The 56,163-nt window shown below is 63.5% G+C and carries 58 protein-coding genes and 3 tRNA genes (2 of these 61 only partly in view); 33 read left to right on the top strand and 28 right to left on the bottom strand.

What is annotated here, in order from left to right; all coding sequences use genetic code 11:
- The 9 genes from Tam10B_RS02680 to Tam10B_RS02640 form a co-directional block, all read left to right on the top strand.
- Positions 1-283 carry the 3' end of an SPFH domain-containing protein gene (locus tag Tam10B_RS02680; RefSeq protein ID WP_233133549.1) on the top strand. The gene continues 815 nt to the left of window position 1, outside the view, so the window shows 283 of its 1,098 coding nt (coding positions 816-1,098); its start codon lies beyond the left edge, outside the window; it ends in the stop codon at positions 281-283.
- A 315-nt stretch (positions 284-598) separates the two neighbouring features.
- The gene (locus tag Tam10B_RS02675) at positions 599-781 is read left to right on the top strand and encodes an Arc family DNA binding domain-containing protein (RefSeq protein WP_093959711.1); all 183 of its coding nucleotides are present in this window, start codon (positions 599-601) and stop codon (positions 779-781) included.
- 358 nt (positions 782-1,139) lie between these two features.
- The gene (rplJ, locus tag Tam10B_RS02670) at positions 1,140-1,661 is read left to right on the top strand and encodes a 50S ribosomal protein L10 (protein ID WP_093959710.1); all 522 of its coding nucleotides are present in this window, start codon (positions 1,140-1,142) and stop codon (positions 1,659-1,661) included.
- A gap of 122 nt (positions 1,662-1,783) precedes the next feature.
- Entirely contained in the window at positions 1,784-2,164 is a 381-nt protein-coding gene (rplL, locus tag Tam10B_RS02665; protein WP_093959709.1) for a 50S ribosomal protein L7/L12, read from the top strand.
- A 194-nt stretch (positions 2,165-2,358) separates the two neighbouring features.
- Positions 2,359-3,906 carry a variant leucine-rich repeat-containing protein gene (locus Tam10B_RS02660; RefSeq protein ID WP_093959708.1) on the top strand — a complete coding sequence of 516 codons (1,548 nt, stop codon included), beginning with the start codon at positions 2,359-2,361 and terminating at the stop codon, positions 3,904-3,906.
- Between the two features lie 11 nt (positions 3,907-3,917).
- The gene (locus Tam10B_RS02655; protein WP_158214107.1) at positions 3,918-7,640 is read left to right on the top strand and encodes a helicase; all 3,723 of its coding nucleotides are present in this window, start codon (positions 3,918-3,920) and stop codon (positions 7,638-7,640) included.
- Positions 7,637-7,870 (top strand): hypothetical protein, encoded by a 234-nt coding sequence (locus Tam10B_RS02650; protein ID WP_093959707.1) that lies wholly within the window; start codon positions 7,637-7,639, stop codon positions 7,868-7,870. Before Tam10B_RS02655 ends, Tam10B_RS02650 begins: the two co-directional genes overlap by 4 nt.
- A gap of 186 nt (positions 7,871-8,056) precedes the next feature.
- Positions 8,057-8,248, top strand: coding sequence for an FmdB family zinc ribbon protein (locus tag Tam10B_RS02645; RefSeq protein WP_093959706.1), 192 nt, complete (start codon positions 8,057-8,059; stop codon positions 8,246-8,248).
- Between the two features lie 138 nt (positions 8,249-8,386).
- A complete protein-coding gene (locus Tam10B_RS02640; RefSeq protein ID WP_093959705.1) occupies positions 8,387-9,028 on the top strand; it encodes a flagella basal body P-ring formation protein FlgA in 642 nt (213 codons plus the stop codon).
- Between the two features lie 266 nt (positions 9,029-9,294).
- Here the strand turns inward: Tam10B_RS02640 and Tam10B_RS02635 are convergent, their stop codons facing one another.
- A complete protein-coding gene (locus tag Tam10B_RS02635; protein WP_093959704.1) occupies positions 9,295-9,918 on the bottom strand; it encodes a 5-formyltetrahydrofolate cyclo-ligase in 624 nt (207 codons plus the stop codon).
- Positions 9,919-10,028: 110 nt separating this feature from the next.
- On the opposite strand from Tam10B_RS02635, the gene Tam10B_RS02630 reads away from it, so the two are divergent.
- The 15 genes from Tam10B_RS02630 to dapC all read left to right on the top strand — a co-directional run bounded on the left by Tam10B_RS02630 (position 10,029) and on the right by dapC (position 26,359).
- Entirely contained in the window at positions 10,029-10,700 is a 672-nt protein-coding gene (locus Tam10B_RS02630; RefSeq protein WP_093959703.1) for a GNAT family N-acetyltransferase, read from the top strand.
- Between the two features lie 251 nt (positions 10,701-10,951).
- Positions 10,952-12,340: a prolipoprotein diacylglyceryl transferase gene (locus Tam10B_RS02625; protein ID WP_093959702.1), complete on the top strand. Its 1,389-nt coding sequence runs from the start codon at positions 10,952-10,954 to the stop codon at positions 12,338-12,340.
- 283 nt (positions 12,341-12,623) lie between these two features.
- The gene (gene groES / locus Tam10B_RS02620; RefSeq protein WP_093959701.1) at positions 12,624-12,917 is read left to right on the top strand and encodes a co-chaperone GroES; all 294 of its coding nucleotides are present in this window, start codon (positions 12,624-12,626) and stop codon (positions 12,915-12,917) included.
- Positions 12,918-13,301: 384 nt separating this feature from the next.
- Entirely contained in the window at positions 13,302-14,531 is a 1,230-nt protein-coding gene (locus Tam10B_RS02615) for a trans-sulfuration enzyme family protein (protein ID WP_093959700.1), read from the top strand.
- Positions 14,532-14,799: 268 nt separating this feature from the next.
- Entirely contained in the window at positions 14,800-15,918 is a 1,119-nt protein-coding gene (locus Tam10B_RS02610; RefSeq protein WP_198947500.1) for an AAA family ATPase, read from the top strand.
- Between the two features lie 69 nt (positions 15,919-15,987).
- Positions 15,988-20,319: a transglutaminaseTgpA domain-containing protein gene (locus Tam10B_RS02605; RefSeq protein ID WP_158214106.1), complete on the top strand. Its 4,332-nt coding sequence runs from the start codon at positions 15,988-15,990 to the stop codon at positions 20,317-20,319.
- A gap of 221 nt (positions 20,320-20,540) precedes the next feature.
- Complete coding sequence (locus Tam10B_RS02600) at positions 20,541-20,864, top strand: hypothetical protein (protein ID WP_093959698.1); 324 nt, start codon at positions 20,541-20,543, stop codon at positions 20,862-20,864.
- A 42-nt stretch (positions 20,865-20,906) separates the two neighbouring features.
- Positions 20,907-20,988: transfer RNA gene (locus Tam10B_RS02595), tRNA-Tyr, on the top strand.
- A gap of 1 nt (position 20,989) precedes the next feature.
- Positions 20,990-21,061: transfer RNA gene (locus tag Tam10B_RS02590), tRNA-Thr, on the top strand.
- A 5-nt stretch (positions 21,062-21,066) separates the two neighbouring features.
- A tRNA-Met gene (locus tag Tam10B_RS02585) sits at positions 21,067-21,140 on the top strand.
- Positions 21,141-21,184: 44 nt separating this feature from the next.
- Positions 21,185-21,355, top strand: a complete 171-nt coding sequence (rpmG, locus tag Tam10B_RS02580) for a 50S ribosomal protein L33 (protein WP_093959697.1) — start codon at positions 21,185-21,187, stop codon at positions 21,353-21,355.
- Between the two features lie 189 nt (positions 21,356-21,544).
- Entirely contained in the window at positions 21,545-22,756 is a 1,212-nt protein-coding gene (locus tag Tam10B_RS02575) for a UDP-N-acetylmuramate dehydrogenase (RefSeq protein WP_093959696.1), read from the top strand.
- A 331-nt stretch (positions 22,757-23,087) separates the two neighbouring features.
- A complete protein-coding gene (locus Tam10B_RS02570) occupies positions 23,088-24,602 on the top strand; it encodes an amino acid permease (RefSeq protein WP_093959695.1) in 1,515 nt (504 codons plus the stop codon).
- Between the two features lie 120 nt (positions 24,603-24,722).
- Positions 24,723-25,046: a ferredoxin gene (gene fdxA, locus Tam10B_RS02565; protein ID WP_093959694.1), complete on the top strand. Its 324-nt coding sequence runs from the start codon at positions 24,723-24,725 to the stop codon at positions 25,044-25,046.
- 167 nt (positions 25,047-25,213) lie between these two features.
- Positions 25,214-26,359, top strand: a complete 1,146-nt coding sequence (gene dapC, locus Tam10B_RS02560; protein WP_093959693.1) for a succinyldiaminopimelate transaminase — start codon at positions 25,214-25,216, stop codon at positions 26,357-26,359.
- A gap of 349 nt (positions 26,360-26,708) precedes the next feature.
- Here the strand turns inward: dapC and Tam10B_RS02555 are convergent, their stop codons facing one another.
- On the bottom strand, positions 26,709-27,131 hold the full coding sequence (locus Tam10B_RS02555) for an HIT family protein (protein WP_093959692.1): 423 nt from the start codon (positions 27,129-27,131) through the stop codon (positions 26,709-26,711).
- A 304-nt stretch (positions 27,132-27,435) separates the two neighbouring features.
- Here Tam10B_RS02555 and uxaC point away from each other — a divergent pair, with 304 nt between their 5' ends.
- Complete coding sequence (gene uxaC, locus Tam10B_RS02545; protein ID WP_198947499.1) at positions 27,436-28,842, top strand: glucuronate isomerase; 1,407 nt, start codon at positions 27,436-27,438, stop codon at positions 28,840-28,842.
- Between the two features lie 189 nt (positions 28,843-29,031).
- On the top strand, positions 29,032-30,453 hold the full coding sequence (locus Tam10B_RS02540) for a glycoside-pentoside-hexuronide (GPH):cation symporter (protein WP_093959689.1): 1,422 nt from the start codon (positions 29,032-29,034) through the stop codon (positions 30,451-30,453).
- Positions 30,454-30,902: 449 nt separating this feature from the next.
- Here Tam10B_RS02540 and dinB read toward each other — a convergent pair whose 3' ends face one another.
- Positions 30,903-32,387: a DNA polymerase IV gene (dinB, locus tag Tam10B_RS02535; RefSeq protein WP_093959688.1), complete on the bottom strand. Its 1,485-nt coding sequence runs from the start codon at positions 32,385-32,387 to the stop codon at positions 30,903-30,905.
- A 667-nt stretch (positions 32,388-33,054) separates the two neighbouring features.
- On the opposite strand from dinB, the gene Tam10B_RS02530 reads away from it, so the two are divergent.
- From Tam10B_RS02530 to Tam10B_RS02515, 4 genes are all read left to right on the top strand, one after another.
- Positions 33,055-33,402, top strand: coding sequence for a hypothetical protein (locus tag Tam10B_RS02530; RefSeq protein ID WP_093959687.1), 348 nt, complete (start codon positions 33,055-33,057; stop codon positions 33,400-33,402).
- A 64-nt stretch (positions 33,403-33,466) separates the two neighbouring features.
- Positions 33,467-34,030 carry a hypothetical protein gene (locus tag Tam10B_RS02525; protein WP_093959686.1) on the top strand — a complete coding sequence of 188 codons (564 nt, stop codon included), beginning with the start codon at positions 33,467-33,469 and terminating at the stop codon, positions 34,028-34,030.
- Positions 34,027-34,911, top strand: coding sequence for a tyrosine-type recombinase/integrase (locus tag Tam10B_RS02520; protein ID WP_093959685.1), 885 nt, complete (start codon positions 34,027-34,029; stop codon positions 34,909-34,911). The genes Tam10B_RS02525 and Tam10B_RS02520 overlap by 4 nt, the downstream gene beginning before the upstream one ends.
- Before the next feature lie 41 nt (positions 34,912-34,952).
- Positions 34,953-35,288, top strand: coding sequence for a helix-turn-helix domain-containing protein (locus Tam10B_RS02515; RefSeq protein ID WP_093959684.1), 336 nt, complete (start codon positions 34,953-34,955; stop codon positions 35,286-35,288).
- Positions 35,289-35,359: 71 nt separating this feature from the next.
- On the opposite strand, the gene Tam10B_RS02510 is transcribed toward Tam10B_RS02515, so the two are convergent.
- Genes Tam10B_RS02510 through Tam10B_RS02495 form a run of 4 tightly spaced genes read right to left on the bottom strand, consistent with a single transcriptional unit; the run spans position 35,360 to position 36,847 of the window.
- A complete protein-coding gene (locus Tam10B_RS02510) occupies positions 35,360-35,596 on the bottom strand; it encodes a hypothetical protein (RefSeq protein ID WP_093959683.1) in 237 nt (78 codons plus the stop codon).
- Between the two features lie 12 nt (positions 35,597-35,608).
- A complete protein-coding gene (locus Tam10B_RS02505; protein ID WP_233133545.1) occupies positions 35,609-36,013 on the bottom strand; it encodes a hypothetical protein in 405 nt (134 codons plus the stop codon).
- Positions 36,014-36,028: 15 nt separating this feature from the next.
- Positions 36,029-36,511 carry a peptidoglycan recognition protein family protein gene (locus Tam10B_RS02500; protein WP_093959682.1) on the bottom strand — a complete coding sequence of 161 codons (483 nt, stop codon included), beginning with the start codon at positions 36,509-36,511 and terminating at the stop codon, positions 36,029-36,031.
- A gap of 21 nt (positions 36,512-36,532) precedes the next feature.
- Positions 36,533-36,847, bottom strand: a complete 315-nt coding sequence (locus tag Tam10B_RS02495; RefSeq protein WP_093959681.1) for a hypothetical protein — start codon at positions 36,845-36,847, stop codon at positions 36,533-36,535.
- 95 nt (positions 36,848-36,942) lie between these two features.
- Here Tam10B_RS02495 and Tam10B_RS02490 point away from each other — a divergent pair, with 95 nt between their 5' ends.
- The 3 genes from Tam10B_RS02490 to Tam10B_RS02480 all read left to right on the top strand — a co-directional run bounded on the left by Tam10B_RS02490 (position 36,943) and on the right by Tam10B_RS02480 (position 38,537).
- Positions 36,943-37,812 (top strand): tyrosine-type recombinase/integrase, encoded by an 870-nt coding sequence (locus tag Tam10B_RS02490; RefSeq protein ID WP_093959680.1) that lies wholly within the window; start codon positions 36,943-36,945, stop codon positions 37,810-37,812.
- A gap of 103 nt (positions 37,813-37,915) precedes the next feature.
- Positions 37,916-38,167: a hypothetical protein gene (locus Tam10B_RS02485; RefSeq protein ID WP_093959679.1), complete on the top strand. Its 252-nt coding sequence runs from the start codon at positions 37,916-37,918 to the stop codon at positions 38,165-38,167.
- A 109-nt stretch (positions 38,168-38,276) separates the two neighbouring features.
- Positions 38,277-38,537, top strand: coding sequence for a hypothetical protein (locus Tam10B_RS02480; RefSeq protein ID WP_143248507.1), 261 nt, complete (start codon positions 38,277-38,279; stop codon positions 38,535-38,537).
- Here Tam10B_RS02480 and Tam10B_RS02475 read toward each other — a convergent pair.
- From Tam10B_RS02475 to Tam10B_RS02375, 21 genes are all read right to left on the bottom strand, one after another.
- Positions 38,534-39,382 (bottom strand): hypothetical protein, encoded by an 849-nt coding sequence (locus tag Tam10B_RS02475; protein WP_093959677.1) that lies wholly within the window; start codon positions 39,380-39,382, stop codon positions 38,534-38,536. The genes Tam10B_RS02480 and Tam10B_RS02475 overlap by 4 nt on opposite strands.
- Positions 39,383-39,386: 4 nt before the next feature.
- A complete protein-coding gene (locus tag Tam10B_RS02470) occupies positions 39,387-39,617 on the bottom strand; it encodes a hypothetical protein (RefSeq protein WP_093959676.1) in 231 nt (76 codons plus the stop codon).
- On the bottom strand, positions 39,617-41,215 hold the full coding sequence (locus Tam10B_RS02465) for a head fiber protein (RefSeq protein WP_093959675.1): 1,599 nt from the start codon (positions 41,213-41,215) through the stop codon (positions 39,617-39,619). The genes Tam10B_RS02470 and Tam10B_RS02465 overlap by 1 nt, the downstream gene beginning before the upstream one ends.
- Entirely contained in the window at positions 41,203-42,063 is an 861-nt protein-coding gene (locus tag Tam10B_RS02460) for a hypothetical protein (RefSeq protein WP_093959674.1), read from the bottom strand. Before Tam10B_RS02460 ends, Tam10B_RS02465 begins: the two co-directional genes overlap by 13 nt.
- Positions 42,060-45,419, bottom strand: a complete 3,360-nt coding sequence (locus tag Tam10B_RS02455; protein WP_093959673.1) for a phage tail tape measure protein — start codon at positions 45,417-45,419, stop codon at positions 42,060-42,062. Before Tam10B_RS02455 ends, Tam10B_RS02460 begins: the two co-directional genes overlap by 4 nt.
- Positions 45,410-45,745, bottom strand: a complete 336-nt coding sequence (locus tag Tam10B_RS02450) for a hypothetical protein (protein WP_143248506.1) — start codon at positions 45,743-45,745, stop codon at positions 45,410-45,412. The genes Tam10B_RS02455 and Tam10B_RS02450 overlap by 10 nt, the downstream gene beginning before the upstream one ends.
- Positions 45,746-45,807: 62 nt before the next feature.
- Complete coding sequence (locus Tam10B_RS02445; RefSeq protein WP_093959671.1) at positions 45,808-46,326, bottom strand: hypothetical protein; 519 nt, start codon at positions 46,324-46,326, stop codon at positions 45,808-45,810.
- Positions 46,327-46,413: 87 nt separating this feature from the next.
- On the bottom strand, positions 46,414-46,812 hold the full coding sequence (locus tag Tam10B_RS02440) for a hypothetical protein (protein ID WP_093959670.1): 399 nt from the start codon (positions 46,810-46,812) through the stop codon (positions 46,414-46,416).
- Positions 46,764-47,297, bottom strand: a complete 534-nt coding sequence (locus Tam10B_RS02435) for a hypothetical protein (RefSeq protein ID WP_093959669.1) — start codon at positions 47,295-47,297, stop codon at positions 46,764-46,766. The genes Tam10B_RS02440 and Tam10B_RS02435 overlap by 49 nt, the downstream gene beginning before the upstream one ends.
- A 369-nt stretch (positions 47,298-47,666) precedes the next feature.
- Positions 47,667-48,188, bottom strand: coding sequence for a hypothetical protein (locus Tam10B_RS02430; protein WP_093959668.1), 522 nt, complete (start codon positions 48,186-48,188; stop codon positions 47,667-47,669).
- Between the two features lie 41 nt (positions 48,189-48,229).
- Complete coding sequence (locus Tam10B_RS02425; RefSeq protein WP_143248505.1) at positions 48,230-48,622, bottom strand: hypothetical protein; 393 nt, start codon at positions 48,620-48,622, stop codon at positions 48,230-48,232.
- Between the two features lie 78 nt (positions 48,623-48,700).
- Entirely contained in the window at positions 48,701-49,714 is a 1,014-nt protein-coding gene (locus Tam10B_RS02420; RefSeq protein ID WP_093959666.1) for an Ig-like domain-containing protein, read from the bottom strand.
- A 44-nt stretch (positions 49,715-49,758) separates the two neighbouring features.
- A complete protein-coding gene (locus Tam10B_RS02415; RefSeq protein ID WP_093959665.1) occupies positions 49,759-50,286 on the bottom strand; it encodes a phage tail tube protein in 528 nt (175 codons plus the stop codon).
- A 13-nt stretch (positions 50,287-50,299) separates the two neighbouring features.
- Entirely contained in the window at positions 50,300-50,689 is a 390-nt protein-coding gene (locus tag Tam10B_RS12860; RefSeq protein ID WP_143248504.1) for a hypothetical protein, read from the bottom strand.
- Positions 50,686-51,054, bottom strand: coding sequence for a hypothetical protein (locus tag Tam10B_RS02405; RefSeq protein WP_093959663.1), 369 nt, complete (start codon positions 51,052-51,054; stop codon positions 50,686-50,688). Before Tam10B_RS02405 ends, Tam10B_RS12860 begins: the two co-directional genes overlap by 4 nt.
- The gene (locus tag Tam10B_RS02400; RefSeq protein WP_093959662.1) at positions 51,054-51,467 is read right to left on the bottom strand and encodes a DUF6093 family protein; all 414 of its coding nucleotides are present in this window, start codon (positions 51,465-51,467) and stop codon (positions 51,054-51,056) included. Before Tam10B_RS02400 ends, Tam10B_RS02405 begins: the two co-directional genes overlap by 1 nt.
- On the bottom strand, positions 51,464-52,048 hold the full coding sequence (locus Tam10B_RS02395) for a hypothetical protein (protein WP_093959661.1): 585 nt from the start codon (positions 52,046-52,048) through the stop codon (positions 51,464-51,466). Before Tam10B_RS02395 ends, Tam10B_RS02400 begins: the two co-directional genes overlap by 4 nt.
- 127 nt (positions 52,049-52,175) lie before the next feature.
- Positions 52,176-53,009, bottom strand: coding sequence for a P22 phage major capsid protein family protein (locus Tam10B_RS02390; protein WP_093959660.1), 834 nt, complete (start codon positions 53,007-53,009; stop codon positions 52,176-52,178).
- A gap of 10 nt (positions 53,010-53,019) precedes the next feature.
- Positions 53,020-53,640 carry a hypothetical protein gene (locus tag Tam10B_RS02385; protein ID WP_233133544.1) on the bottom strand — a complete coding sequence of 207 codons (621 nt, stop codon included), beginning with the start codon at positions 53,638-53,640 and terminating at the stop codon, positions 53,020-53,022.
- Positions 53,641-53,658: 18 nt separating this feature from the next.
- Positions 53,659-54,876 carry a hypothetical protein gene (locus Tam10B_RS02380; protein WP_233133543.1) on the bottom strand — a complete coding sequence of 406 codons (1,218 nt, stop codon included), beginning with the start codon at positions 54,874-54,876 and terminating at the stop codon, positions 53,659-53,661.
- A protein-coding gene (locus Tam10B_RS02375) for a phage portal protein (RefSeq protein ID WP_158214105.1) crosses the window boundary here: on the bottom strand, positions 54,773-56,163 show its 3' portion. Its footprint extends 112 nt past the window's final position; only the last 1,391 of its 1,503 coding nucleotides appear in the window; its start codon lies beyond the right edge, outside the window; it ends in the stop codon at positions 54,773-54,775. Before Tam10B_RS02375 ends, Tam10B_RS02380 begins: the two co-directional genes overlap by 104 nt.

Raw genomic sequence — 56,163 nt, 5'->3', positions numbered from 1 at the left:
CATTGCCGTCGATGATGCGCGGCTGACCCATCTGGCGTATGCACCCGAGATCGCGCAGGTGATGCTGCGTCGTCAGCAGGCCGAGGCGATCATCGCGGCTCGCACCAAGATCGTGCAGGGAGCGGTGAGCATGGTCGACATGGCGCTCAAGGAGCTGGAACGCGATGGCGTGGTCGATCTCGACGAGGAGCGCAAAGCCGCCATGGTCTCCAACCTCATGGTGGTGCTCTGCGGCGACAGCGACCCCCAGCCCGTGGTCAACACCGGCACTCTCTACAATTGACCTCCGCCCGGCTCCCCCCCCCCGAGAGGAGCTGTCGGCGAAGCCGACTGAGGGGAGTCGTCGAACCCCTCGGTGTTCTTGCCCCCAGAAAAAACGCGTTTCGACGCCGAATTCCACGGGCCCCCAACCGCTCCGCCGACCGCGCTAAACTATATTGCTCGTCCGTGCGGAGTTCATCGGCCCGCAATCGATGACGCCGTCATGCTGCCCTCGGACTTGTCCGCGAATCCGCCTGACGGGTGCGCGCCCTTCGCGTGTTCGCATCCCCGGTCCCGATTCCCGTCCCGATTCACGATCCCCGGAAAGGAGACATCATTGGCGAAAAAGCAGTACCCGCTGAGGGTGGATCCCGAACTGTGGGCCGCCGTGGAACGCTGGGCCTCCGATGAACTACGCTCGGTGAACGGCCAGATGGAGTTCATCATTCGCGACTCCCTCAAACGCGCCGGTCGGCTCCCCAAGGACCTTCCGCCAGCCCACACCAACTCCCGTCGCTAGGCCATATCAGAGTGCTCCCTCCGAGGGAGGGAGCTGTCGGGCGAACGCCCGACTGAGGGAGGGATCCCAAGCAGAGAATCCACCGCCGACCATCCCCGCAACACTCCGGGCGTGTCGCGAACTTGCGTCCGTCCGCACCCATGGTGTATAGTCCAAGTTTTGTAAACCACAGACCGTTGGTTGGAGCCGCAAGGTTCCCGAAGATTGCCAGCGCAGGTTGAGAAACAACGCCTTGGATTCAAGGTGCCGTGATGCACACATGCATCACAATGCTTGTTCGCTCCGCCTGTGCGCGGGGCTTTTTTATTGCTCTCATGGCTTTCCGGAATGACTCACGGCCGAATTAGGAAGGAACGCCATGTTAAGGCCCGAAAAGGCTGAGGTCATCGCACAGCTTACGGAGCAGTTCCGTAACGCCGACGCCGTGTACCTCACTGAGTACCGCGGGCTGAGCGTGCCGCAGATCTCCGATCTGCGCGAAAAGCTGGGCCGCGATACTTCCTACACTGTGGCGAAGAACACGCTTGCTCGTATCGCTGCGAAGGAAGCCGGCATCGAAGGCCTCGAGGATCTCCTCAAGGGCCCGACCGCTGTGACTTTCGTCTCCGGTGACTACGTCGAGGCCGCCAAGGTCCTGCGTGATTTCGCCAAGGACAACAAGCAGCTCGTCGTCAAGGGCGGCTTCGCCGATGGCACCGTGTACGATGCCGAAGGCGTTACCAAGCTCGCCGACCTCGAATCCCGTCCGGTCCTCCTGTCCAAGATCGCGTACTCCCTCAAGGCTGTACAGACCAAGACCGCTCAGCTGTTCGTCGCTCTGCCCACCAAGGCGGTGCGCACCGTGGACGCTCTGCGCGAAAAGCAGGAGAAGGCCGCCTGATTCGCATCCGCCTAGGTTCCCTAGGACTGCGACTCGCCGCTTAAATAAACAAAAAAATTTTGGTTGGTCGGTGATTTCAAGACCTTAACAAACCGACCGCCGCTGAATGAAAGGAAGCCATAATGGCTAAGCTCAGCAACGAAGAGCTCCTGGAAGCTTTCGGTGAAATGACCCTCGTCGAGCTCTCCGAGTTCGTGAAGGCCTTCGAGGAGAAGTTCGACGTCGAGGCTGCCGCTCCGGCCGCCGTCGCCGTTGCCGCCGCTCCGGGCGCTGCCCCGGCCGAGGAAGAGAAGGATGAGTTCGACGTCATCCTCTCCGCCGTTGGCGACAAGAAGATCCAGGTCATCAAGGCCGTGCGCGCTCTGACCTCCCTGGGTCTGGCCGAGGCCAAGGCTCTCGTGGACGGCGCTCCGAAGGCCGTTCTCGAGGGTGCCAAGAAGGAAGACGCCGAGAAGGCCAAGGCTCAGCTGGAAGAGGCTGGCGCCACCGTCGAGCTCAAGTAATGATGGCGGCGTGAGCCGCGCATATTACATATGCTTGTTGGAACCCCGTTCCGTGTTCATGCACGGGACGGGGTTCCTGTATTTCCATACAATGTGCAGATGTGCGACGCGTCCGCTGTTCCACCGCAAATAATTCGCCAAATCATGCCACAATAGTGCATGAGTGTCGTTTTGGGTTAGAGGAGGCATGCGCTGTGAGCGATCAGCAATGGCTAATCAGGGTCAATGGCGTCGACGAATTCCGTGTCGATGCGGGGCAGACCGTGGTGATCGGCCGTAAGCCCCTGCGTCCCATGGCAGCGGAACAGGGAACGGTCCGTCTGGACGTGGAGGACACGACCAAATCGATGTCGAAGCGTCACGCTCGTTTCATGGTGGCGGACAATCTCAGTGCAAAGCTCGAGGACACGGGATCTACGAACGGCACGTACGTGGTCCGCGACGACGGCGAGCTCATGCGTATCCCCGCCGGTCAGGCGTTCATGCTGCCGCGTTCCCCCATGCGATTCCAGTTCGGTGACGTTCCGGTGGATTTCATGAAAGTGCAGGCCGAGGACCCGAACAAGCAGGTGACCGATCTGTTCTCGTTCGCAGCGCCGGGCGGTCAGCAGAACGTCGATGCCGCATCGATGAGCGTGGACGACATTCTCGACCTTCGTGCCGGTGAGCCCACAGGTCTGCTCAACACCAATACCGTGCGCAGCCGCATCGATGCGCTGCACGATCGTGCCGTGGCCGAGCAGCTGCGGCAGGGACGTGGTACCGGTGGATTCGTCGGAGGCTGGCTCAACCCCAACGGGCAGCCCGCCGAACAGCCGGCGTCCATCCAGCCGGTGTTCACCGCGAACCGTGCGGCACAGCAGCAGCCGGTCGCCCAGCAGCCGACGGACCAGCAGCAGGCCGTGGTCCGCGATACACAGCCGTTGCAGCAGAACGCGCCGGCAGTACAGAACGTTCAGTCCCAGCCCGTGCAGCAGCCCGCGCAATCCGATGTGCAGGCCGCGCAGAACATCGCGGACGATACCGCGCGCGACGCGTCGGATGAGCCGGTGCAGCCGGCCGTCGTCACCGTGAACCCGAACGTCGGCATCGTTGCGAATGATGCGGCGAGCGTTGCGGCGAACAATGTTGCAGGTGCAGGCGAAGCGAACACCGCAGGTCCCGTCGGCGCCACGCAGCAGGCAACCCCTGTGAATGCAACTCCCACGGCATCCGCGACCGATGAGGTCGATGTGCCCGTCATGCAGGAACAGCCCGAACGTCAGCCCGAGCCGCGTGATCTGTTCCAGGACGCCGCCGCGGCCCGCCGCAGCACCGCGGAACGGGTGAGTGCCCTGCCTGTCATCGATGCGAGCGGCGGCGTGATCGGCGGAGGCATGCGCCCGAACGCCGCTCTGGAGCAGGCCGCGGCCGCCGATCACGGTCCGGCTCCGCGTACCGCGTTCACGCCGGTGTTCGAGGCCGGATCCGTCTTCGAACGACTGTCGAGAGGCGAACTCAACCAGCCCGAACCCAGCATCGAGGTGGACGGCTTCACCTCGGATCAGGCCAAGACGTCACGCAACTTCGACGAACAGTTCGACATGGCCAACCATCCCGAACTGCTGCCGTTCCTGGCGATGAACCCCGCGCTGTACCCTGACCTGTACGCGTGGCTGGAACTGCAGGGCAACGACGACATCGACCAGGCGCTGAGCAACAACAGCGGCTATCAGGAATTCAAGGCCGCCAAAGAGGAGTAGAGACGAACACCATGAATGCAACCGAGAACAAGCTCGAACCAGCGGCCGCATTGGAGCGCATCCGTTCGTGGTACCGCGAGTACCGCAACGAGCACGGACCGTCCCCGGTGGAGGACCTGTCCCAGCTGGAGGCGCGTCTCGACCTGACCCACGCGCATCCGTCGGGCATCGCGCAGCTGTTCGCCAGCGGTCATGTGCAGCTGAGCAGCCTGTTCCGCGACAGCGGCATGCTGCGTGCCGGCCAGCGTCGCCTGTCGCGCGTGCTGGAGGACCAGATCGCGGTGGAGAGTGCCAGCGGCAACGCGCAGCTGTCCCTCGCCGTGGGCGTGGCCAGCTGGAAGGGTTCGGCCATGCCGCTGCTGCTTTACCCGGTGCAGGTGGATCAGGAGGAGGGAGCTGAATCCCTCGCCCACGCGCAGATCCGGTTCACGTCCACCGCCACGCTCAATCCGGCGTTCATCTCGGCCATGCACGATCAGGGCGTGATGCTCGACGAGGATGCGCTGCTCGACTCGTCGCAGTACGCCGACAATTCCCCGGAGACGTCCGCACTGTTCTCCCGCATCACGTCGCTGGTGGGCGATTCGGTGGATTCGTTCATCGTCGAGCGTGAGATCATCCTCGGCTGCTTCATCCATTCGTCCACATTGTTCATCGAGGAAGCGCAGACGCTGCTGCGTCGCATGGAGCGTGGCGTGACCGGCAACGATCTGCTTGACACGCTCGCCGGCAACGACAAGGCCGCCGCGTTCCTGTCGGAGTACCCGGTCTCCTCGTACACGCCGTACGACATCGATCCGCATAACGAGCTCGAGATCGGCGACGTCGACAACGTCACGCGCTACGCCGCGCAGATCGTGTCGTCGGGCGCATCCGCGTTCGTCGATCTGCCGGGCGGGCGCGATTCCGAATCCATCGCCGCCGGTGTGACCAGCCGCGCCATCATGAACGGCAAGACCGTGCTGTACGTGCCGTGCGTGCCGAGTCAGAAGCGTCGGTTCGTCAAGCAGGTCAAGCGTTACGACATGTCTGGCATGCTGCTCGACATCAACGACAGCGCGTTCAACAACGCCATCGACCATCAGCTCATCGCGGCCGTGGGCTTCCAGCCCGGCACGGCCAGTTCGCACTTCGATCAGGTGGCCGACGAACTCGTGGGCGTGCGCACCCGTCTGGCGCGCTATCTTGGCGACCTGCACGGCAAGAACAAGGAATGGGGCATCTCCGCGTACGAGACGATCCAGAATCTCGCGCGCATCTCCGCGCTGCCCACGCATCCGGCCACGCACGTGCGTCTGACCGAGGGGGCGGCCCGTCAGTTGGGCAATTCCATGGACGCGTGGAGCAAGAAGCTCGTGCGCGCCGGCGAGCTCGGCGAATTCGAGATCGGCCCGGAGGACACGTCGTGGTTCAAGGCCGCCGTGTACAGCGAGCAGGAGGCCGTGAACGCCTACCAGCGCGTGGTCCGTCTGCTGGAGAAGCTGCTGCCCGACGTGCGCGAGCAGATCCGCATGGTGGTGGAGACCTGCGGATTCCCGATCCCGAACACCATGCAGGAGTGGAGCCGTCAGGTGGTGGTGCTCAAGAACCTGCGCCGCGTGCTCGACGTGTTCCAGCCGGCCGTGTTCGAACGCGACATCCCCGCCATGATCGAGGCGTCCAAGTCCAAGGCCGCCCGCAAGGCGGAAGGCACCACGATGGGCTTCTGGGAGCGCCGTCGCCACGTCAAGGAGGCGAAGAGCCTGCTGCGTGTGGGCGCTCAGGTGGAGGACCTGCACGAGGCGCTGCTCGTGGTGGCCAAGCAGGCCGAACAGTGGCGCATGTTCGTGCCCCACGGCGGATGGCCCGTACTGCCGCCCAAGCTCGACGACATCATCGACACGCAGGACGCGATCCTCTCCGACCTGACCGCGCTGAACACCGTGCTCGCCACCACGCCCGACGGCGCCGAGCTCGAATCCGTGCAGTTCGCCGCGCTGGAATCCCGTCTGCAGTCCCTGTTCGACGATCATCGTTCGCTCGACACCCTGCCCGAACGCAGCGCGCTCGAACGTGACTTCGTCGCCAACGGACTCGGCGATCTCGTCGATGATCTGCGCAACCGTCGCGTCTCCAAGGACGCCGCCCCAGGCGAACTGCAGCTCGCCTGGTGGACCACCATCTTCGAACTGATCGTGCACTCCTCGCCGATCATCTCCAACCAGGACGGTTCCGTGCTCTCGTCCGCGTCCGAACGCTTCGCGCAGGTGGACGCCGAACATGTGGCAAGCGTGGGCCCGATGGTCAACCAGGAGATGACCAAGCGTCTGAGCGAACTGCTGTTCTCACGCTCCCACGAGGCGAACCAGCTGCATACGCTGCTGGCCAACCCCGCCCGCGTGCCGCTGAGCCGACTGCGCCGCGACTATCCGAACATTCTCACCGCCACCAAGCCGATCCTCGTGGCATCGCCCGCCACTCTTGTGGCGAACACGTCGCTCGGCCACCTCGCCGACATCGCCATCATCGACTCCGCGGCCCATATGAACCCGCTGGAACTGCTGTCGATTTTGGCGCGTGTGGATCAGGCGGTCGTCATCGCCCACCGCGAGACCATCACGTCGCCCGCCGTGGCCGCGCTCGTGCCGTATCTCAAGCAGCTGAAGGTCCGCGCACGCGTCGATCATCGCGACCCGCGCATCTCCCGCTTCCTCGAAGACAACGGCTACGGCAAGGTACCGCTCATGCTGTCGTCGACGCCGAACCCGCGCGGCGGTGTGCGCTACACGCGCGTCGAGGCCAGCGGCGTGCCGTCTCCCACCACCGGACTGGTGGAGAGCAGCAAGAGCGAGATCGACAAGGTGATCGAACTGGTCATCGGCCGCGCCACCGGCTTCTCCATCGTGCCCGCCTCCTACTCGCTGACCATCGTGACCATCTCGCAGGTGCACCGCCAGCGCATCGGCGCCGAACTCAAGTCCCGCAGCTCCAAGGATCCGGGCCTGCGCAAGTTCCTGCGCCACGTGCGCATCGTCGGCATCAACGAGGTCAGCGGAGTGGAATCCGACGACGTGATCCTCACCCTCGGTTTCGCCCGCACCACGCATGGCCGTCTGCTCCAGCAGTTCGGCATGCTCGAGCTCAACGGCGGCGACGCCATGCTGCTCGATGCGCTCGCGCTCGCCCATGTGCATGTGGATGTCGTCTCCTCGTTCGGATCCCAGGATCTCGACGACGAGCGTCTGCGCCAGCCCGGTGCGCAGCTCATGAAGAAGCTGCTCGCATGGTGCGAGCACATCGACGAGGTGAAGGTTCCCGTGCCGGGGCCGCTGCCCAAGGAGTCGAGCACGCTGCTCATCGATCTGGCCGAACGCATGCGCGCCCGCGGCCTGCATGTGGAACTCAACTACGGTTTCCCCGACGGCATGAGCATTCCGATGGTCGTCGGTCTGCCCGGCAAGCCGTTCGTGCTGGCCATCGAGACCGATGACGCCGGATTCATGTCGATCCCGTCCACCCGCCAGCGCCATCGCTTCGAGATGGAGGATCTGCAGGCCATGGGCTGGTCGGTCATGGTCGTGTGGAGTGTGGCCGCCTTCGTCAACCCCGACAAGGAGGTCGACCGCGTGGTGGCCCGCATGGCCGAAATCGTGGGAGCTCCCGGCGTGAAGGGTACTCAGCCGAGGCCCGCGTCCGGCGTTCCGAACGGTCGTACGGCCGGTGCGGGCGCCGCCGGTGCAAGGACCGGCCGATGACCGCCGATTCCGGTTCCGCACAGTCCGGCGCATCCCGTCGCAGGAAGCATCGTCGCGTGGTGTTCAAGGGGAAGGAGCGGTTCGACGCCGAGGGATTCTTCGACGTCGAACCCTCCGACGATCCCGACGCCCTGCGTGAACGAGCCAACAAGTCGCGCGATGACGACCAGCGCATCCTGACCGAACTGCCTCCGCATTGGGCCAAGTTCGACGCCGAAGGCCGCCGCTGAATAGACATATCCTTCCCCTTGAGGGGAAGGTGGCCGCCAACGGCGGACGGATGAGGTGCCGCCAGTGAACTCTCCGTTCGCGTTTGTCGTCATTCCGGTTAGGATATGTAACCGATTGTCTTTTGACTTTGACGTTCGACTTGACGCTTGATCTGTGAAGTCCTGTGAGTTGTGGAGGAGCTACTCATGCCTACGTATCATTACCGTTGCAAGAACTGTTCGTACGATTTCACCGAACAGCAGTCGTTCACCGACGACCCGATCACCGTCTGCCCGAAGTGCGGTGAGGAGCAGGTGCACAAGGTGTACGCCGCCCCGTCCATCGAGTTCAAGGGCCACGGCTTCTACCGCACCGACGGCGCCTCCTCCAAGAAGTGAGCCGCATTCGCCGCATAATTTGATAACGCGACGGTGGTTGCATGCGTGAAATCGTTGCAATTGCAACGCTGATTCACATTCGACCACATTGGTCGCCAACGCTGGCCAAGGCATGTCTTCATCACGCACAGTGGAGACATGCCTTTTTCATTATTCTCATCATCGTCCCGTCGTCGTGACGACACCGTGGCCGCCCGCCGACGTCGTGCCTTTGCCCGCCGTCTGACCATAGCGATATGCGCAGGTCTATCGGTGTGGCTGATCCTGCAATGCCTGATGTCACTGATGGAGCGCGGCCCCGTGGCGGTGGCGTCCGCATCGATATCCCGCGGATTGACGATCACCGCCGCCAGCGTGACCATTGAACAGGTGCCGGTCTCTGCGGTCACCGAATCGGCGTTTACGTCGTCGGATGACATCGACGGACTGATCGCGCAGATCGACATCGCCAAAGGCGAGCCGATCATGAAAGGGATGGCGAAACGTGCGCCCGTGGTGGGCGCCGACCACACCGCCGTCGAGATCACGGTGTCGAGTTCGGTGGAGACGCTGATGCCGGGACGTGCCGTGCGACTGGTCGCCGCCGACCGCGTGCTCGCCGAATCCGCCATGGTGGTGAAGGTACCGGAGCAGGGGAGTGAGGACTCCGGCGGAATCCTGTCCGGTCGGGACGGAGAGGACGCCACCGTGACGGTCGCGCTCACCGCCGAGGAGGCCATGGCCGTGCTCGCCGCCCAGGAGGAAGGCCCAATTCTCGCCGTAGCCCTCGCCGATGGCTGAACTAGGTTGCACGGGCGACCCTCCCTCAGTCACGCCGTGCGTGCCAGCTCCCTCCCAGGGAGGGAGCACAATCCGGTACAAGGACATTCTCTCCGAGGGGCGCCGACTGGGGAGACCAAAAAATCTTCGTGCTCCCTCCTCGGGAGGGAGCTGTCGGGCTGCGCCCGACTGAGGGAGGGAACCGCTCCGCCCAGATGGAAAGTCCGGTGACAAGTCAGTCGCTCGGCCTCACCAGGAGAGATCCTCCCCGTACAGGCGACGGTCTTCTACCGCACCCGCGTAAACCCCTCCGGCGTCAACACCCCGTCAACCGGCATGTCATGCTCTTCGCGGGGCAGTTCCCGATCCACAAACTCCCATGGCCACACCACGGCAGTCACGCCCGTGCCGGGCCTGCGCAACGCGAGCATGCGATCGTACCATCCGCCGCCGCGGCCCAGACGCCATCCGTCATGATTCACCAGCACCGCCGCGGTGATCGTCATATCGGCATCGGCGATGGCCTCGGCGGGCAGGGTCTCGCCCTCAGGCTCCTGCGGTCGGCGCTCGCCCGCGTCGGCAAGATCATCCATCCGTTCCAGCACGCCCCAGCCAAGATCGCGACCCGTACCCAACCGCGGCACCAGAACCCGCACATCCCGCGCCAGCAGTTCACGCAGCAACGGCAACGTGGACACCTCCGTGCCCATCGATACATATGCGGCCACCGTATGCACGCCATCGAACAGGCGGGACTCCACCGCGGCGGCGGCCACGCGCTCGCCGGCCGACTCCCTCTCCGCGGGCGTAGTCAGACGGCGTCGTGCCAGCACCGCATGCCGCAACGCGGACTTGTCGTGCACATCGTCGGGGAGAACCAGACCGGCGGATTCATTTGCAACTTCGCTCATGCCACGGTTCTATCAGTCGCCTTCCACCATGCACGCCCGCCGACCGCATGGCGAACATCCCCCTTGCGCAGGTCTGCCGCTTGTACGTCCCTCGGCGGAACATGGTAGCCATGTTCCGGCTGTTTTCCAGAAATCAGGTGTCCGAGACGGGTAATGCAAGCTTCCGCGTGCCGTCCGCGCTTGAGGCGCCGCAGGGGTTCGCGCCACTGCGACTACGCCCCATGGTCGGCGCGGATTGGGATGAATGGAGCGCCGCCCGCCAGCGCAACGAACAGTGGCTCAAGCCTTGGGATTCCGGCGATCCGCTGCACGGTGCCCCCGTAACGTTCGACGAATGGCTCAGCCGCCAGCGTGAAGCGGAACGACTGGGCCGCGGCATCATTCTGCTGATGGAACTCAACGGCTGCATCGTTGGACAGATCTCGCTGGGCGCGGTCAACTACGGTTCCATGCGCACCGGCACGGTGGGGTATTGGGTCGACGAGGCGCACGCCGGACGGGGGCTCGCCCCGCTCGCTCTGGCCATGCTCGGCGACTGGGCGCTCGCCGATCCGACCGGTCCGCAGCTGCATCGTATGGAGGTGGCAATCCTTCCCGAGAACGAGCGTTCCAAGCATGTTGTGGAGAAAGTGGGGATGAATTTCGAGGGGGTACGGCACAGTTATATGTATGTGGACGGCCGGTGGCGCGATCACGACGTGTATGTTCTGCTTGATTCCGACGTTTCCGGCTCGTTGACGAGTCGTCTGAAACCGGTGCCGGGCCCGACACACCGCCCGTGAGCCTGCGCGTTTTTTCAGGAGGTTACCCTATCGTAGAGTTCATGGATCTGGATTCGCTCGCAAGTGTTGTGTTGTGGGCGATAGTATTGATACTTATGTTCGGTCTTCAGCCGTGGAAAACGATGAACGGCATGAGGAACGCGATGGAGCATCGTCCAGACCGGTATTCCGCATCATTGCATATCATCGATATGGATGATGGTATGCACTTCGGCGACAGGACACCAACTACCGCCGGGAAAGGGACGGCTATGCAGTCTGGGGCACAGGCAACCAAGCTCGATGACAAGCGGATCGAGCATGTGCGCGCGTTGCGTCGTGCCGCCATTCGTCGCCGTCAGATTCTTGTCGGCTCCTTGCTCGCCGTCGCCGTCGTGGTGTTCGTTCTCGCCCTGCTGCTGCATTTCAGCCCGCTGTTCGCGCTGATTCCGGTCGTACTTGATGTGATCGTGCTCGCCTTGGGCGTGCGTGCGTCCAAGCAGGCGCGTGAGTGGGAACATAAGGTGGCCGCGGCCAAGCGTCGTGCCGCCAAGAAGAAATCCGCCTCTGCGAAGGGGGCGCGTAACCGTGGTGCGGGTGCCGCCGCTGCGGCATCGGCTTCCGGTGAGCCTGAGACGCAGACCGCCACCGATGCGATGAGCGCTCAGGATATTCAGGCCGCGCTCGAGCGTGCCAAGGCGGAGAAGATCGCCGCGCTCAGGGCGCGTGAACTGGAACGTCGTGCGCGTGAGGCAGCCGCCCGTGCACAGGCGCAGTCCGTGATGCCCGATGACGATGAGGATGCGGTCGAGGAGACGCCGGCCGCCGCGGCTCCGTCTTCCAGCGTTCCGGCTGCTCAGGCTGCACAGTCCCCGGCCACGATCGCGCCGCGCAGTCAGCGCCGCCATGAGACCGGTGAGACTCTGAAGGCGGCCCGTCAGCAGACTGGTGCGACGGGTGCCCGACCTGCAGCACAGCAGTCCTCTCATCAGGCCACTGTGCCGGTTGCCGGTTCGTCCAAGCCTGTCGCCTTCAAGCCGACGATCAAGGAGAAGCCTGCCGCCGAACCCGAGGACTTCACCAATGAGCTGGAGCGGGTGTCTCCGTCCCACGCGCTCGATGCATTCGAGCTCGCCTCGAATCAGGACCTCATCTCCTTCTCGCTGGGTGCGCCGCGCCATGGCAAGCCGGTCAAGGCCGCCGAGCCGCAGAGCCTTGAGATCAAGTCCACCAAGCAGGTGGCTCACGCCGAACCGGTGAAGGCCAAGACTCCGTCGGATGCGAAGCCCGCCGCTGCTGGATCCGATAAGGACGGAATGGCCTCGCGCTCCGATACGAAGGCCTCCGCCGAAGAATCCCGTCCCGGCCGTCCCGCGCAGGCCGCTTCCGCTCGCCCGCAGCGAGCCGACGCTCGTCCTGCAGTGAACGCCGCCTCGAAGCAGACCGCTCCGGTCACGCCCTCAAGCATTCGTCCGGCATCCGTGCCCAAGGACGACGCCGTGTCCCGTCTGGTGGGCGACAAGAAGGTCGAGGAGGCCGCCGCCCGTCGCGCCGAGCGCAAGGCCGCCGTCGCTGCCCACGCTCCGGTCGCCGCTCCCAAGGAGACCGAGGAGTCCCTCGGCGTAAACGTCGACGCCGTCCTGGCCCGTCGTCGCGGCTGACGCGTCTCTCGGTTTCTCGTCCCATCTAAGCTTCCATCTTTTCTGGCTCCCCTCCCTGCGGAGGGGAGCTGTCTGCCTATGGCAGACTGAGGGGAGTGCCCAATCTCTCTCCGCCCTATCTACGCTTCCGGCAAACTCCTTTAGCACTCAAGTTGGCAGAGTGCTAATTTCGCGCTACCATAACGAATAGCGCAAAGGGACGTTCACCCGAGTGATCGTCAGCCTCTCGGCGGCGTTCTGGCGTGGGAATTGTTCGATTGCTCTTTGAAAGAGGAGGCCCACAGTGTCGATTGCACTCACACCGTTGGAAGACAAGATTGTCATCAAGCAGGCCGCTGCCGAAACCCAGACCGCTTCCGGTCTGTTCATTCCGGACAGCTCCAAGGAGAAGCCGCAGCAGGGCGAAGTTCTGGCTGTGGGCCCGGGCCGTCGCGACGACAAGGGCGAGCGCATCCCCGTCGACGTGAAGGTCGGCGACAAGGTCCTGTACTCCAAGTACGGCGGCACCGAGGTCAACTACGGCGGCGAGGACTACCTGATCGTCTCCGCCCGCGACGTGCTGGCCATCCTGAACTGATCTGATTCAGTCCGACGCCGGTCGTCATGACCGCGTCTTGCACACTTCAAGGCTCTCACCGAATCTTCGGTCGGGAGCCTTTTGCATATCCGGTCCGGCGCCCCACGCCATCGTGTCAAATTTGGGGCGTCAACTACCCGAAATCCACTCTTTGGGGCGCCAACAGGACGAAAATCGCCGCATATTCGGGAAGTTGACGCCCCAAAGAGCAAAAAACGGGTATTCCGCGCCCCAAATTCATCCGTCTAGCCGCCAACACAGCCCGGCATAGCTCAACTCGGTCTTAGATTCTCCCTATTGCCGGTTGGAAAACGCCGCAATCGCAATGATTTCACCGCCCCGTCCCAAGGTGCGCGCGCATCGCCGGTATGGCACGCTGGAATCATGACCTCAGACCTCACGCATCAGGGCATCTCGTTCGACGACAAGCCCTTGGGATTCAACACGCTCTCCATCCATCTCGGCAACGGCGTCGATGCCGAAACCGGTGCCATCCGTCGTCCGATCACGCTCGCCAACGCCTACGCGCTGCCGTACGACCCCTCCGACATCAACTGGTCAAGCTCTGACGTGAACCTGTATACACGCAACGGGCATCCGAACCAGCGCTATCTCGAGGCGAAACTCGCCAAACTCGAGGGTGCGGAAGATGCGGTGGTGTTCGCCAGCGGTGTAGCCGCGCTGTCCGCCACGTTTACCACGTTTCTCAACCGCGGCGACCACGCCGTGTTCTCCGACACTACGTACATCGCCGCCTACCGTCTGCTTGAACAGATCCTGCCAGAGAAGTACGGCATTGAAACCAGCATCGTCGACACGTCCGACCCGGCGAACGTGGCCGCCGCGCTCAGGCCCAACACCAAGCTCGTGCACATCGAAACGCCGGCCAACCCCACGCTCAAGGTGTCGGACATCAAGACCATCGCCGCGCTCGTGCACGAGCACAATCCCGAAGCCGTGGTCAGCGTCGACAATACGTTCAACTCGCCGTTCAACGTGCGCCCGCTCGATCTGGGCGCCGACGTCGTCATCGAAAGCCTGACCAAGTACATCAACGGCCACGGCGACGCGCTCGGCGGCGCCATCGCCACCACCAAGGAACGCACCGACCAGATCCGCTTCACCGCGCAGGTGAACTACGGAGGCATCATCAGCCCGTTCAACGCGTGGCTTATCAACCGCGGTTCGGTCACCTTGCCGCTGCGCATGAGGCAGCACAACGCGTCCGCGCTCGCCATCGCCCGGCATCTCGAATCCCTGCCGCAGGTGCGGTTCGTGGCGTATCCGGGCTTGGAAAGCCACCCGCATCACGACGTTGCCGTCTCGCAGCTCGCCCGACCGGACGCCGGCTTCGGTGGCGTGCTCGCGTTCGGACTGGACACCGACCACGACGGGCACAACCGGTTCGTCTCCAAGCTCAACGTGATCACGTCGGCCGTCTCGCTCGGCCACGACGAAAGCCTGATCGTGTTCCTCGGCGAGGACGACGAACGCCAGTACCTCTACCCGGAGGAGTTCCACCGCGGATTCTTCCGCCTCGCCGTCGGACTCGAGGACACGGACGATCTGATCCGCGACATCGACCACGCGCTCGCCGAATCCGGCCTGGCATAGGGTGTACGGTGCGGTGGCTCGCGTGATTTGGTAGTCCGAACGCACTGATTTGGTAAGTCCAACCGAATTTGGTAGTCCGAACGTGACAGTGCAGGCCGGTTGTGAGCGATCACCCTGTCTCGTTTCGACTCCCAAGTTCGTTCGGACTACCAAAATGTCGCGTTCGGACTCCCAACTCACTGATCTCTGACTCCCAAATCCATGACCGACCGCCATACCGTCGCCACGTTATAGTGGGGAACGACAGACTTTTCGATGACGGGAGCCGATGATGGGGGAGCAGCATCACGAGGATCGATATCAGCGCGAATATCGTGACGCATACGACGACCGCGAACCTCATGACGGCCACGGTATGCCCCCGTCCGACCCTGTCGAGATTCCGCAACGCATTATCGACGCGCTCGCCGGCGTGCTGTCCTGCTCACGCGAAGTGATCGAACTGACCGTGACCGTGCTGTGCGCGGGCGGTCATCTGCTGCTCGAGGACGTGCCCGGCGTGGGCAAGACCACGCTCGCCCGCGCGCTCGGCCAGTGCGTCGGCGGCACCGTGCATCGCATCCAGTTCACACCCGACATGATGCCGTCCGACCTGACCGGCGTGAACGTGTACGATCAGCGCGCGCAACGGTTCGAATTCCACCCCGGACCGCTGTTCGCCGACATCGTCATCGCCGACGAGGTGAACCGCGCGAACCCCAAGACCCAGTCCGCCATGCTCGAGGCCATGGCCGAACGCCAGATCAGCGTGGACGGCGTCACCCGCCGGCTGCCCGAACCATATCTCGTGCTCGCCACGCAGAATCCGATCGAGCTTGAGGGCACGTATCCGCTGCCCGAAGCGCAGCTCGACCGCTTCATGGCCCGCACGTCGATCGGCTACCCCACGCACGACGCCGAACACGCCATGCTGCTCGGCACGCATGCCGGCGAACCGCTGACCGACCTGCGTCCCGTGTGTTCCACGCTCGAACTGGCCGACGTGCTCTCCCGTGTGCGCAGCGTGCATGTGAGCGAGCCGGTGGCCGACTACATCGTGTCGATCGTGCGCGCCACCCGCGAGCATCCCGACGTGCGATTCGGTGCCTCGCCGCGCGCTGGACTGAACCTGCTGGCCATGGCCCGCGCCCGCGCATACATCGACGGCCGTGATTTCGTCACACCGAACGACGTCAAGACGCTGGCCGTCGTCGTGCTCGCGCATCGCCTCGTACCCCGTTCGATGACCGGATCGGTCGCGTCCTCCGACCAGTGTGCGCGGATCGTGACGTCGGTGCTGGATTCGGTGCCCGCGCCGGACGCCGGACGATCCGCCGGTCGGCAGTCTGCACGATCGCCGCGTTCCGCACGTCCTGCACATTCCGCCCGATCGGCGCGCTCCCGATAGGCTCGGTGAACCGCCATGCCCGTCATCCCGCCAGTCCTACGCCACCGCGATGCGCCGTACCGACACGGTATGGTGCGACCGACCGTGCGGCTGATCGCATTGCTGGCGCTCGCCGGCGTGGCATTGTTCTTCGCGCTGGCGATCGACAGCGCCGCGCTCATGGGCTTTGCCATCGCCGTTCCTGTGCTGATGGCGGTATCGCTGGCGCTGACGATATCGACGTGGATGCTGATTCCGCGCAGACAGCTCCCCTCAGGGAAGGGAGCCAAAGCCAAACAGATGGCTGCGAGCTGGCTGATCCCGCGCACTGTGCGCATCGAATATCAATGGTCGCAGTTAGATCAGCATGATCGTGTGATTCGCCGCATTCGCAGTGCTGGCGGGCCGCCCGATCGGGGGCTCTACCGTCTGGACGCCACGGCGGTCACCTGGTTCGACGCGTTCGGCCTATGGAAAATCCGACGTCTGATTCGCGAGCGCAATGATCGAGACGAACTGCGCAATCCACCGGACCTGTCCCTGGCCGATGCTGCAGGTACCACGCCGATGGTATCAAGAACCGGGCGAAGCGAGGAGACCGACTCGGCCACGGTCCGGCGCTACGAGTCCGGTGATCCGTGGCGCATGATCGCATGGCGGGCGAGCGCGCACCGAGGCACGCTTATGACACGCGAAGGTTCGCGCGACGCGCGTTCCGACACGCTGATCGTGATCGACACCGCAACCCGGCACAACCTTGACGCATGCCTTGCCACAGCGCTGAACCGATGCGTACGGCTGCACGCGGCCGGCGTGCATGTGGCCGTGACGGACGGCGAGACGGTATACTCGAACGCCGATGCCATCGAACGGTTCCTGACGGCCGCCCAGCCGGGCGATCATGACGTGACCGTGGAGGAGCGCGCGCGAACCGTCGCGGAGACGCTGAACCGTCTGCCCGGATACGTTGCGGTACTGATGACGCCGGAGTCGGATGCCGATATCCCCACGGTTGTGCACACCGCGGTGGAAACCTCTGGGGATTCCCAAAATCTCAACGAATCCGGTAATACGGCGAGCACTACCACGGCAAGCGCCGATGAGAACGAATCCGCGCGAACCTTGTTGGCGCAGTCGCTACGAGCCGTACTGCCGGAACGTCGACTTCGCGTGGAGCGGATGACGGACGAGCGAGCTGCGCACGCCGATGCACACGGTGATACCCGTGGAGATACGCGTGAGAAGGCGAAAGCGTCGGGTGCATGGATCGCCCAGGCTCTTGCCATGCCCGCGTTGCTGGCGATCGCCGTATGGCAGTCCAGCGCGCTGTTCGAGTCGGGCTGGTGGACATGGTTCGCCTACGCCGCGCTGCTGATCGTCGGCCTGGAATCCGCGATTCCCGCCAAGCACCGGCGAACCGTGGTCCTGCGCGGTGCCATCGTCGGCATGCTCGCCGCGCTCGCCGGCGTCGTCCTCGCCGTGCTGCGCGTCCGCCAATACGATCTGCAGTCCGCCGCGCAGGCCGCGTCCGCATCCGCAAGCGAGTCGCTTCCCGCAACGGAGAAAACCGGCCTCACCCACATTCTTCATGCGCTCAAATCCGGTGCGACCGAAATCTATGAACAGTATGTGCCGGCCGTCGTCGGCGGCTATGCTGATGCGCTGCTCATCGTTGCGGTCGCCGCCATTGCGATCGTTCTGCGTCTGCTGCTCGCCGCGCGCCCGTTGTGTACCGTCTGCGCGGTTCTGCCGATCGTCATCACCGCCGTGGCCTATGCGTGGGCCGGTCAGGAACTCGCCCTGCCGTGGATCGCCATCTGTCTTGCGCTCGGCGGCATCCTGCTGTGGGCCACGCACGACCATCGCACACGCATGCGCCCGCCCGCGCCGATCATCGCATCCGTGCTCGTCGCGGCCATCGCCGTCGGATTCACGCCCATGGCCGTCACCGCCGCCCAGCGCGTGGACATTTCGCTGGGCGATGGCGGCGGAGTGTTCTCCAACGGCACGATCAACCCGATAATCGACCTCAAACGCGGCGTGAACCAGACCGGCGCCACCACCGTGTTCACGTACACCGCCGGCAAGCGCCTGTACTTCCGCCTCGCCACACTCGACGACTTCAACGGCGACACATGGTCGTTCTCCCAACGTCTTAGCGACCGCGGCGGATTCTATAGCGGACAGACCGGCGGACAGACCTCGTCGGAGGCCGGTTCAAACTCGTATTCCACGTATTCCACGAACGGTGGCTCCGGTTCGTTCGGCGGCGGATTCCAATACTCGTCCTATTCTCCCTACAATCGGTTCGGCTATGACACCCCGCTCGACCAGTACCTCGACATCCTCGGCGGCACCGAAACCGGCGGACTGGACGGCGCCGACTGGGAAGTCAACGCCAAGGTGACCATCGATACGCTCAACTCCCGATTCCTGCCCGTACCGTCCGGATCCGTGGACACCAACCAGGTCACCTCATCCGGCGTCTGGCGTCGTGGCGGCGACTCGGCCTTCTACAGCACCAGCGAAGCCACCACGCCCGGCATGACCTACACCGCCACCGGCACCTACATTTCGCCCATCCAATCAGCAAAGGACTTCTCCACCATCGACGCGCTCAACGCGTTGAAAGACAAGGCGAGCGAGGAGCGCACATCGCAGACTCTCCGCATTCGCATAGTCGACGACGACTCCCAGATCGTGACCGACACCGACGGCAACCGCATCGGCCGATTCACCCAGGCCGGTCTCAAACTCGACGACAGCGTGATCGACAAATACGATCTGCGTGGCCGCTCCTGGCTGATCGGCATCCCCGACATCGTGTCCGACGAACAGGAAAGCACCGACGGCATGACCGCGTATCGGATACGCGGCTACACCATCGAACTCAACCCCTCCGGATGGCTGATCCGACTGATGAGCGGCATGTACGGTGCGCTCGGCGCGGGAATGGAAAACCCGGACGGCGAGTTCGCGTTCCTCGTGCCGCCCCTGCAGACCCTGCTCAACGATGACGGCACGGTTGACGACGGCAGCAGCGTGACACAGGACACCGAAAACGGCGACATCACCGCACGGAACGGGACAACCGGCGGCAATTCGAACGCTACCGGAATCATCGACGAACAGATCCCCAACGGCTACGACGAACTGCCGAGCGCCCTGCCCAGTCAGGTGACGGCGATCGTCGACCAGGCCAAACGGCAGGGCGTGCCGATCAACGGCTCCGGCGCCGAAAGCCAGATCGCATCCATGGAATATCTGGTCGACTACTTCACCAACAACGGATTCACCTACTCGCTCAACGCGCCCGACGGGTCCGGCCGCAACAACATGCAGGTGATCGGCGACTTCCTCGACCGCAAAACCGGATACTGCGCTCACTACGCGTCCGCGCTCGCCGTGTTCGGCCGGGCCATGGGCGTCAAAACCCGCATGGTGCTCGGCTACGCGCCGGGCAGCGGCACCTCCACGGACGGCTCCTACGCGGTGGCCAGCAACCAGCTGCACAGCTGGGTGGAGGCCTACATCAACGGGCTCGGCTGGATCCCCTTCGACGTGACCCCCGCCAGCGGCGACGACTCCGGCGCGGCCACCACCGGAGGACAGTCCTCAGCCACGCAAAACGCCGGAAATTCCGCCAGCGCCCAGCCGTCCGCCAGTTCTTCCAGTTCCGCATCGGCTTCGCAGGGCCCATCCGACACGCCATCCGCCAGCGCGTCGAGCAGCGCCACCTCCGACGTGAAGAACGATTCCCGGAACGACGGCGATGCGAACGACACCGCCGGTGGCCGTCAGGGAATCCTGTCCGTGCTCAGCGAGCTCAGCTGGTCCCGATTCCGTGACTCGCGGGCGGTCAGAGCGCTCGCCGTACTGGCGTTGCTGGCTTTGGCGTACGTGATCGTCACCGCCGGCATGTGGCTGCGTGCGCTGCGCAGACGCCGGCGGCTGCAACGGATCCGCGAGGCGGGCCCGGGCATGTGGCTTACGGCATGGAGGGAAGTGACCGACACGGCATGGGACTGGTCGGTACGCTGGCCGAGCAGCTCCACGGAGCAGGACGTCGCCAACGCGATCACGCGATGGATGGGCGAATCGGCGACGCTGACGCCAGAATCAGCAGGAACGGGAACCTCGGCAGGACCGGCGGCCTTGTCGTCATACAAGACGACTTCCGCCGTCGACGCCGTCGCGCTCATCGCCCGCCGCGCCGAATCTGCCGCCTACGGCAATACAGAATCGCGTGATATGCGATCGTCGGCAGATACCGATCCGGAACGACTCATCGCCATGCTCGACGACGTCCGCGCGGCGATGGCACGATCCTGGGTCGAACACGCCCGATCGCTGCCGCCTATGGTGCGCGTCGTGCGGTCGGCGTCAACGCGGCTGATTCCGCGCTCGCTGTTCCGCCGATGACGACGGGCGCCTGCGACGGGCGCCTGCAGCAGGCGCGCATGACGGTCGTATGCGATGACCGGCGATGTGCCGAACGATCGTCAGTCCGTCATGAACGACGGTTTTGCCGCATTTTTTGACGTATCGTCCTCCAATTTCCCAGATAAGCCGTGCATAATGAGGGCGATTGTCGTGCCTGCACGGCAATGCGACCACTGACATGAATACGACAAGGAGGTGTCATGTCTCAGCAGACTTATATGGGGGAGACGCCTGCGGAATCTCAGGGGAAGCCCCGGGGATTCACCGCCAGCCAACGGCAGTTGCTGGAGAGTCTGGACGCCGTGAGCCACGTCGATACGCGGGGAAACATTCATTACACGAAAGAATTTTCCAAACATGCGATCGAGGAATATAAGCGAGGCAAGGGGCCCAAACAGATCTTCGCCGAAGCCGGATTTCCGTTGGAAATCATGGGATACAAGCGGATAGAACGGGCTATGTACCGCTGGCGACACGCCTACGACACGCCGATTTGCGTACCCCGCGAAAATATGTTTATATAGCCGAGTTGCCGATCACGGAGGTCTTCCTCCGGGATGAGCAATGGCGGATTTCCCAAGCGGTCAAAGGGAGCTGACTGTAAATCAGCCGCTTCGTGCTTCAGTGGTTCGAATCCACTATCCGCCACGCCTCGATAGCTCAGTGGTAGAGCACTTCCTTGGTAAGGAAGAGGTCGTGAGTCCGATTCTCACTCGAGGCTCTCATGGCGGGGTAGCTCAGCTGGTTAGAGCGTACGACTCATAATCGTAAGGTCAAGAGTTCGAGTCTCTTCCTCGCTACAAAACGTCGGAGAAGCCGGCGATGACACTATTATATGAGGTGAATGATGGCAAAAAGCGCCGATATCCGTCCCGGCATCACGCTGGCCTGCACCGAGTGCAAAGAGCGTAACTACATTACGACCAAGAACCGTCGTAACACCCCGGATCGTCTTGAGCTGCAGAAGTTCTGCGCCCGTTGCGGCAAGAAGACCCTGCACCGCGAGACCCGCTAAGGTTTACGCTTAGGCAAGGCTTCGAATCCCGATCACCATGCGGTGGTCGGGATTTTTTCGTATATGCGATTATGCGGCGGTTATTCAGTTTCGTTTGCGTGACATGCATATCCGCGATGCATGCGGTGGTGCATGCGGTGTACGCGTCGCCATCGCGCACCGCCCACTGGTGTTGATATGGTGGGCCATATGACTTCTCCTACTTTTGCGGATCTGACCACCATCGGCGTAGGCGGATCCATCGCACGTTTCATTGAACCCGACTCCCGCGTGGGCGTGATCGAGGCCGTCGAGGACGCGGACGATCGCGGCGTGCCGCTGTGCGTCATCGGCGGAGGCTCCAACATGCTGGTCAGCGACGAGCCGTTCATGGGATTCGTCGTCCGCGATGCGAGACGATCCATCGGCGTGCCCGACGAAGTGGCCCCCGTCGAGGGCGACGACCGTACCGTGCATGTGAACGCCGAAGCCGGCACGAACTGGGATGATTTGGTCGAATTCTGCGTACGACTCGGTCTGGAGGGCGTCGAGGGCCTGTCCGGCATTCCGGGAACCGTGGGTGCGTCCGTGGTGCAGAACATCGGCGCCTATGGCCAGGAGGTCGCCGACAGCGTGGATTCCGTGGAGGTGTGGGATCGCGAAACCAAGAAGGTCGTAGAGCTCACGCCCGCCGACCTGCACTTCGGATACCGCACTTCGGCGCTCAAGTCGAGCATGTACCAGGCTCCGGCAACGCCGGCCGACAAGTACTTCCCCACGCCGCGCTATGTGGTGCTGTCGGTCACGTTCGCGCTGCGACACAGCGCCACCGGTGTGGTCAACGTCGGCCAGCTCGCCCGCGCGCTCGGCGTGGAGACCGGAACCCGCCTGGAGACGCAGGCCATTCGCGACGCCGTGCTCGCCGTGCGCGCCGGCAAGGGCATGCTCGAGGATCCCAACCGTTACGCCTCGCCGTGGATGCGCGGCACCAAGGACACCCGTACCATCGACGCGGCCATGGAAGCGCTCAAGTCCGTGAACGGATCTACCGATCCCGACTACAACCGCCACAGCTGCGGCAGCTTCTTCATGAACCCCGTGCTCACCGCCGAGGCTGCGGCCAAGCTGCCCGAGGACGCCCCCCGATTCGCCGCGCCTCTGCCCGACGGTAGTGGAGCGCAGGGCGTTAAGACCTCGGCCGCGTGGCTGATCGACCACGCCGGATTCCACAAGGGATTCGCCGTGCACGAGGGTGCCGCCGCGTCGCTGTCCACGCTGCATACGCTGGCCCTGACGAACCGCGGATCCGCCACCGCCGCTGATGTGGCCGAACTGGCCCGCACCGTGCAGAATGGCGTCGAATCTGCGTTCGGCGTGCGTCTGGTGCCCGAGCCTGTCGCCATCGGCATCGATCTGCGCTGATCTGTTGATCCACGTCGATCGGTGCTCGACGAGGCGGCGAGCGTGAACGTCGAATATTGAGCATTGAGCATCGTGAGGCCCGTTGGATGACTTGCATCCGCGGGCCTCACGTCATTTCCGCCGAACCTTAGCCGCCTCCACCGGGGGCTCATCCACCCCACAAAACCGTTCCGAAAAACGATTGACGTCCCATATTTCGGACGTAACCTGCCTGTTGCCTGCAAAACCACGCTCGTTTACTTGTTTTTTCACAATTCTTGTCTAATCTCTTCAAGGAACTACAACGGGACGGCCTTGCAGCATCGCAGGTCCACTCCGGGAGAAGGACTATATGAATCTTTTACGAACCAAGACGGTCGAACAGACCCTCGCCGAGACCGACGAGGCCGACCGCAAGCTCAAGCGCAATCTGAAGTGGTGGGATCTGGCCATCATGGGCGTGGCCGTCGCCGTGGGTGCGGGTATCTTCTCCGTGGGCGCCCAAGCCGCCGCCTACCATGCCGGTCCTGCCGTGATCATCAGCTTCGTGATTGCCGGCATCGTGTGCGGTGCGGCCGTGATGTGTTACGCCGAATTCGCGTCGATGATTCCCGTGGCCGGATCCGCCTACACGTTCACCTACACCACGGTCGGCGAGATCGTGGCGTGGATCATCGGCTGGGACCTGATTCTGGAAATGCTGATGGCAGGCTCCGTGATCTCCAAATACTGGGGCGTGTACCTCAACGACTTCTTCCGCCTGATGGGTTGGAACCTCAACACCAACATCCAGATCGGTTCGTTCGCCCTTGACGTGGCGCCGATCATCATCGTCGCGTTCTTCACCACGCTGCTCGTGTACGGCACTCGACTGGGCGCCCGCGTGGACGGCGCGATGACCGTGCTCAAGATCGGCATCGTGTTCTTCGTCGTCATCGTCGGATTCTTCTACATCAAGGCCTCCAACTTCACGCCGTTCATCCCGCCGGCCGAACCTGCGTCCTCCATTCAGACCGCTTCGTCCGAGGTGACCGGCATCTGGGCGCAGCCGCTGTGGCAGTGGGCCACCGGCATGACCCCGTCCATCTACGGCATTCCGGGCATTCTGTCCGGCGCCGCGCTCGTGTTCTTCGCGTTCATCGGCTTCGACGTGGTGGCCACCGCCGCCGAGGAGACCGACAACCCGAAGAAGGCCGTGCCGCTGGGCATCGGCACCGGCATGCTGCTCATCATCATCATGTACGTGGCCGTGGCCGTCGTGACCACCGGCATGGTTTCCTACAAGGACCTCGCTAAGGCGCAGAGCCCGTCGCTCGCCACCGCGTTCGAGCTGGTGGGCGCCAACTGGGCCGCCAAGATCATCAGCTTCGGCATCGTGCTGGGCCTGGCCACTGTGGTCATGGTGCTGCTGCTCGGCCTCACCCGCATCGTGTTCGCCATGAGCCGTGACGGCCTGCTGCCGCGTGGCCTGTCCAAGACCGGCGTGCATGGCACCCCGGCCATCCTGCAGATCGTCTGTGGCGTGATCGTGGCCCTGGTCGCCGCGTTCTTCGACATCGGCGTGCTGTCCGACATGGTGAACATCGGTACGCTGTCCGCGTTCACCCTGGTGGCCATCTCCATCCCGATCATGCGCAAGAAGCGTCCCGATCTTAAGCGCTCGTTCACCATGCCCGGCAATCCGTGGATTCCGATCCTCATCGGTCTGGCCAACCTGTGGCTCATGCTCAACCTCACCGTGCTCACCTGGGTGCGTTTCGTGGTGTGGCTCGTGGTCGGCTTCGTGATCTACTTCTCCTATGGATATCGCCACTCTCGTCTGGGTCTCGACCAGCTCAAGGGCGACATCCCCGCCGACCTCCGCTAGCGCTCGAGGGCATCGGCATCCAAACCCACTACGCCGCCTCTGTTATGGGGGCGGCGTAAACTATATGTTCAGTATGTGAAACGCCGCGGGGATGTGCGGCGAGACTGAAGGAGGTCGACTATGCCTTATGTTGTTGCCCAGCCGTGCGTGGATGTGAAGGACAAGGCCTGCGTGGACGAATGCCCGGTGGACTGCATCTACGAGGGTCCGCGTACGCTCTACATCAATCCGAACGAGTGCGTGGACTGCGGCGCGTGCGAGCCCGTGTGCCCCACCGAGGCCATCTTCTACGAGGATGATCTGCCCGAGGAGTGGGCCTGGTACAAGGACGCCGCCGTGGAGTTCTTCGCCGAGGTGGGCGATCAGGGCGGAGCGTCCGGCTTCGGCGAGATCGACCACGATCAGGCGCAGGTGGCCGCCCTGCCCCCGCAGAATCAAGACTGATCAGGGGCGAACGTCCCTCGCGGACGCCCATTTCAAAACGAACGATTCCGGCACCGTACCTGTTCACATTCCCGCCAAAACGGGAGAATGAGCATGGTGGGTGCCGGAATCTCTTATGATTACGCCCAGTATGCATTCATTCGGAAACCCATGAACGGAGGCACCCCGTGGGATTCGCACCATTCAGCACGCCATACGACTGGTCCCGACTGTCCGCCGCAAAGGCCGTGGCCTCGCAGCATCCGGACGGCATGATCGATCTGTCCATCGGTTCGCCGGTCGACGATGTGCCCGCCAGCGTGCGCAAGGCCCTGGCCGGCGCGGCCAATGATCCGAACGCCTACGGGTATCCGGTCACGCGCGGCACCAAGCAGCTGCGCGAGGCGATCACGCGCTGGTTCGCCAAGACGCGCGGCGTGGATCTGAACGCGCTCGATGCCGGCATCTGCCCCACGGTCGGTTCCAAGGAAGGCGTCTCGCTCATGGCGTCGCTGCTCGGCCTCGGCAAGGGCGATGTTGTGGTGCAGCCGCGCATCTCATATCCGACGTACGAGATCGGAACGCAGCTGGCCGGCGCGGAAACGTTGAAGACCGACGTCGCCGACGTGGAGTCGTGGGCGCACGTGCCCGGTGTGAAGATGGTGTGGGTCAACTCGCCGTCCAACCCCACCGGCGAGGTGCTCACCGCAGCGCAGCTGCATGCGATCGTCGATGCGGCGCGCAGGATCGGTGCGGTCGTGGTGTCCGACGAATGCTACGCGCTGATGGACTGGCGTACGGCCGGTCCCGAGCTGACCGCCACCGACTGCATTCTTGGCAGTGACGTGTGCGACGGTAGCGCCAAGGGACTGCTGTGCCTGTATTCGCTGAGTAAGCAGTCCAACATGGCTGGCTACCGTACTGCGCTGATCGTGGGCGACAACGAGATCGTAGCCCCCATGCTGGAGACCCGTAAGCAGATCGGCCAGATCATTCCCGGCCCGAGTCAGGCCGCCATGGCCGCCGGACTCGACGATCTGGATGCCGTGCTCGACCAGCGCGCACGCTACCGCAGCCGTCTCGAACTGCTCGTCGAAGGACTGCGCACGGCCGGATACGAGGCCGTGATGCCCGAAGGCGCGCTGTACGTATGGGTGAAGGCCATCAGCGGCGACTGCTGGACCGACATCGACGCGCTCGCCAGGCTCGGCATCATCGTCAGCCCCGGCGAGTTCTACGGCGACAAGGCATATCTACGCGTATCCGCCACCGCCACCGACGCCGCGGTCAACGCCGCTGTCGAACGCCTCGCCCACGCCGCTCCCACCGCCTGACGACACCAGCGCGCGGGCTGATGCCGATCGTGGCATGTGCTCCCTCCACGGGAGGGAGCTGTCGGGAAGCGGATGAGGATCGCCTCGGAGTGGAGATGTGCTCCCTCCACGGGAGGGAGCTGTCCGCCACCGGCGGACTGAGGGAGGGCTCTCAACCAAGGAAGGGCTCCCCGCGCAACAAACTCCCACTGTCTTCCCCTATACGCAGAACGCGCCCCGTCGGTTCATCACCGACGGGGCGCGTTCTGCAAAAGGAGAAAAAGGAAGAAATGCCGGGGATGACGACGGGGCGAACGCCGCCATCCCCTCAATCAATCAGACGGTCAGACGTCAGTCGGACGCCAGCCGATCAGAGGTTGGCGACGATGGCCTTGGCCAGCTCGTCGTACTCGGCGTCGGACAGGTGTACACGGTCGGGGTTCATGGCAAAGGTACCGCCCCACTCGAACTCGTCGTCCTTGTACTTCGGCACCAGATGGAAGTGCAGATGATGACCGGTGTCGCCGTAGGCGCCGTAGTTCACCTTGTCCGGGTGGAACGTGGCGTGCAGGGCCTTGGCCACGCGGTCCACGTCGGCGAAGAAGGCGTTGCGGTCGGCCTCGCTCAGCTCCACGATCTCGGAGACGTGATGCTTGGACGCCACGATCACGCGGCCCTTGTGGCTCTGCTCCTTGAACAGCACCAGCTTGCTGGCCGGCAGCTCGTAGATCTTGATTCCGAAGGCATCGAGGGCAGCACCCTCATCGCAGTATGCACAAGCTTCGTTGCTCATTGAAGTTCCTTTCATAAGGTGCGATCTCGTCATGGAGACGCTGATTTCAGCATAGAAAATGCCATGTCCGTCATCATGTTCGTTGCCATGAGTTGCAACATTGTCAACAAAAGTCAAAAAAAGAGGCAAATGCTGGCAACAAAAGAAAGTGATCTGGCTCACGCTTCCTATCGTGTGAAGTGTTCAAAGGTTTGCATGGACGCAGACCTTACGGAAAGACGGAATACCACGATCACAGCCATACAGTGGCGGCTCAGGCCGTAGTATGCGCGGTGTTCGGAAGGACCGAAGGAGGTTACTGACCATGGCTTTCATGGATGATGACTACCTGCTGACCACGGATCTGGCCAAGGAGCTGTTCCACGGTTATGCGGAGAGCATGCCGATCGTGGATTACCACTGCCATCTGCACCCGGAAGAAATCTACAAGGATCCGAACTTCAAGGACATCGTCGAGGCCTGGCTCACCGACGGCAACAACTACGGCGACCACTACAAGTGGCGTCTGGAGCGCGCCAACGGCGTTCCGGAGGAGCTCATCACCGGCAACGGCGATCCGTGGGACAAGTTCTATGCCTACGCGCAGACCATGGAGAAGGCCATCGGCTCTCCGGTCTACATGTGGACCCATCAGGAGCTGCGTCGCTACTTCGGCATCACCGACGAGCTGAACACCAAGACCGCCAAGGCGATCTACGAGAAGACCAACGAAATGCTGGCCACCCCGGAGTTCTCCCGCCGTTCGCTGCTGCGCCGCATGAACCTCGACACCATCTGCACCACCGATGATCCGGTCGACTCCCTCGAATACCACATCGCGTTCGAGAAGGAGGGTGGCGACACCTTCAAGATGATCCCGGCCATGCGCCCGGACAAGGCCCTGAACCCGGACAAGCCCGGCTTCTCCGAATGGGTTGATCAGCTCGAGCAGGTCACCGGCGACACTGTCAACTCCTTCGACGACATGATGGCCGCCATCAACAAGCGCGTTGACTTCTTCCACGAGCACGGCTCCCGCCTGTCCGACCACGCGGCCGACCTGATGCTGTACGCGCCGTCCACCGCAGCCGAGCGCGACGCGATCCTCGCCAAGGCCCGTGCCGGCGAGCCGCTGACCCTCGAAGAGGTCACCAAGTACCGCACCCAGCTGTTCCTGGACCTCATGAAGATCTACCACGCCCACGGCTGGACCATGCAGCTGCACATCCACGCCATGCGCAACATCAACGAGCGCGAGTTCGGCATCCACGGCCCCGACACCGGCTACGATTCGATCAACGATCGTTCCATCGCCGAGCCGCTGGCCGCCCTGCTCAACGAGGCCGCCAAGACCGACTCCATCCCGAAGATGCTCATTTACTCGCTCAACCCGAACGACTACCTGGCCATCACCACCATCATGGGATGCTTCCAGGGTGGCATGAAGCAGCGCATGGCCCTCGGCAACGCTTGGTGGTTCAACGACACCCGCACCGGCATCCGCAAGCAGATCCAGACTATGGCCGAAGGCTCCCTGCTGGGCAACTTCGTGGGCATGACCACGGACTCCCGCTCGTTCCTGAGCTTCCCGCGCCACGAGTTCTTCCGCCGCATTCTGTGCGAGCAGCTGGGCGAGTGGGCCTCCCGCGGCGAGATCCCGTCGGATCTCGACACCCTGGCCCCGCTGGTGCAGGACGTCTCCTACAACAACGCCAAGGAGCTCTTCGCCTGATCTACTGATCCATACGGATCGGCATCCGAGAGAGAACGATCGTTCCGGCGGTACGGGTCGGCGCGTTTCCCGCGTCGGTCGGCCGCCGGCCGGTTTCATAACTGAATACCGTATAACTGAAGAAGAAAAAGGAAGGACCGCAACGACATCGTCGTCATTGCGGAGTTGTTATCAAAAGGTGAAAATACGATGACTAGTGCAGTACAGGAAAAGGCCGCCACGATCAACGGCCAGAAGAAGCTGAGCTGGCGTGAAAAGATCGGCTACGGCTTTGGTGATCTTGGCAACGGCTTCATGTTCGATCTGGGTCAGGCCTACCTGACCAAGTTCTACACCGACGTCGCGCTGATCAACCCCGGCATGGTCGCCACGATCATGGCCACGACCAAGATCTACGACGCGTTCATGGACCCGATCGCCGGCGCGTTCGTCGACAGCCGCAAGATCGGCAAGCACGGCAAGTTCCGTCCGGTCATGATGGTCGGCGCCATCGTGCTGTCCATCCTCACGGTCATCACGTTCACCATGCCCGACTTCCCGATGTGGGGACGCATCGCCTACGCGTTCGTCACCTACATGGCCTGGGGCACCTGCTATTCGTTTACCAACCTGCCGTACGTGGGCCTCGCGAACGTCATGACCCGTGACGTTGACGAACGTGCACAGCTGGCAACCACCCGTCAGGCCGGCTCGCTGGGCGCCCAGTGGATCACCGGCGTGGCCTTCATCCCGATCATCCTGCTGTTCTCCAACTCCGACGGCAAGGTCACCACGTTCCACGGCTACGCCGTGGCCGCCACGATCATGGCCCTGCTTGGTGTCTGCTGCTTCGCCGTCACCTTCTTCAACTGCAAGGAGCACATCCAGGTCAACCGTGAGAAGACCGGCGACAAGAAGAAGGAAGGCGTCGGCGCCTACATCAAGGTGGTCTTCACCAACAAGCCGCTGCTCGCCATCATTCTGATGACCCTGTTCACCATCTCCGCCATGAACACCAACAACGCCATGATGCTGTACTTCGCCGAGTACAACCTGGGCAACATGGGTCTGCAGCCGGTCATCAACGCCATCCAGATGGGCTGCTCCATCGTGGCCATCCTCTCCATCCCGTTCCTGGTCAAGAAGTTCGGCAAGAAGCAGGTCGCCGTGGTCTGCTTCGTCGTGGGCGCCGTCGCCAACCTGATCAACTACTTCCTGCCGACCAACCTCGTCACCTTCATCATCTTCGTGACCATCGGCTACGTGTGCCTCGCCATCCCGAACGGCATCACCTGGGCCTTCGTCAACGACGTGATCGACTACGGCGAGTGGCACACCGGCATCCGCAAGGAAGGCATCACCGTGGCCGCGTTCAACTTCTCCCGTAAGCTCGCGCAGTCCCTGGCCGCCGTCATCACCGCCGGCATCCTGGGCGTGACCGGCTACGTCGCCAACCAGGTGCAGTCTCAGGCCACTCTGAACGGCATCAAGGGCGCCATGACCCTGTACCCGGCCGTGGCACTGTTCGCCGCCATGCTGATCATCTTCTTCCTCTACGGTCTGACCGACGACAAGTACCGCAAGATCGCCGACGACCTGAACAACGGCAAGTGGGAGAAGGGCAACCTCTGATCGGACATTAAGCCGATCGGTCGCTGACCGGATCTCCTAGCTGATATCCTCCCAGGGCTTCCGCCTCGCATGATGCACATGCAGGGCGGAAGCCCTTTCTCGTTCTTCGTACTCTCTCCTAGGTAAGGAGACACACTGGATATCGTTGTGCTCCCTCCATGGGAGGGAGCTGTCACGCAACGCGTGACTGAGGGAGGGCTCACATCCAATACGCGTTCGGTCCGACGCTAAGCCGGTTGCGTCCACACGCCCCTCTCTCTGTCACGACTTGCGTCGCGACATCTCCCTCCCAGGGAGGGAGAACACAGGAACTCCCCTCGTGGGAGAGAGGGTCCGCGCTGCAAAGTGATAATTCGTATCGTGCTCTCTCCGTGGGAGGGAGCTGTCACGCAACGCGTGACTGAGGGAGGGATCCCACACCACTAACGCTCAACCTAATCTTTCCGCTCTCACTCTTTATCGGTCCGATGCGTCCCCTGCGGTCTGCGCAAACCCAACCGCACCGCATCACTGCCATACCGCTGACGGATCGAATCCAACGCCTTCTCGGCCTGACCCATCCGTATGGCATTCACGCTCCTAGCCGTCGTATTCGTCATATGATCACGGACGCCGCCGGTACCGCCACCGACGTTGTCGCTTCGGCCGCGTTTGCCGTCTGTGTCAACATTGCCGCCATCATCGTCGCTGTCGTCGTGAACTCTTGCACTCCCGGCAATCCGCGTCGCTCGCCCATCCGACGAACACGGACCCATGCCCGCATCCTCCTCCGCCAGCAGATCGTCAAAACTCGCCTGCACCGGCGTCGTCGCCGTGTCGGCGAGCCCCGAAACACTCACCCCGGCCAGCCTCACCGGACGGGGGAGACGCGCGTCGTTGTCGGACGCCGAACCCTCCGGCATGCCCAGCATGCGCTCCAACAGTCGCACGCTCTGCGGATAGATCGCGCTCGCCATGGTCACCGGGGTCTCCAACGTGTGCGATTTGGTTGAATACGACAGATCGGCGAACCGCAGTTTCACGGTGATCGTGCGCGCCATGAGCCGTTTGCCACGCAGCGTGGATGCCACACGATCGGCGCCCCACAGCAGCAGACTCGTCACCTCGCCCGCGGTAACGGCATCCATGTCGAACGTGCGCTCCGCGCCGATGGACTTCTCCGGGGAGACCGGCATCACCACACGCGTGTCGAGACCGCGCGCGGCCAGATACAGCGAATGGGCGTGCGTGGTGGAACCGCATGCCTGCGCGATCTCGGTCTCATCGAGTCGTGCCAGCTGTGCCACCGTGGTCACGCCCCAGTGCTCAAGTCGTCTGCCGAGCGATGGCCCCACGCCCGGAATCGATCGCAACGGCAGCATCTGCACGAATTCGGCCTGACGCGCCACCGGGATCAGCAGCATGCCGTTGGGCTTGGCATTGGTGGACGCCAGCTTGGCCACGAGTTTGTTCGACGCCACGCCCACCGAACAGGTGAGGCCAAAAGTGCGCGCCACTTCCTCGCGCAGCCATGCGCCGATCGCCGTGGGACGCTCCCAGCGTCGTAGCGCGCCAGACACGTCCATATAGCATTCGTCCACCGACACTCGTTCGATGCGGTCGGTCACCTCACCGAACAGGGCGAACACACGTCGGGAGATCTCGCGATAGTACGTCATGTCCACGGGAAGAAAGACGCCCTGCGGGCACAGGCGTCGTGCCGTGGCCGTGGGCATGGCCGAGTTCACACCGAACGGACGGGCCTCGTAGCTGGCTGCCGACACCACCGATCGGGGACCTGTGCCGATGATCACCGGCCTGCCCTTGAGCTCGGGATGCCGGGCGATCTCGCAGGAGGCGAAGAACGCGTCCATGTCGATGTGCAGCGTGGTGCAGCCGGTCTCGTCATGCCCCCAGTCTCGTTTGGCAGCAGCAAGACGTGGCGAAGTACTCATGACTCCATGGTAGCGAGGGGCGCGGGAGGCGCTGGGGCGTGCGGTTGGGATGCCAGAAACGGAATTTGGGGCGCGAAAATCCCGAATTCCGCTCTTTGGGGCGCCAAAATCCCGAAAATCGACGCAAAAACGGGATGTTGACGCCCCAAAGAGCAGATATTCCCGCATGGTGAAACATATCGGCCGCGTGATCTCGCTGTATGGACTCGTTTGGAGTCTTTCTGCTTTTCGCAGCGTCAAACACCCGTTTCTTTGTGGATTTTTCGGGTGTTTGATGCTGCGAAAAGCAGATGATCTCTCATCCTGAGATGACTCATCGCTCGGTTCCGGCATGTGGAACGCATGGCATGTCGAACCGTTGGAATACCGCCGAAAACGGCATGAAAAAGGGCTTCCGGGAAATCCTGGAAACCCTTGTGTGCGGAGTGAGGGGGATTCCGCTTGAATGTGTCTAACTTATTGGACTTTCAGCAATTTTTTGGTATCCCCTCTGTCGGTTCCCTTATTGGTTCCCCTATTGTTGGGAGTATGTCTCCACGGGGGATTGGTCTCATTGTGGTGGATCTGCAACACGCCGTCGGTGGTAAATTACCACCGATTGCTGTATGGTTAGAGATATCAACGGGCAGCACAAGGCAAGCCCGGACGGAGCAGGAAGGCTCTCATCATGGATATTCACCCGTATTACATTTCCAAGGCCGAGGACGTGTTCGGTCTCATGAAGTTCGACGATGACGCGGATCCCATGCCCCTGGCCGCATGGGCGCAGGGCGCGGAGCGCTACGAGATCGTGTTTTGCACAAGCGACGGCCACATCGTTGGTCACGGCCGCTACTACCACACCATGGCCGGCGACGTGGCGTACGCCGACGACGAGACCACAAAACGGTACAGGCTCATCGCCAACGAGGCCGGAGGCGCACGCTACCAGATCGGCCGTCAGATCGGCCGGCCGGTCGTCGTCGTGGGCGCCAGCCGGTTTTCCGGCCCCGCCACGCATCGGGCACAGGCCTGACCGGAACGAAGAGACGCGGGGCCGCTCGACGCAGCGCGGCCCCATATGGGAATCAAGGAGAATCATGCAGGACGTAACTATCATCGACACTGACGACGGCATCCGCCTCGTCAGTCCCTACCATCCCGACTGCCCCAAGCTGGCACGCAGGATCGGAGGCAAATGGGACCCCGCCACCCGATCATGGCGATTCGACATCCGTGACCGCGAGAGGGTCGAACAGCTCGCCGCCGACCTATGGGGATATTCAACCGGGAATACCAGTTCCGCGGTTACCATCCGAGTCAACGCTGATGCCTACACCGACGGTAATGAGATCCGCGTGGCAGGCCGCAGCATCGCTCACAGGGCGGGGCGGGACGAGCCAGTACGCCTCGCCGGCAACGCCATAATCGTCCATGGAGAGTTCGCGCCATCCGGCGGCAGCATGAAATATCCGGATATCGGCGAGTGCGATCAGGTGGTCATCGAAATCCGCGACCTGCCCGCCAGCGCGCTCGACATGCTCGAACCCGGCCGATACGAGCTCGTAGACGACGATCCGATCACCGTCCTCAAGGCCGAACGACAGCGACTCATGGACCGTATCTCCGAAATCGACCGCCGAATCGGGGAGATGACATCATGAGCACGCAACTACCCGAACGACTCATCTCCGACTGGCTCGCCGGCGGCTACAGGCCACGCACCGTCAAACGATACGCGGCCTCCATCACGGCATGGCAATCCTGGTGCCAGGCCAACGATATCGATCCGATGAGCGCCACACGTCCCGACCTCGAACGCTACGCCACACAGCTGGAACAGGTCGGCCAGCCAGCCACAACCCGATATGCAAGCTTGTGCGCGATCCGTGGCCTCTACCGGTTCGCCCACGAGGAGGGATGGACGCCCTCGGATCCCGGCGCCCATGTGCGCATGCCTGCCCGTCCCCGCGAGTCGAACGGCGTATGGCTGACCGCCGACGAGGCACGCCGCATGGGCGAAACCGCCGACCGGCACCCCGATCCGCGTGCAGGTGCCGTCTACTGGACACTCCTGCTCACCGGAATCCGCAACATGGAACTCGTCAACACGAACGTGACCGACATCGAGGACTACGGGGAGACTCGCACCCTGCGCGTCACCAGAAAAACCGTCGCCCACGAGACCTACACACAGCGCATCCAACTGCCCTACCATGCCGACATGGCGATCCGGCGAATGCTCGGTACGCGCGACGACGGCCCTCTGTTCCTCGGTAATACCGGCAGCAGGATCAGCCAAGACAGCGTCAACCGGCTCTTACGGGATCTGGCCGGCCGGGCCGGGGTCGGCAAGCAGGTCACCGCGCACGCCATGCGACGCACGTTCGCTACGCTGGCGCTCGACGCGGGCGTGCCTCCACGAGACATCATGGCCTCCGGCAACTGGACTGCCGAGCAAATGCTCCGATTCTATGACCGGGAACGCGCCGCAGTGGATCGGCATGCTGGCATTAGCCTCGCCGCGTGGCTTGACAACGCGTGATACTCTCGCATAGGGCACCGAGAGTATCAGGGGAGGACCATATGGCAATGAGCTGCGCTGAAATGAAATGCCTGCGCGAGTCCATGGGACTGACCACGAAATGGCTCGCTCGACGGTGGAACGTAAGTGAATTTTCGGTGCAACGATGGGAACGCAATCGGCCGCTACCTAACGAACTCGAACAGGATCTGCAGAAACTCAAAACCATGTTTGACCTCGAGGTGGATCAGGCAGCCCAAACCACAACTGGATCGCTGATCGTTCCCAGAACCGATGCGGAGTCCCCGGCAGGCCTGCCGTCAGCATGGCATCGAGCCGTCGCCCAACAGGCTGCACAGCGATCTGGAGTGCACATCATCTACCGTGACAGCGAATAGAACATAGAAAATTGGCCCCTCACCCGGCATTCATGCTGGATGAGGGGCCAATTGTTCCGGCTGATTCAGCATTACTTGCTGCCAAGTCGTACAGGGTTGTAGGCGGTGCCGAAGCCTGCGGCGATGATGCCGGCTGCGGTGCTGATGAACCCGCCGATGTCCGGGGATCCGAAGCACATGAATCCGAGTCCGATCACCGAGGCGAGCAGCGTGGCCACGTAGACCGCGGTGCGTACGCGCTCGTCGAACACGGGCGTATACGGGGTAGTGTCCGCAGCGTGCTGCGGAGTGTTCTCGTCTTCTGCCATGAATCCTCCTTCTTAGAATCGGTTTTCGTTCAAACGGGCCTGCAGGGCGCGTACCGTGGCCGGGCCAAACGACGCGTCCTGCTTGACACCGAGATGGCGTTGAATGGCTGTGATCGTGGCCGGCCCCAACAGACCGTCCTGATCCAGCCCGAGCTGGGCCTGGACACTGCGGATAAGCTCACTGCCCTTACCCCCGTAGGAGACGCAGGACGGGGCAAGGGCGGGACGCCAGTAGGTGCGCTGATTCGGTACCTTCTGACCGCTGATAATGCCATCGACGGTCGTGCCCATGACCTGCTGCCAGCGGCGGATCGTGGCCGGACCACACGAGCCGTCAATCGCAAGCTTGCCGTCATCCTGCGGAGTGCTCGGCGTGGACTGCGGCACCTGCGCCGGCACATCCGCGCCATTGGTCATGTTGTCGTACCACTGCTAGGCGCGCTGCATGTAGGCAGCATTCTGGTCGCCGGCGATGGATGCCGGACACTCCGTGGACGAGAAGTGCGAATGCGGGAACACATTGACCATCCACTCCGGGCGTCCCAGTCCGTAGTGCTTGCAGATCGCAGCCACGAGATGCGCGCCGTTGTCCAGTGTGGCGTCCGAGATATGCCACGGGTTGGTGGTCTCGTCGGCATGCTCGATGCCGATCGACGCCCTGTTTGCCTCGCCGTTGGCGGCGTGCCAGGCGGTGTCACGGTCCCAGACGAGCTGGCCGATCGTGCCGTCGACGCACACCTGGTAGTGCGCGCTGGCCTGGCGGGTCTGCCATGTCTGCCAGCAGCCATCCACGTCCAGTCGGCCGCCGTTGTGATGCACGACGACCATCTTGATCTTCCGCCCGTTGCGGCCGGATGTGAAATGCTTGGTGAGGATCCGATCCACATCGGCCTCGAGCGTGTCCCAGTTTTTCATGGTGGTTTCTCCTTTCGTTGGTTATGGTTTGCGTGCGATTGGTGCGCGTTGGATGTCATCGTTGACTGCGGTTCCGTGGCCGTTGCCGCCGAGCTGGTGGTAGGCGTCATAAACGGTCTGTGCGCGTGATTTGCTCTCGTTGTCGGCGATGCCGCCGTTGGCGACCATCTCCCGCTGCTGGCGCTCCAGCTCACACAACAACAGGACGCGCACACCGTCATCGATCGCCGTGTCCCTGCGACTGCGGCCGCGCAGCCACGCGAGCAGATAGCCGATCGCGCCCGACGCGATGCCGGTGATCGCCCACATGAGCAGGGACTGTTCGAACGGGCTCATACAACCTCCTCGTGGTGATATGGAAAATCCCACACGGGAGATCCGCGTGGACAGGCCACGCGACGTGTGGGATTACTGATTGATCGGAGTCAAAAATGCTGTTATCGGATTACTGGACGGACAGGTATCTGCCGTACTGCGAGCGGACGCTCCGCGAGTGCACGCTGGTCGGCTACGAGTCGGCGTGGAGACTGCACATCGAGCCCACCCTCGGGCACATGGACATGGCGGCCATCACGGTGGAGACTGTGGACTCGTGGATCTCGGGACTATCATCCTCCGGAGCCGCACGGAAGGCATGGGCGCTGTTGCGCGGCATGCTGCGCAAGGCGGTCCGCTGGGGACTGGTGGACGCGGACGTCACCCGCCGTGAGATCCGGCTGCCACAGAAGCGCCGATACGAGCCGCGTCTCCTGAGCATCAGCGAGACACGCACGCTCCTGCGCGGCGTCTACGGCAGTGATCTCGAGGCGTGGCTCCTGTGCGCCGCGACCTGTGGGCTGCGCACCGAGGAGGGGTACGGGCTCGAATGGGCGGATCTCGACCTCCGGGCGGGTACGCTACGTGTCAACCGCGGCGTGCAATGGGTGGGTGGACACGAGACCATCGTGGAGCCGAAGACCGAACTGTCCCGACGTACCCTCCCTCTTCCACGGTTCGCGGTCCGACGCCTGCGTGAGCTCAGGCCCCGCACGGGCGGCCGGCTGATTGGAGACCTCACCCCGCCGCAGCTCGCTCGCGCCTACCGGTCGTACTGTCTGCGGCATGATCTGCCGTACGTGCCGCCACGCAACCTGCGCCACAGTTGGGCGACGAACGCGCTGAGTGCGGGTGCCGACATCGCGGTCGTGTCGAGGATGCTCGGTCACAGCGATATCCAGACCACCGCCCGCTACTATCTCAAGCCCGACATCACCGCGCTGCGCGACGCGCAACGCCTCTACGAGCGGGCGCTCACCGCATAGGGATTCCCTGAACCACATCGAGCACCTGTTTAGTGACGGGCAATGGTCGGGGACGTTCCCGCGGAGGAAATTCAGCGCGACCGTCACCGGGCGTCATGTCAACATGAGCCTGCAGGTCGAGATGATCGACGACTGGGATGTCACGGCATGGGAGGCATGGGATATCCTCCTCATCCCGGACGGGTACCATTCGTCGCTGGGAGATCTGAATGTTCCTGCCGCGTGCAACGGCACCAACGGTGCTGTCGGTTTCCAGCTCAACGAGGGACGGATCGCAGTACGAACGTTCGCATCTCAGAAGTTGTGGAAGGGCATGTGGATCAGCTCGGTATTCGGTTGGGATATCGCTTCGTAGGGTTTCCCTGACCCAGCGCATCACGTTCGACCGTAGCGGCACGACCACGGTCTCGGATCCGCTGGCGATCGGCGGTCAGGTGTTCACCTCGGATCAGGGATCCCTCGCCATGGTCACATTGCGCTGGGTCAACGCCGGATCGTTCTACAGCGACGGCTGGGCGAAAACCCGTCTCGCCAAAATGGTCGGCTGGCGCGCAACCCGCGAGACCGTGCAGGTCTGCTCCGAGAACGTCGAGTGGGAGCACGTGGGCAAGAACTTCCTCCAGTGCGCGGACGAGTGGATCAACTGGATGCCTGCCGGCGGCTGGCAGGTGCCCGAGAACGCGTGGCACAACGGCTCATTGGTGTTCCCGGTCGAACGCGTCTAGACGCGGACGACGGGAAACACCAGCGCGGCCTGATGCCACTGCTGCTTCGGGATGTCGTACGCGCCGCCGGTGTGCTGCCAGTAGATCTCCTGATTCTGCACGCCGATGATGCCGCTGCCGGCCGTGTCCGAACCCGTGTTCTCCGCGCAGGGAAAATCGTAGCCCTCTCCGTTGGTCTTGAAGTTCAGCATCCTGGCGAGGCTGACGCGCTTCCACGACGGGCTGTTGAACCCGCCGTTATTCATCCAGTAGACGCGCAGGAGCGCGGTGTTGTTGACCACGGTTCCGGTCACGTTGACGGTGTCCGCGCCGTCGGCGAGCTTGCTCCACGTGACCGTCTGGGTCAGGGAATCCCACACCTCGCTCAGCGAGCCCAGTGTGCGGAACAGTTTGACCGGCGTGCCCAGCGTGATGCCGTTCAGGGGGAGCCTGTAGAGGGGCATGTCGTGCACGGTGGTCGAGCCGAGCAGGATGGACTGCCGGTTATAGCTGGGGTCGGCCGGGGTGCCGGTGGTGGGCGTGCCCTTGAGGCACACCAGCTGGGCTTTTTCGATGCTGTTGGTGCGCGTGTAGCGCAGGACGATCAGGTCGTTGCGTTTCTGTCCCTGCGTGCCGGACTGGACGGTGACGGTCTCGGCGGCGGTCACGTTCGCGGCGCCGCCGTTCATCATGGCCATGCCAGTGTCGATCACGACGTGATTGCTGTCCTGCACCGTGATCGCCAGCTGGTTCCTGAGTTTCATCACGTAGTCGTCGAGGCCTATCATGCTCGCGTTCATGCCGCGCCAGTCGTCGCCGTCGATGTGGTCCGTGCCAGCCTTGCCGGTGATGAAATCGATCGTCATCGTGTTACTCCTTCTTCTCGGCGAGGAACCGTTCGAACTCGTTGGTTTGCTGTTTGAGGAGGGTCTGGTAGTCGGTCCAGCAGGATCCGCACAGCACGTACGGTGCGGTGGTGGATCCGGTGGTCACGCGGGTCACGTCGTACCAGTCGCGCACCTGCAGGTCCGTGGACGTCAGGTAGTCCTTGCGGCCGCACCGGTCGCACTCGTACGCGGTCAAACCGGTTGTCTTGCTCATTATCTGATCCTTTCCCATGTGTAGGCGCCTAGCGAGGGGAGCTGCTGCCATGTGCCGCCGAACACCGTGCCGGGATCCTCTCCCGTGGTGTTGCGCACCACGTAGCCGACCGGGAACGTGAGCCCGCCCCCACTGCCGGTGGCGTGCGCGCTGATCGTCCCGTCCCCTGTGATGGTGATCGTGCTGCCGTCCGGCCTGACGCCGCCGAGCGAGTCCACGCTGGCGGCGGGTAGCGTGTAGTTGTTCGCGTACGGGCTGACGCCGTCGAGTTTGGTCTTGTCGGCTGCGCTCATGAGCCCGTCCGCGCTCTGTGTGGCGGTGTCGGCCCAGATCGTCGCGGACGCTTTGTCGTCCGACCGCCATACGTGGATCGGCGCGGTCCCCTCCAGCGTGCGGACGCTCTGGTTGGCGATCGATACGGCGTTGGCGGCGGTCTGCTGAGCCTGTCCGATCTGCTCCGAATAGCCGGATGCGGTGGTGTTGGCCTCCTCCGCGATCTGCCTGACCGCGTCCAATTTGGCCTGCGTGACCACGGCGCTGATCCGGTTGCCGTTGGTGATGGTGATGCCCTCGCCGGCCACGATCGTGCCCGTGGCGCCGCCCCCGCCTCCTCCGCTGGAGGTCTCGGCGCTGCCGGACCACGAGGAGCGGGACGAGGACGTGGAGCCGATCTCGTAGTCCACCGACAGGACGCCGGAGCTGACCTTGATGATCTTCTTGCCGACCGTGGCGGTCACGTCCAGGCCGAGCACCTGATCACGTGACGTGACCTTGTCGCCGATGTCGAACTCGATGCCAGAGCCGGCGCGCAGGGTGACCTTGGTCTCGCCCTGCGTCTGCAACTCCTTGAGCTTCTTCTCGGTGTCCTCCTTGAGGTCGTCGATCTTCGCGCTCGAATAGTCGTAGATCGCGCAGCGTTCCTCGAGGCCGAACAGGGTCTGGGTCTGGCTGACCCTGCCGTTGTTGTCGGCGTACCAGTGGGTGACGGCACGGTCGCGCAGCTCACCCTCGCCCAGGCCGATCAAATGGTTGACGGGCCGGTGGTCGCGCGTCGACTCGAACGACAGCAGATCGGAGTCGATGGTGTCCCCGTACGAGACGATGGGCAGCGCACTGGCCTGGACGACGCCATTCACCCACATGAGGTGGAGTTTCGCGCCCACGCTGGCCAGCATCGCCCGGATCCCGCTGTAGCAGTCCACGTACCGGTCGAACCGGTAGCTGCCGATCGTGATGTCCGTTTTGGGTGCGGCGCCCTGGAACAGGTCGGCGAGGCCGATGCGGGCGAACAGCTGGTTGAGGATGGTCGACGCGCCGCCGCTGACGGTCAGGTAGTCCTGTCCGCTGTCGGGCGAGAGGATCTTGCCGGCCAGTATCCCGTGCCAGGTGCGCCCCTGCGCGCTGCCGTCGCTGGACCTCTGCTCGATGATGCCGCCGTATTCGGTGCCGTCGATGCCGATGAACGCGCCCGCGTCGGGCAGGAACGGGGCGAGTAGTTCGAAATCGTTCTCCTCGTCCCCGTACGCCATGTCCATGCTGAACGCGTCGACCGCGGCGATGGGCGCGTGTTTCGCGTCGGTGATGATCAGTTCGACCACGGTGGCACACTCCTTTCCTCCACGACGGTCAGATCGAATCCGAACGAGTTCGACCAGCTGAGCGTGCTGGTGCCGGCCGGGATGCGTTCGAAGATATACTCGCCGCTGCCTTGTCCGGTACCGCGGCGGGCCTTGTCGAACACGTTCGTCCGGTTGCCCTGCTGGTCCACGAGTGTGACGGCCTTCTCCCCGTCGATCGCGTCGACCGTGAGGTAGCCGCCGTCGGGGATGGTCACGTCGATCTGGTGCGTGTTCCCGCCGATCACGATGCTCGGGTTCGTGGCCGGGCCGAAGATCGTCATCCGCCACGGGCGTGGCAGCAGGCTCGTGTTGACGAGCGTGTCGAGCTTCGCGCCGCCCGCCAGGTCGAACGGCATGTCCGTGGGCAGGTCGAGGTCGGCCGTGCCGCCGCTCGCACTGGCCGGCCAGTAGTGCAGCGCGTCGAGGTCGTGCCGCCACACGCCGTCCAGCAGGAGGAACCGGAACGTGCACTGGGCGAACCCGCGGAACGCGAGCTTGGGTTCGACGTGGGTGACGAGGCATTTCTGCCACCAGCCGTCCACCGTGAGGGTGCCGGCCGTCGCCCGCCCCTGTCCGTTCTTCAGCCCGGCGAGGTCGGCGTCGAACACCGTGACCGCCCGGTCCAGCTGTTCGAGGTCCGAGCAGTTGCCGGTGGCCTCGTCCTCGCGCGCCTCGCGCGTCGCGCTGGACACGGTCCGGTAGTCGGTGTCGACGTTCCACGCGGTGGATCGCAGTTCGCGGATCTGGCCGATCATGATGCCGTCGGGGTCGGCCAGATCCACCACCGTGTTCGCGTCCACACCGCTCGTGTACGTGAATGTTTTCATCTGTTGGCCTTCCATGTGAGCCGGTTGAACTCGCGTTCTCCGAGCCGTGGCGCGTACGCGCTGATGGTGGGGCCGATGTCCCGGTGCAGGGCGTTGATCGCGTCGACGACCTGACGGTTCGACTCGACCAGACGACTGTCGTTCGTCGGCAGTCGGGTCTGCGCGACCGTGTATTTCACGCCCGTGTCCGGCGTCCACCGCATGCCGTTGATCGCGTCCATCGCGGCCACGCCGTAATGGTCCACGGCTCGCGCGGTCATCACGTATTCGCCACGGCTGACGAGTGCGAGATTGCTGTCGCTGACGCCGCTGCCCACGCCGTGGACGAGCCCGCCGTAGCCGCCAGCAGCGAACCGTCGGATCACGCCGCCATGAGCATAGGTGCCCATACGTCCGTTGCCGGACGCGTCACCGTTCAGATCACTCATGTTGCTTCGCGCGTAGATCGTGAAATACTTGTCGCTGATCTTCTTCGCGTCGACCGCGTTGATGATCGCGGTTGCGGCGTCCTCGGCGGTGATGCTGACGCTCTTGCCTCCGATGCGGACCGCGTCGACCGCGGTCTTGGACGCGTAGAACGGGCCGTTGTCGCCGCTGATGACGCCGGTGTGTTCTTCGATCTTCCACCCGTTGGCCTGGGCGAGCTTGTTCCAGAAATCGTTGTTGTCGCCGAGCAGCTTACCGGTCTTCGGGTCGATCTTCGCACCGTTCGCCAATGCGAGGGCGATGTCGTACTGGCTTTTATCGAGATTGAGAGTTCCGGTCTTGGGGTCGATGGTCGCGTCGGTAACGGCGGCGATGGCCTGCATGGCCGTGGTGTTGTCGCCGCTGATGACGACGTTCTTTCCGTCGGGCGTGGCCTCGATGCGCAGCTTCAGCTCGTCGAACTTCCGGCTTGCCTCGTCGGTCAGGGTGACCTTGATGTTTTTGTCGTCGGGCACCATGCCGACCCTGTCCGCGAGCTTTTGGAATGCCTCGCTGGTCAGTCCCGCCGCGTCGGCGGCGGCCGCCGCGGCTCCGGGTGTCATGCCCATGGCCATCGCGGCCTCGACGTACCGGTTGTGCGCGTCGTCGAGGGTGGCGTTGATGTCGTCCATGCTGGCGCCGTTCTCGGCCTGCGCCTGCGCGGCCTTCAACGCGGACTGGGCCACGTCGTTCAGGGCGCTCTGGTTGTTGCGTCCCTTCTCCGTGTTCAGGTCGAGCGTGGCGCCGTTCTCCCTGGCGGCTTCGGTGGCCTTGTCGAACGCTGAGTGCATGGCGATCAGCGCGTCGGACGCGTTCAGGCTGAACCCGTAGTAGGTTTCCATGGCCGAAATGACCTCGCCCCATGCGCCGGCGGTCTCGCTGACGGCGTCCTCGGTCGCGCCCATCGCGTCGGTGAGGATGCTTTCGGCGTCCGCGGTCTCGGTCGCGCTGGAGGCGAGCTGGCTTTGCGCGTCGGAGGCCTCGCCGCTGGACGAGCTGAGCGCGTCGGTCGCCTCCTTGGATTCGGCGGCGCCCTTGGTCGCGGTCCCGTACGCCTCGGACAATTCGTTGAGACTGTCCCTGATCTTCGTGGCGGCGGGGGTCATGGACGAGTCCCCGCCCTCGGCGTTCATGTTTTTGAGCGCCTCGTTGACCTCGTTGATCGCGTCCTTGGAGCCCTGCGCGGCACGCACGAACGTTTCCATGCTGATGCCGGCCTTGTCGAGCAGTTCGCTCATGTTCGAGCTGCCGGTCTGCATCCTGTCGAGCCAGCTGAAATCGATCTGCTGGGTCATGTGGACCATCGTCTCGCCCACGTCCGACGCGTTCTCCAACGCGGACTGGAGCTGCTGGGCGTCCTGTTTGGCCTGTCGGGCCTTGCTGGCCCACGCGGTCAGCGCGGCGCCGGCGACGGTCAGGGCGATGCCCCACGGTCCGCCCAGCAGGCTGACCACACCCGAGCCGATGCTCTTCAAGCCTCCCATGGCGGCCTGCGCGCGTGACGCGGTGCCGGACAGGCTCTGGATGCCGGCCCCTCCGCCCGTGGCCGCCGAGGCGAGTTGGCGGAATCCCGACGACAGCTGGGGTGCTGCCGCGTTCAGGCGTTGCACGGGGTCGAGCATGAGGCCGAGGCTGCGGCTGGTCTGGCTGCTGGAGGAGGCGAGGTCGCCGAACATCTGGTGGAGTCCCGCGGTCGCGCCGACCATCAGGCCGAACATGACCGTGCCCTGCTGGACGGGGGCGGGCAGATCACTGAACGCGTCGACGAGCATGTCGATCGTCTGGACCATGGAGCGTAGGGGGCCGTCGGCGCCGGAGCCGATGGTGATGAGCATCGACTCGACCGAACCGGACAGGTTCTCGAGATCGCCCTTCAGGTTGTTGTTCTTGGCGGCGGCCTGTTCGGCCGCGAACCCGCTGTCGGCCACCGCGTCCGTCCATTCGCTGATGCCGTCTGCGCCCTCGTTGTACAGGACGTTCGCGGAGCGGATCGCGTCGGAGCCGAATATGGTGGCCAATGCCTGGTTGCGCTGCTCCTGCGTGAGCCCGCCCAACTGGGCCTGCAGTTGGCCGGCCAGCGCGGACAGGCCGATGAAGTTGCCCTGCGCGTCGTATGCGTTGATGCCGAGCTCGTCCATCAGGGCCGCGGCCTTGTCGGATGGGTTGGCGAGGGCGATGAGCATGGTCTTCAGGCTGGTGCCGGCGTCGGAGCCGATCATGCCGGCGTTGGCGAACGCGGTGAGCGTGCCCACCGTCTCCTCCATGCCGATGCCGAAACTGTTGGCGACCATTCCGGACTGCTGCAAAGCGTAGCCGAGATCACGGGCCGAACCCTGCGCCTTGCCGGCGCCCGCTGCCAGCGCGTCGGCGACGCGCCCGGCGTCCGAGCCGGTCAGATTGAACTGGGCCATGGCCGAGCTCATGAGCTCGGCGGCCTCGGCGACCTGCATGCCATCCGAGGCGGCGAGGTTCAGGGCGCCGGTCAGACCACCCGCGAGGATATCGCTGGTGCTCATGCCGGCCTTGCCGAGCTCGTTGATCGCGTCCGCGGCCTCGGACGCACTGTACACGGTGTTGGCGCCGGCGTCGATCGCGGCCTGCCGCAGCTGGTCCATCTCCTTCGCGCTGGCGCCGGTGTTGGCCTGCACCGTCGACATGGCGGCGTCGAACTGGGCGAACGTGGTGACCGCGGCCACGCCGATCGCCGCGCTGACCGCGCCGATCGCGAGCCCGGCCTTGGTGGCTCCCGCGGCGAGCTTCTCCTGCGTGGTCATGGGCTTCTCGAGCGCGGTACCGAACTGCTGCGCCTGCTTGGACGCGGCGGCCATCTTCGTGGTGTAGTTGCTCGTGTCGGCCATGAGCCGGATCATGATGTTCTCGTTCAACGCCATGAGATCGTCTCCTCCTCCATCATCGACGGCATGGTCAGTCCGACCGTGACCGCACCGTCGGCCAGCGGGTCCGGGGCGCCCGAATCCCGGTATTCGCCCAGCGCACGGTTGCGCTCGTACTGGGCGAAGCACAGTTCCACCCGGCCCTGCGCGTGCAATTCCTCGAACCGGTCCTGGTCATGGCAGATCGCCGAGTCCATGCCGCAGATCGGGCACAACCGGTCCTCATACGCCTGCAGGGCGAGCATCCACAATCGTTCCCGTTCGTCCCATTCGACAGGGTCGTCGCGTGTGGGCGTCCACCCGTCGAACCGTTTCAGGCTCATCCCCAGACTGCGTGCGCAGCGCAGGCGGGCCAACAGGTCCGGATCCGAACCCAACAGGCCGGCTAGATGGTCTGCAGCAGGCTGGTCACGTCTTTTGGGAGGCTGGTGGCGGGACTGTTGAGGGTCTGCATGGTCTGCAGCAGCTCGTACGCCTGCGTGTCGGCGAGGCTTTCGACCAGCGCCTTGATGTCCTGTTCGCTCATGGTCACGTTGTTGCCCTCGTGGTTGACGATGCCTTCGACCATGCCGGGCAGGCACATCATGAGGAGCTTGTTGCCGTCCTTGACGGGCTTGCCGTCGACCATGCGCGTGCATGCCATGACGTCCATGTTCCATTCGGTCGAGCGCATGCCGCGCAGACGGATCGTGATGGTGCTCTCGTCGACCCTGGAGGCGAGTTCGCGCAGGCGCGCGGTCAGGGTTTCGCGTTCCTCGCGTGCCGTGGCGGCCTCGGTTTCGGTCATGCCGTCCGTGGGCTCGAGGTGGGTGATCCGGTCGGCGAGCACGATGCTTTCGCGCAGACTGTTGAGGTCGGTGACGATCCGGTGCGAGCCGATCGGCTGCTGGACGGTGATGCCCATGGTTGATTCTCCTTGATCCCATGTGATTCCCCTGTGGTTAGGGTTCCCGCACGCTCAAGGGGAATCAGCGTAAGCGTGTGGGGAGCGTTAGTTGTCGAGTCTGACGAGTGTCGGGGTGACGGTGGTGTCGGTGAACGTGGCGCCGCTGTTGGGTAGGAACTGGTAGCTGACGCTGGTCGTGTCCGTGGGGATGGTGAACTGTTTCGCGGGGCCGGTGCTGTCGATCTTGGTGTCGGACTGGCTGTCGTGGACGCGGCAGGCCACCGGCAGACCCTCCGGCTGGACGGCCAGCCGGTAGATGCCGGCCGCGAGTTTTTGTCCCGACGTGAACAGCTGGGTGCCGGCCGTGGCGGTGCCGTTGAGCGTGAACGAGCCGTCGGCGTTCGGGGTGAGGGTTACGCCTCCACGCTCAGCGGCGAACGCCGGCCACAGGCTGGTCAGCTCAAGCCCCCCCCCGAGAGATCCAGCGTGTCGGGGCTCATCCATGTGCTGGCGTTTTCGCCGGGTTCGACCATGACCTTGATGTCCCCGTCGATCGGGTTGGTGGTGTTGGACGCGACCCTGAACTCGATCTCGGTGGCCGTCTCGGGCAGGGCTTGGGTCGGGGTCGAGGAGAGCAGCGTGGCCAGCACGCCGCTCGCGTTCCTGGCCTGCGCGTAGCAGTACACGCCGGCCGGCGCTGTGCTGAGCTTGTAGGTGACGGTTTTGCCCTTGACGTCGTCGGGGATGGGGAACCGCCATTTGAGGCCCTGGTTGGCGGCCGTGGTCTGGCCGCTGACGTGCAGGCTGCCGTCCTGGTTGACGGTGACGGTCAGGCCGTTCGCGCTGGCGGGCCCGTAGGCGAGCAGGTTACGGCTCAGCACGGTGACCGGCACGGTCTGTGTGGCGTTTCCGGCCGTGAGGGTGAGTGTGGTCCGGCCTCGTTTCAGGCCGGTGACGCTAAGCCCCCCCCCGATGCGATTCTTGCTCATATGGTGTGCTCCTTCTAGTTGATTCTGGTGAGTCGGGGCGTGAGGGTGCGGCCGATCGCGTCCTGGCTGTTGATGTTGATCTGGCATCGGTAGAGTCCCGCGTCCAGGCGGGCGCTGGGGGTGCCGGGCTTGATGATCGCGTCGCCGCTGGGATAGGGTGCGACCTGCAGGATCAGATCCCACGAGGACAGCGAGGTCAGGCCCGTGGTTCCCTCGATCGTGTAGAGCCCGGCCTCGAGAGTGGCCGTGGACTCGAACGTGGTCCACTTGTCCCACGTGCCGCCGGTCGTGTACGAGCCGTCCGTCCCGGCGGTCAGGGTGACCCCGTTTTTGGTGCCACCGGCGACGGCGGGCCACAGGCTGGCTAGACTAAGCCCCCACCGAGAGGTTCGTGACGTCGGGGCGCATCCACTCGTGGCTGGTGTCGCCGGTCTCGACCTGCAGGTGCAGGTCCGTGTCGGTCATGGCGGGCGTGGCGGTGTTGCACAGCAGCTCGAGACGCCATCGGGAGGTGCCCGCCGGGATGGTGACGGTCATGCCGTTGGTCAGCTGGTCGCCGACGCGCTGGCCCGACTGGTCGTAGAATTTCAGGCTCGAGCTCAGCCCGGCCGCGTTCTCCCGCTGCGTCAGTCTGATCCTGCCCGTGGTGACGGGCGCGTCGAACGCCCAGCCGATCCCCCTCCACTGGCCGGCCGCGGTACCGGAGATGTGCAGAGAGCCGTCCGAATTGATGGTGGCTGTCCACCCATTGCCTTCGGCGGCCCCGTATGAGAGCAGGTTACGACTGCGGACTGTGACCGGCACGCTCGCCGTGACCGTCGGCTGGCCGGATGATGTGATGTTCAGTCTGGTGGCTCCCATGGCCACGCCTGTGACGTTGATTGTCCCCATGTGTGGGGCCTCCTTGATGGACTGGCCCCACACGGGTGGGGCTATGCGGTTTTAGTAAGCGCGGGCGTGACGGTCGTGTCGACCGTCTGGCCGGGCGCGACCACGATCTGGCATTGCACGCTGCCCGTCTGCGCGGCGGTCAGCGTCACGCTCGTCGTGCTCGGGTTGAGCACCGTGGCTCCCGCGGCCTTGACCTGCATGTACAGGACGCTGCCGTTGAATCCCTGTCCGCCCGTGGTCGTGTATGTGCCGGCTCCCGGCAAGCTCGTGTTCACGGACAGCGTCGCGTACCCGGTGCTCGTGCCGGTCACATGGATCCTGCCGGAGCCGGCGTCGCTGAACGTGATGCCGTTGGCCGATACGGGCAGCGGCGCGGCAGGCCACAGGTTCTCGGGTTCGGCCTGCGTGACGGTGACCGGGATGGTCGTCGTCACGCCGCCTGCCTTGAGGGTGATTCGGGTGTCACCCGGCTTCATGCCGGTTACACGGATCCCCCCCCCCGTTGATGATCGTCATGTTGTTTTTCCTTCCGTGGCCTCCAATGTGAGCCATGGGTGCACGTCCAGGTCGACCGTGGTCCCCGCGTCGACGCTGATCTGCGCGTTCTGCCACCACGCCGACGTGTACTCGTGGGTGATGGTGCCGTGTCGGCCGTCGAGCTCGTCGGGGCGTACCCAGAATCCCAGGCCCTTCGTGGTCAGCAAATTCCCGCTGTCGGCGATCGAATATGTGCCGGCGCTCATCTGCTTGCTGGTGAACGCGAACCCGGTCCACGCCGTGGCGGTGCCCTTCAGGTGGTAGACGCCGTCGCCGAGCGAGGTCATGGTCACCCCGTTCGTCGTCAACGGCAGCGACGGCGGCGTGGTCAGCAGATTCGTCTTCACCGTCGGTGTGCTGGCTTTCACGGTCAGGGTGATGCTCCCCGACTTGCCGCCGGCCGTGGCGGTGACGGTCACGCTGCCCGCCGTGAGACCCTTCACGAGCCCGGAGGTGCTGACCGTGGCCACCGTGGTGGCGGACGATGACCAGACCACGGTACGGTCGGTCGCGTCCGATGGCAGCACGCTCGCCGACAATTGCAGCGTGGACCCCACGTCCAGCGTGCTCACGCCGCCCGGACTGCTCACGGTCACGGACTGGACGGCCACGGTGGCCGCGGTCACCGTCACCGTGCACGACGCGCTATACGCGCCGGCACGCGCGGTGATGGTCGCCCGGCCCACGGTCAGCAGCCGCACCACGCCCGCCGCGACCGAGGCGACGGCCGGTGCGGACGAGCTCCATGTGACCGTGGGATCGTCCGCGTCCGCAGGCTGCACGCTTGCCTTGAGCGTGAGCTGCGAGCCCGTGACACCGCTCGCGGTCGAACGGTCCAGGGTGATTCCCGTCACCGGTTTGGGCTCAGGCTCCGGTGACTGGTCCGGTTCCCCCAGCACGGCCACGCTCGTGTCGCTGATCGAGGCCGTGTACTTCTGGCTGGCTCCCTCGGGGAGGACGAGAACCTCAACAACCCGGCTTTCGCCCACCCGCAGCGTCAGGCTCTCGGGCGACGCCTGGATCGCTGAGGGTGCTATTTTCCCGCCGCGACCGTGGCGGTCTCGTCCTGCGAGCCCGGATCCGCGGAGAAGCTGATCGTGCTCATCTGACGCTGGTTCGCGGCGTGCGCGACCGGCGTCTTGATGCCGATCGTCACCGGATACACGCTGACGATCTGGCCGGCCGCGAACGCGTCGTCCGTCGGCAGGCCGCGACGGCGCACGATGTATCCCTTCACGCCCTGCGTGAGACGCTCGACCGCGTCGTTCGCTTCCTTGGCCTCGCCGGCCTTGACGTTGATGTTGTCGATCACCTGCAGGCTCGTGTCGCTGTACTTCTCCTGACCGGGGATCTGACCGACCGCGGCGGCGCCCTCACGGTCGTCGTCGATCATGTCCTGCGAGTGCGTGGCCTTGAAACCGTCCGACGTGAGCCAGTAGGACAGGTCGAGCGGGTTGGTGGTCAGTTCGGTCACGGTCGGGGCGGTCACGTCGGCGATCTCGTCGACGAAGATGGTCTTGAGGCGACCGTCCTCGAGATGCGCGTTCACTGTGTTCGGCATGGTGTGTTCCTTTCTATGCGGTCCATCCGGTTTGCCATGAGAGGACTCTCATGATGTATGGGGTGCTGGTATGTGGTTGTTGGAGTTCGCTGGGGTAGGTTCCCGAGTCCACGTCGGGGACGAGTGCGCTCATGCCTTCTGGGCTTACCCCGTCGATGGCATTCTGGAGTTTCTCGCAGGCGATGTTCACCCCGGTTTCGGACTCTCCGACCACGCGGATGGTGAGTGTGGCGTGGTGGGTGGTGACGGCGAGCGCTTCGGTGGTGTCTCTGGTGGTTTCTCGGAATGAGATGACGATCCAGGGTGGGTGTGGTCCGGTTGCGATGCCGTCGGGGTAGGTGGTCCATCCTGTGAGTGTTGGGATGTGTTTGAGGATGGTTTGTCTGGCGGTTTGGTAGTTCATAGGCCTGTCGCTGCTTGGTGGACGTAGTGGGCGATGGTGTCTAGTTGTTCCTTGCCGTGTTCGTAGAATTGGTGGGTTCCGCCGCCTTTGGAGGTGCCGAAGAAGGCGATGTTGGCTAGGTTGCCGGCGCCGCCTTTTGTTGGGGCGATGTCGGCTTCTATGTTGACGCCTTCCTGTTTCATCTCGTAGGCGATGGGGATTTTGGCGATGCCGCGGTTGGAGGAGCCGGAGACGTCGGTTTTGATGGCGGTTTTGATGTCTTGTGCTCCTTTTTTGATGGCTGCGGTGACGAGGAGTTGTTTCTTTTTGGGGGCTGCGGCAAGTTTGGAGGCGAGCGTGGTGACTTGGCTGGTGTCGATGAGCATCAGTCCTCCTTGGGGAGTTCCTGGACGTTCCAGCGTTTCGCTGTGGCGTGGGTTTTTTCGGATTGGAGGTTGATGAGTCGATATCGTCGTCCGATGAGGTCGGGGTCTGCCGCGTTGGTGCATTCGGCCATGTCGCCTTCCCTGATTCCCGTTGCGGTTATGGGGAGGTGGAGGTAGAGCGCCCATTCGGGGACGATGCCGCCGGCGTTGGTGGTGTCGCCGGTGGCGGTGACCTTGTTGGATGCGATACCGCCTGAGGTTTGGAGCTTGCCTTTGCCCTGATAGACCACGATGGTTTCCGCCGTGGTTATGCCGTTGCCGTCCACGGTCACGTGCCCGGTGGGGTGGGTGACCGTGAATTGGTCGGTCATGAGGGTTTCGGCGAGGCGTCGTGCTCGGTCGAGGAGACTCATTTGAACACTCCGATGCTGAGTCCGGGGGTTCCGAAGCGTTGCCGGAGGCTGCGTTTCGTGGCCTCCGGGAGTTCGGTCGCGTCGATGATCTCGGATCCTCCCTGACGGTAGCCGATCTGATAGTCGTCGATGCGTTCGTAGGCTTTGCTGCGGTCTGCTCCGGGGCCGCCGTTCTCCTGTTGGGAAAGTCCGGCGGCGACCATGCTGCATACGAGTCGGACGATGTCCGGTGGGACGGGATCGTACCCGGCGGTGAGGGTGATGGTGACTGCTCGGGGGATTGCTCCGGGCGGCCCCCACAGGGTTTCCCTGTAGAGGGCGTTGCCGAGGAGTTTCCAATCGGTGGTTTCCTCGCCGTCGATGAGGACCTGTTCGACCGATGTGACGGGCCGGCATGGCAGGTCGAGTTTGCGGGATTGCTCGCTGGGGATGGTGATGGTCCATGTTCCCCGGCTGATTGGGCAGCCTGCGGCCTCCCTTACCGCGGAGGAGACGGATTCGATCAGCTTGGCGGCGAGAATGTCGTCGTTATGGCTGATGCCGAATCCGTCGAGGTCCGTGATCGTGGCCAGTGGTGTCATGATTCCTCCGTGATGGACACGATGTCCGGGTTTTCCACCTCCGCCGTGTAGGGGCCATCAGGTTCGACGGTGACGTTGAGCGTCGCCGTTTCCCCTACCCTGAGAGTGAGCGTCGAGGGGTCGACGCTCAGCCTTTTGGGGCGGTGGTGCTGGTGTAGACCTGGACTGCCTTGGGGCGGATCACCTTGCCTCCATAGACATGGAGCCCTCGCACGCGGTCCGCGAACTTGTCCTGGCTGCGCAGGGCCTCCGTGCTGTTGATCTGGCTCACGTAGGCGAGAGCGGGCTTCCACAGTCCGATGGCGATGGGAGTATCCTGATCCGCGATGTAGTCGGATTCAAGCACGGTGAATCCGACGAGTCGGCCGATACTTGCCTCGCGCAGGCCATCGGTCATGCCGGACTTATCGAAGCTGGTGAGCTTGGATCCGTCGGAGAGCAGCAGCATCTCGAAGGCGCTGTTGACGATGAGATAGCGTTCGGTCTTGGGGGCGAGCGCGTCGTTCATGGCCTTTCGGACGGCAAGGACAGCATTGTAGGCTTCGGTCCAGGTGGTGACCTGGCCAGCTCCGGCGATGGCAGTACCTTCGGCGATGAGCTTCTTGGTGAGGAAGGCCTCGGCGTCGTCCACGAGTCCGATGCCGGCGCTGGTGGTGTATTCGGCGAAGCTGCGGCCGGCCTGAGCCTGATCGATGTCGTCGACGTAGAAATCGAAGTTCTTTTCTTCGGTGATGTCGAGTTCGATGCCGGTGTCCTGCACCTCGTCCGGCGTGGTGGTGCGCTTGTTGGCCTTGTAATCCTTGATGGTGATATCCACGATGCCGGGGATGTGGATCTTGTTCCCGGTTCGGAGTTCGCCTTCGTACTGGCGATTGGCCAGCTGGGTGATGACGGACTGCTTGTGGAAATTTTCGAGAATGCTGGCGGACCAGATCTCGGGAATGAAGTTGGTGATTGCCATGAGGCTCCTTTCAGTTGCCGGCCATCAGGTTCTTGAGCCGTCCGTCGAGACGGGCCTTTTCGATCTGGGCCGAGGTCATGTGAGAGATGTCATCCTTGGTGAGCTGGCTTGCGTTCCGGTCTCCGTCGCGCGTTCCGCTTGGGGGGATGATTCCCAGCGGGCCGGCCGCCCCCTTGGCTTTCCCGAGGTAGGGCTTGGCTTTGAGGAGTTCATCGAGACTGGTGGTGATGGCGTCGGTGTTGACCTCGCCGTCATCGGAGACCTCGAACTTGGTCAGGTCGAGATACTGCAGGGCGTCGGACGGGTCCTGCAGTCGCCCGCTGGCGGCGGCGCGGATCTCGGCCTTGAGGATGCGCGTGTTGGCCGCTTTCAGGGCGTCATCGCGGACTGCCTGCGCCTTGCGCGCGGCTTCGTACTCCGCTTCCTTGCCCTGCAGCTCGGCGATCTGCTTTTCGAGCTCGTCGACGCGGTCGGCCTTCTTGTACGCCTCGTTGAGCTTGTGCTCGAGATCACGGTTGACCTTCTGCTGACCCTTGAACTTGGACTGCCAGTCGGTTTCCTGCTGATCGTTATCGGGCGGGGCCTGCTGGTCGTCGTTCTGGTTCTTGGGAGTGGTTTCTTCGGTATCCATGCCGTTCCTTTCGATTGGCTACTGGGTGTATATCTGGCCTTCTCTCGAGAGCCAGTGTCGGTATTGGCGTTCGGTCTGCGCGAGGATTTCGGGCGTGACCGGCGCGTTCGACAGATAGGGGTTGCGGCCGGCGAGCGCGGCCTCGTAGCGCAGGCGCGCGTTCTGAACGCGTTTCTGCGCGGTGGTCATGGTTTCATGGCGTCCCTGTCGCCAATCGTTGTTGTGTAGCCACAGGCTGCGGCGAATGTCGGGGACGTCTTCTCTCCAGTGATCGGGTAGGATGTACCCCTCGCGTTTGAGGAGTTCCACGGCTTGCTCGCGGCTTCTGGAGAGGGTATAGATCGCGTCCACGGTCAGGCGACGTTTTTGTGTGCGTCCCTGTTGCCCGGCGATCATGTTGGACCAGCCGTAGCGGGTGGTGCCCTCCGTGGTGGTCATGGAGAAATATCCTCTTGCCCGTTGCGATCGGCCGATCTCGGTCATGCCTCTCTTGGCGTTGACGACCTGGTAGATGTCGGCTCCGTCACGGATGGCCTGTGCACTATGCCGGCCGAAAATTCTGTCCTGCTGTTCTCTGGTGAGATCACGGAACCCGTCCATGGGGTCCGTGACGTAGCCCAGTTCTTTCGCCTTGTCTCGGCTGGTGACGGGCACGTGCCGTCCATGACAGTGGGGGTGGCGCAGAAAACCTTCGTTCCACCGGAATATCTTCCCGGCGAGGATCATGCACCGGTCGCAGCAGTTCGGAGCCTCGACTCTGACCCATGACACTCCGGGCCGTGTCGCGATATCGAGTTGCGCGGCCTGTCTGGCCACGTCGTTGACCGCGAGCGCGGTGATGAGAGTGAGGAGGGTCCTGCCGGTCTGCATGGCTTCGAGCGGGGGAGTCCCGGTTTTGATGGCGTGCAGGGTGGCGGTGGCTGGGGCTTGGAGCGCTTCCCGTAGGGGTTGGCCTTGGGCTGTGGTCCCGGCGAGTGCTGCGGTGTCGGGGATGGCTAGAGGCCGGACATATTCGTGCTGTTCGGCAAGCATCATGAGGTTGGCGTCGGCGGCGGTCTCCGCGACGTGGATCTGGATGCTGGCGAGGATGTCCGCGAGCTGGTTGCTGAGTGGCTGCCAGGATGTTTGGATGTCATCGGGATTGGTTCTGTTCCAGAGTCTGCGTGCTGTCCTGGTTGCGGCCAGTTCCAGTCTGGTTAGGGTCTGTTGGCTGTCCGTCAGGGTTTGCAGTGTCATCGGTTTGTCCGATCTGGAGTGAGCGGGAGAGGGCTTCGAGTTCGGGGTCGGTGTCCTCGTCGCGTTTGAGCGTCATGATGCGTTCGATTTCCTCTGCGCCTAGGCCCATGCGTTCCGCGATCCATTGGAGGGGGAACCCCAGCTGCTTGTATTTGAGCATGGCGTCGGCCATTTGGGCTTCGTTGCGGTAGAGGGGGCTGGCGAAGTCGACGGTGGAGGATTCGATGACCTGTGCCGTGTAGTCGTCTCCTTCCATGATGGCGGCGAGACGGCAGAGCTTGCGGATTCCTCCGCGCATGTATCCGATGCGTTCGACGCATTTGCTGACGAGTCCGGCTTCGGCGACCTCATAGCCGGTGGCCGGCACCTCCGCTTTGGTGAGCAGATAGTGGCCGGGGGTGCGTGTTTCCGCGGCGATGTGTTCCACGGCCTTTTCGATGACCGGGATGAATGTTTGGAGGTTGGCGGCGCTCCATTCGGTGGCGCGTACGCCGTCGCCGGTGATCTGGAGGATGCGTTCGGTCACTTGTTTGTCGAGTTCGACGGCTTTGGCGCCGACTATATTGCCATGTTCGTCGAGGACGGGCTCCTCGAGTCTGTCTCCGCCGAGGATGAGACGGCCGGGCAATGTGGCCCAGTCGAGTCCGTTGAGCAGGTAGGCCCAGACGACGTTGACGGTGTCCTGCATGTCCTCGACCATGCTGATGTCGCTGACTGGACTGTTGTCGAGCAGTGTTTGATTGCGGAATTCGACGAGCGGGACTTCTCCGAGGGGGTTTGGCTTGTAGGATTCTGGGTCGAATTCCCACTGCATGTCCGGGGGAGTATGGGTCAGATCGCTGGCATCCGCGTTTTCCTGCTTGCGGGAAACGGTATAGATTGCGTCGGGCAGCAGGAGCTGGCCGATCTCGTGTTCGTCGTCCTGCCTGAGGAGCAGGCCGGCTTTGGTTTCTCCTGTGATGGCGTCGTAGATGACGGCGCACGAGTCGGGATTTTCGAATGAGATGCGGGCCAGCCCGTTGTCGAGGAGGCTGACGAGGCCGAAGCTCCTCCGGGATGATGTCATGACGAGAGCGGCTTCGGACAGATACCGGTCGCAGTCCGATCGGTTCCAGCACGCCCATACCCTGCGGTCGATCCTGTCCGAGGGATTGTAGGGTGTGAATCCCTTGAACTGGATACGTTCGACAGGAGCCTGGGCGACGGGGAGGCACCAGTTGTCGGTGAATCCTCTGAATCTGCTGCTGATATAGCGTTTGAATTCGTCGGATACGAACCGGAGCTCCC

This window comes from Bifidobacterium vansinderenii, from assembly GCF_002234915.1.
GTDB classification, from domain to species: Bacteria; Actinomycetota; Actinomycetes; order Actinomycetales; family Bifidobacteriaceae; genus Galliscardovia; species Galliscardovia vansinderenii.
This window is presented reverse-complemented; position numbering and strand designations above follow the sequence as displayed.

Coding starts and splice junctions, on each gene's coding strand:
- rplJ (WP_093959710.1), top strand. CDS start 1,140: ATGTTAAGGCCCGAAAAGGCTGAGGTCATCGCACAGCTTACGGAGCAG.
- rplL (WP_093959709.1), top strand. CDS start 1,784: ATGGCTAAGCTCAGCAACGAAGAGCTCCTGGAAGCTTTCGGTGAAATG.
- Tam10B_RS02655 (WP_158214107.1), top strand. CDS start 3,918: ATGAATGCAACCGAGAACAAGCTCGAACCAGCGGCCGCATTGGAGCGC.
- Tam10B_RS02650 (WP_093959707.1), top strand. CDS start 7,637: ATGACCGCCGATTCCGGTTCCGCACAGTCCGGCGCATCCCGTCGCAGG.
- Tam10B_RS02645 (WP_093959706.1), top strand. CDS start 8,057: ATGCCTACGTATCATTACCGTTGCAAGAACTGTTCGTACGATTTCACC.
- Tam10B_RS02640 (WP_093959705.1), top strand. CDS start 8,387: ATGCCTTTTTCATTATTCTCATCATCGTCCCGTCGTCGTGACGACACC.
- Tam10B_RS02635 (WP_093959704.1), bottom strand. CDS start 9,918: ATGAGCGAAGTTGCAAATGAATCCGCCGGTCTGGTTCTCCCCGACGAT.
- Tam10B_RS02630 (WP_093959703.1), top strand. CDS start 10,029: ATGTTCCGGCTGTTTTCCAGAAATCAGGTGTCCGAGACGGGTAATGCA.
- Tam10B_RS02625 (WP_093959702.1), top strand. CDS start 10,952: ATGCAGTCTGGGGCACAGGCAACCAAGCTCGATGACAAGCGGATCGAG.
- Tam10B_RS02615 (WP_093959700.1), top strand. CDS start 13,302: ATGACCTCAGACCTCACGCATCAGGGCATCTCGTTCGACGACAAGCCC.
- Tam10B_RS02610 (WP_198947500.1), top strand. CDS start 14,800: ATGATGGGGGAGCAGCATCACGAGGATCGATATCAGCGCGAATATCGT.
- Tam10B_RS02605 (WP_158214106.1), top strand. CDS start 15,988: ATGGTGCGACCGACCGTGCGGCTGATCGCATTGCTGGCGCTCGCCGGC.
- Tam10B_RS02600 (WP_093959698.1), top strand. CDS start 20,541: ATGTCTCAGCAGACTTATATGGGGGAGACGCCTGCGGAATCTCAGGGG.
- rpmG (WP_093959697.1), top strand. CDS start 21,185: ATGATGGCAAAAAGCGCCGATATCCGTCCCGGCATCACGCTGGCCTGC.
- Tam10B_RS02575 (WP_093959696.1), top strand. CDS start 21,545: ATGACTTCTCCTACTTTTGCGGATCTGACCACCATCGGCGTAGGCGGA.
- Tam10B_RS02570 (WP_093959695.1), top strand. CDS start 23,088: ATGAATCTTTTACGAACCAAGACGGTCGAACAGACCCTCGCCGAGACC.
- fdxA (WP_093959694.1), top strand. CDS start 24,723: ATGCCTTATGTTGTTGCCCAGCCGTGCGTGGATGTGAAGGACAAGGCC.
- Tam10B_RS02555 (WP_093959692.1), bottom strand. CDS start 27,131: ATGAGCAACGAAGCTTGTGCATACTGCGATGAGGGTGCTGCCCTCGAT.
- uxaC (WP_198947499.1), top strand. CDS start 27,436: ATGGCTTTCATGGATGATGACTACCTGCTGACCACGGATCTGGCCAAG.
- Tam10B_RS02540 (WP_093959689.1), top strand. CDS start 29,032: ATGACTAGTGCAGTACAGGAAAAGGCCGCCACGATCAACGGCCAGAAG.
- dinB (WP_093959688.1), bottom strand. CDS start 32,387: ATGAGTACTTCGCCACGTCTTGCTGCTGCCAAACGAGACTGGGGGCAT.
- Tam10B_RS02530 (WP_093959687.1), top strand. CDS start 33,055: ATGGATATTCACCCGTATTACATTTCCAAGGCCGAGGACGTGTTCGGT.
- Tam10B_RS02525 (WP_093959686.1), top strand. CDS start 33,467: ATGCAGGACGTAACTATCATCGACACTGACGACGGCATCCGCCTCGTC.
- Tam10B_RS02520 (WP_093959685.1), top strand. CDS start 34,027: ATGAGCACGCAACTACCCGAACGACTCATCTCCGACTGGCTCGCCGGC.
- Tam10B_RS02515 (WP_093959684.1), top strand. CDS start 34,953: ATGGCAATGAGCTGCGCTGAAATGAAATGCCTGCGCGAGTCCATGGGA.
- Tam10B_RS02510 (WP_093959683.1), bottom strand. CDS start 35,596: ATGGCAGAAGACGAGAACACTCCGCAGCACGCTGCGGACACTACCCCG.
- Tam10B_RS02505 (WP_233133545.1), bottom strand. CDS start 36,013: ATGACCAATGGCGCGGATGTGCCGGCGCAGGTGCCGCAGTCCACGCCG.
- Tam10B_RS02500 (WP_093959682.1), bottom strand. CDS start 36,511: ATGAAAAACTGGGACACGCTCGAGGCCGATGTGGATCGGATCCTCACC.
- Tam10B_RS02495 (WP_093959681.1), bottom strand. CDS start 36,847: ATGAGCCCGTTCGAACAGTCCCTGCTCATGTGGGCGATCACCGGCATC.
- Tam10B_RS02490 (WP_093959680.1), top strand. CDS start 36,943: ATGCTGTTATCGGATTACTGGACGGACAGGTATCTGCCGTACTGCGAG.
- Tam10B_RS02485 (WP_093959679.1), top strand. CDS start 37,916: ATGAGCCTGCAGGTCGAGATGATCGACGACTGGGATGTCACGGCATGG.
- Tam10B_RS02480 (WP_143248507.1), top strand. CDS start 38,277: ATGGTCACATTGCGCTGGGTCAACGCCGGATCGTTCTACAGCGACGGC.
- Tam10B_RS02475 (WP_093959677.1), bottom strand. CDS start 39,382: ATGACGATCGATTTCATCACCGGCAAGGCTGGCACGGACCACATCGAC.
- Tam10B_RS02470 (WP_093959676.1), bottom strand. CDS start 39,617: ATGAGCAAGACAACCGGTTTGACCGCGTACGAGTGCGACCGGTGCGGC.
- Tam10B_RS02460 (WP_093959674.1), bottom strand. CDS start 42,063: ATGAAAACATTCACGTACACGAGCGGTGTGGACGCGAACACGGTGGTG.
- Tam10B_RS02455 (WP_093959673.1), bottom strand. CDS start 45,419: ATGGCGTTGAACGAGAACATCATGATCCGGCTCATGGCCGACACGAGC.
- Tam10B_RS02450 (WP_143248506.1), bottom strand. CDS start 45,745: ATGAGCCTGAAACGGTTCGACGGGTGGACGCCCACACGCGACGACCCT.
- Tam10B_RS02445 (WP_093959671.1), bottom strand. CDS start 46,326: ATGGGCATCACCGTCCAGCAGCCGATCGGCTCGCACCGGATCGTCACC.
- Tam10B_RS02440 (WP_093959670.1), bottom strand. CDS start 46,812: ATGGATGAGCCCCGACACGCTGGATCTCTCGGGGGGGGGCTTGAGCTG.
- Tam10B_RS02435 (WP_093959669.1), bottom strand. CDS start 47,297: ATGAGCAAGAATCGCATCGGGGGGGGGCTTAGCGTCACCGGCCTGAAA.
- Tam10B_RS02430 (WP_093959668.1), bottom strand. CDS start 48,188: ATGGGGACAATCAACGTCACAGGCGTGGCCATGGGAGCCACCAGACTG.
- Tam10B_RS02415 (WP_093959665.1), bottom strand. CDS start 50,286: ATGCCGAACACAGTGAACGCGCATCTCGAGGACGGTCGCCTCAAGACC.
- Tam10B_RS12860 (WP_143248504.1), bottom strand. CDS start 50,689: ATGAACTACCAAACCGCCAGACAAACCATCCTCAAACACATCCCAACA.
- Tam10B_RS02405 (WP_093959663.1), bottom strand. CDS start 51,054: ATGCTCATCGACACCAGCCAAGTCACCACGCTCGCCTCCAAACTTGCC.
- Tam10B_RS02400 (WP_093959662.1), bottom strand. CDS start 51,467: ATGAGTCTCCTCGACCGAGCACGACGCCTCGCCGAAACCCTCATGACC.
- Tam10B_RS02395 (WP_093959661.1), bottom strand. CDS start 52,048: ATGACACCACTGGCCACGATCACGGACCTCGACGGATTCGGCATCAGC.
- Tam10B_RS02390 (WP_093959660.1), bottom strand. CDS start 53,009: ATGGCAATCACCAACTTCATTCCCGAGATCTGGTCCGCCAGCATTCTC.
- Tam10B_RS02385 (WP_233133544.1), bottom strand. CDS start 53,640: ATGGATACCGAAGAAACCACTCCCAAGAACCAGAACGACGACCAGCAG.
- Tam10B_RS02380 (WP_233133543.1), bottom strand. CDS start 54,876: ATGACACTGCAAACCCTGACGGACAGCCAACAGACCCTAACCAGACTG.